Source organism: Pseudomonas sp. Snoq117.2 (assembly GCF_900110545.1).
GTDB classification, from domain to species: domain Bacteria; phylum Pseudomonadota; class Gammaproteobacteria; order Pseudomonadales; family Pseudomonadaceae; genus Chryseomonas; species Chryseomonas benzopyrenica.
The window spans coordinates 1-56,773 of the sequence record NZ_FOED01000017.1; the positions used below are offsets into that span (position 1 = coordinate 1).

Annotated in this window: 52 protein-coding genes, 2 tRNA genes, 1 rRNA gene and 1 other RNA gene (1 of these 56 cut by a window edge); 41 read left to right on the plus strand and 15 right to left on the minus strand. The window is 64.2% G+C overall.

The window, feature by feature from the left end; genetic code table 11:
• The first annotated feature begins 195 nt into the window (after positions 1-195).
• A 5S ribosomal RNA gene (rrf, locus tag BMZ43_RS23235) occupies positions 196-311 on the plus strand.
• A 491-nt stretch (positions 312-802) separates the two neighbouring features.
• Here rrf and uvrA read toward each other — a convergent pair.
• The gene (gene uvrA, locus BMZ43_RS23240; protein ID WP_093257182.1) at positions 803-3,637 is read right to left on the minus strand and encodes an excinuclease ABC subunit UvrA; all 2,835 of its coding nucleotides are present in this window, start codon (positions 3,635-3,637) and stop codon (positions 803-805) included.
• Between the two features lie 269 nt (positions 3,638-3,906).
• Between uvrA and BMZ43_RS23245 the strand changes: the two genes are divergently transcribed.
• The gene (locus tag BMZ43_RS23245; RefSeq protein WP_093257074.1) at positions 3,907-5,295 is read left to right on the plus strand and encodes an MFS transporter; all 1,389 of its coding nucleotides are present in this window, start codon (positions 3,907-3,909) and stop codon (positions 5,293-5,295) included.
• Between the two features lie 25 nt (positions 5,296-5,320).
• Positions 5,321-5,875 carry a single-stranded DNA-binding protein gene (gene ssb / locus BMZ43_RS23250; protein ID WP_093257079.1) on the plus strand — a complete coding sequence of 185 codons (555 nt, stop codon included), beginning with the start codon at positions 5,321-5,323 and terminating at the stop codon, positions 5,873-5,875.
• Between the two features lie 53 nt (positions 5,876-5,928).
• On the opposite strand, the gene ssrA is transcribed toward ssb, so the two are convergent.
• Both ssrA and smpB read right to left on the minus strand, forming a co-directional pair.
• Positions 5,929-6,281: a transfer-messenger RNA gene (ssrA, locus tag BMZ43_RS23255) on the minus strand.
• Between the two features lie 81 nt (positions 6,282-6,362).
• Positions 6,363-6,839 (minus strand): SsrA-binding protein SmpB, encoded by a 477-nt coding sequence (gene smpB, locus BMZ43_RS23260; RefSeq protein ID WP_007162671.1) that lies wholly within the window; start codon positions 6,837-6,839, stop codon positions 6,363-6,365.
• Positions 6,840-7,011: 172 nt separating this feature from the next.
• Between smpB and BMZ43_RS23265 the strand changes: the two genes are divergently transcribed.
• Positions 7,012-7,446 (plus strand): type II toxin-antitoxin system RatA family toxin, encoded by a 435-nt coding sequence (locus tag BMZ43_RS23265; protein WP_017640639.1) that lies wholly within the window; start codon positions 7,012-7,014, stop codon positions 7,444-7,446.
• The gene (locus tag BMZ43_RS23270; protein WP_093257084.1) at positions 7,439-7,744 is read left to right on the plus strand and encodes an RnfH family protein; all 306 of its coding nucleotides are present in this window, start codon (positions 7,439-7,441) and stop codon (positions 7,742-7,744) included. Before BMZ43_RS23265 ends, BMZ43_RS23270 begins: the two co-directional genes overlap by 8 nt.
• A 7-nt stretch (positions 7,745-7,751) precedes the next feature.
• Here BMZ43_RS23270 and BMZ43_RS23275 read toward each other — a convergent pair whose 3' ends face one another.
• Positions 7,752-8,288 carry an outer membrane protein assembly factor BamE gene (locus BMZ43_RS23275; RefSeq protein ID WP_017640637.1) on the minus strand — a complete coding sequence of 179 codons (537 nt, stop codon included), beginning with the start codon at positions 8,286-8,288 and terminating at the stop codon, positions 7,752-7,754.
• Positions 8,289-8,382: 94 nt separating this feature from the next.
• On the opposite strand from BMZ43_RS23275, the gene fur reads away from it, so the two are divergent.
• A complete protein-coding gene (gene fur / locus BMZ43_RS23280; RefSeq protein WP_007162667.1) occupies positions 8,383-8,787 on the plus strand; it encodes a ferric iron uptake transcriptional regulator in 405 nt (134 codons plus the stop codon).
• Positions 8,788-8,849: 62 nt separating this feature from the next.
• On the opposite strand, the gene recN is transcribed toward fur, so the two are convergent.
• Positions 8,850-10,517 carry a DNA repair protein RecN gene (gene recN / locus BMZ43_RS23285; protein WP_017640636.1) on the minus strand — a complete coding sequence of 556 codons (1,668 nt, stop codon included), beginning with the start codon at positions 10,515-10,517 and terminating at the stop codon, positions 8,850-8,852.
• 167 nt (positions 10,518-10,684) lie between these two features.
• Here recN and grpE point away from each other — a divergent pair, with 167 nt between their 5' ends.
• From grpE to BMZ43_RS23330, 9 genes are all read left to right on the plus strand, one after another.
• Positions 10,685-11,251: a nucleotide exchange factor GrpE gene (gene grpE, locus BMZ43_RS23290; RefSeq protein WP_064308122.1), complete on the plus strand. Its 567-nt coding sequence runs from the start codon at positions 10,685-10,687 to the stop codon at positions 11,249-11,251.
• A gap of 93 nt (positions 11,252-11,344) precedes the next feature.
• Positions 11,345-13,273 carry a molecular chaperone DnaK gene (gene dnaK / locus BMZ43_RS23295; RefSeq protein WP_017640634.1) on the plus strand — a complete coding sequence of 643 codons (1,929 nt, stop codon included), beginning with the start codon at positions 11,345-11,347 and terminating at the stop codon, positions 13,271-13,273.
• A gap of 113 nt (positions 13,274-13,386) precedes the next feature.
• On the plus strand, positions 13,387-14,520 hold the full coding sequence (dnaJ, locus tag BMZ43_RS23300) for a molecular chaperone DnaJ (protein ID WP_007162663.1): 1,134 nt from the start codon (positions 13,387-13,389) through the stop codon (positions 14,518-14,520).
• Between the two features lie 54 nt (positions 14,521-14,574).
• Entirely contained in the window at positions 14,575-15,381 is an 807-nt protein-coding gene (gene dapB, locus BMZ43_RS23305) for a 4-hydroxy-tetrahydrodipicolinate reductase (protein ID WP_064308123.1), read from the plus strand.
• Between the two features lie 176 nt (positions 15,382-15,557).
• Positions 15,558-16,694, plus strand: coding sequence for a glutamine-hydrolyzing carbamoyl-phosphate synthase small subunit (carA, locus tag BMZ43_RS23310; protein WP_093257089.1), 1,137 nt, complete (start codon positions 15,558-15,560; stop codon positions 16,692-16,694).
• A 21-nt stretch (positions 16,695-16,715) separates the two neighbouring features.
• The gene (leuE, locus tag BMZ43_RS23315; RefSeq protein ID WP_007162660.1) at positions 16,716-17,372 is read left to right on the plus strand and encodes a leucine efflux protein LeuE; all 657 of its coding nucleotides are present in this window, start codon (positions 16,716-16,718) and stop codon (positions 17,370-17,372) included.
• Between the two features lie 21 nt (positions 17,373-17,393).
• On the plus strand, positions 17,394-20,615 hold the full coding sequence (gene carB, locus BMZ43_RS23320; protein ID WP_093257093.1) for a carbamoyl-phosphate synthase large subunit: 3,222 nt from the start codon (positions 17,394-17,396) through the stop codon (positions 20,613-20,615).
• Positions 20,612-21,088, plus strand: a complete 477-nt coding sequence (gene greA / locus BMZ43_RS23325; protein WP_017640630.1) for a transcription elongation factor GreA — start codon at positions 20,612-20,614, stop codon at positions 21,086-21,088. The genes carB and greA overlap by 4 nt, the downstream gene beginning before the upstream one ends.
• Positions 21,066-21,518, plus strand: coding sequence for a hypothetical protein (locus tag BMZ43_RS23330; protein WP_093257099.1), 453 nt, complete (start codon positions 21,066-21,068; stop codon positions 21,516-21,518). The genes greA and BMZ43_RS23330 overlap by 23 nt, the downstream gene beginning before the upstream one ends.
• On the opposite strand, the gene yhbY is transcribed toward BMZ43_RS23330, so the two are convergent.
• Positions 21,506-21,817 (minus strand): ribosome assembly RNA-binding protein YhbY, encoded by a 312-nt coding sequence (gene yhbY / locus BMZ43_RS23335; protein ID WP_017640628.1) that lies wholly within the window; start codon positions 21,815-21,817, stop codon positions 21,506-21,508. The two genes, BMZ43_RS23330 and yhbY, sit on opposite strands and share 13 nt — an antisense overlap.
• A 619-nt stretch (positions 21,818-22,436) precedes the next feature.
• Here yhbY and ftsH point away from each other — a divergent pair.
• The 14 genes from ftsH (at position 22,437) to pnp (ending at position 36,795) form a co-directional block, all read left to right on the plus strand.
• Complete coding sequence (ftsH, locus tag BMZ43_RS23340; protein WP_093257104.1) at positions 22,437-24,353, plus strand: ATP-dependent zinc metalloprotease FtsH; 1,917 nt, start codon at positions 22,437-22,439, stop codon at positions 24,351-24,353.
• A 7-nt stretch (positions 24,354-24,360) separates the two neighbouring features.
• Complete coding sequence (gene folP / locus BMZ43_RS23345) at positions 24,361-25,212, plus strand: dihydropteroate synthase (RefSeq protein WP_093257108.1); 852 nt, start codon at positions 24,361-24,363, stop codon at positions 25,210-25,212.
• An 11-nt stretch (positions 25,213-25,223) separates the two neighbouring features.
• The gene (gene glmM, locus BMZ43_RS23350) at positions 25,224-26,561 is read left to right on the plus strand and encodes a phosphoglucosamine mutase (protein ID WP_064308126.1); all 1,338 of its coding nucleotides are present in this window, start codon (positions 25,224-25,226) and stop codon (positions 26,559-26,561) included.
• Positions 26,562-26,627: 66 nt separating this feature from the next.
• Positions 26,628-27,386 (plus strand): triose-phosphate isomerase, encoded by a 759-nt coding sequence (gene tpiA / locus BMZ43_RS23355; protein ID WP_064308127.1) that lies wholly within the window; start codon positions 26,628-26,630, stop codon positions 27,384-27,386.
• Positions 27,386-27,766: a preprotein translocase subunit SecG gene (secG, locus tag BMZ43_RS23360; protein ID WP_017640623.1), complete on the plus strand. Its 381-nt coding sequence runs from the start codon at positions 27,386-27,388 to the stop codon at positions 27,764-27,766. Before tpiA ends, secG begins: the two co-directional genes overlap by 1 nt.
• Before the next feature lie 16 nt (positions 27,767-27,782).
• Positions 27,783-27,868: transfer RNA gene (locus tag BMZ43_RS23365), tRNA-Leu, on the plus strand.
• Between the two features lie 87 nt (positions 27,869-27,955).
• A tRNA-Met gene (locus tag BMZ43_RS23370) sits at positions 27,956-28,032 on the plus strand.
• Positions 28,033-28,159: 127 nt separating this feature from the next.
• A complete protein-coding gene (gene rimP / locus BMZ43_RS23375) occupies positions 28,160-28,618 on the plus strand; it encodes a ribosome maturation factor RimP (RefSeq protein ID WP_007162650.1) in 459 nt (152 codons plus the stop codon).
• 49 nt (positions 28,619-28,667) lie between these two features.
• Positions 28,668-30,140: a transcription termination factor NusA gene (gene nusA / locus BMZ43_RS23380; protein WP_017640621.1), complete on the plus strand. Its 1,473-nt coding sequence runs from the start codon at positions 28,668-28,670 to the stop codon at positions 30,138-30,140.
• 26 nt (positions 30,141-30,166) lie between these two features.
• Positions 30,167-32,722: a translation initiation factor IF-2 gene (infB, locus tag BMZ43_RS23385; RefSeq protein WP_017640620.1), complete on the plus strand. Its 2,556-nt coding sequence runs from the start codon at positions 30,167-30,169 to the stop codon at positions 32,720-32,722.
• Between the two features lie 132 nt (positions 32,723-32,854).
• Positions 32,855-33,238, plus strand: a complete 384-nt coding sequence (rbfA, locus tag BMZ43_RS23390) for a 30S ribosome-binding factor RbfA (protein ID WP_007162647.1) — start codon at positions 32,855-32,857, stop codon at positions 33,236-33,238.
• 2 nt (positions 33,239-33,240) lie between these two features.
• Positions 33,241-34,155 carry a tRNA pseudouridine(55) synthase TruB gene (gene truB, locus BMZ43_RS23395; RefSeq protein ID WP_093257112.1) on the plus strand — a complete coding sequence of 305 codons (915 nt, stop codon included), beginning with the start codon at positions 33,241-33,243 and terminating at the stop codon, positions 34,153-34,155.
• Positions 34,156-34,248: 93 nt separating this feature from the next.
• Positions 34,249-34,518, plus strand: a complete 270-nt coding sequence (gene rpsO / locus BMZ43_RS23400) for a 30S ribosomal protein S15 (protein ID WP_007162645.1) — start codon at positions 34,249-34,251, stop codon at positions 34,516-34,518.
• Positions 34,519-34,692: 174 nt separating this feature from the next.
• Entirely contained in the window at positions 34,693-36,795 is a 2,103-nt protein-coding gene (gene pnp / locus BMZ43_RS23405) for a polyribonucleotide nucleotidyltransferase (RefSeq protein WP_017640618.1), read from the plus strand.
• Between the two features lie 274 nt (positions 36,796-37,069).
• Here pnp and BMZ43_RS23410 read toward each other — a convergent pair whose 3' ends face one another.
• A complete protein-coding gene (locus BMZ43_RS23410) occupies positions 37,070-37,954 on the minus strand; it encodes a LysR substrate-binding domain-containing protein (protein ID WP_007162643.1) in 885 nt (294 codons plus the stop codon).
• Positions 37,955-38,067: 113 nt separating this feature from the next.
• Here BMZ43_RS23410 and BMZ43_RS23415 point away from each other — a divergent pair, with 113 nt between their 5' ends.
• The 9 genes from BMZ43_RS23415 (at position 38,068) to BMZ43_RS23455 (ending at position 49,090) form a co-directional block, all read left to right on the plus strand.
• Positions 38,068-39,558: an L-piperidine-6-carboxylate dehydrogenase gene (locus tag BMZ43_RS23415; RefSeq protein WP_093257116.1), complete on the plus strand. Its 1,491-nt coding sequence runs from the start codon at positions 38,068-38,070 to the stop codon at positions 39,556-39,558.
• Between the two features lie 24 nt (positions 39,559-39,582).
• A complete protein-coding gene (locus tag BMZ43_RS23420) occupies positions 39,583-40,860 on the plus strand; it encodes an L-pipecolate oxidase (protein ID WP_093257120.1) in 1,278 nt (425 codons plus the stop codon).
• A gap of 494 nt (positions 40,861-41,354) precedes the next feature.
• Complete coding sequence (locus BMZ43_RS23425; RefSeq protein ID WP_093257123.1) at positions 41,355-42,476, plus strand: branched-chain amino acid ABC transporter substrate-binding protein; 1,122 nt, start codon at positions 41,355-41,357, stop codon at positions 42,474-42,476.
• A gap of 96 nt (positions 42,477-42,572) precedes the next feature.
• On the plus strand, positions 42,573-43,487 hold the full coding sequence (locus tag BMZ43_RS23430) for an ABC transporter permease subunit (RefSeq protein ID WP_017640614.1): 915 nt from the start codon (positions 42,573-42,575) through the stop codon (positions 43,485-43,487).
• A gap of 4 nt (positions 43,488-43,491) precedes the next feature.
• Positions 43,492-44,772 (plus strand): high-affinity branched-chain amino acid ABC transporter permease LivM, encoded by a 1,281-nt coding sequence (gene livM, locus BMZ43_RS23435; RefSeq protein ID WP_017640613.1) that lies wholly within the window; start codon positions 43,492-43,494, stop codon positions 44,770-44,772.
• Positions 44,769-45,644 carry an ABC transporter ATP-binding protein gene (locus BMZ43_RS23440; RefSeq protein ID WP_093257126.1) on the plus strand — a complete coding sequence of 292 codons (876 nt, stop codon included), beginning with the start codon at positions 44,769-44,771 and terminating at the stop codon, positions 45,642-45,644. Before livM ends, BMZ43_RS23440 begins: the two co-directional genes overlap by 4 nt.
• Complete coding sequence (locus BMZ43_RS23445) at positions 45,641-46,357, plus strand: ABC transporter ATP-binding protein (RefSeq protein WP_093257132.1); 717 nt, start codon at positions 45,641-45,643, stop codon at positions 46,355-46,357. The genes BMZ43_RS23440 and BMZ43_RS23445 overlap by 4 nt, the downstream gene beginning before the upstream one ends.
• Positions 46,358-46,359: 2 nt before the next feature.
• The gene (locus BMZ43_RS23450) at positions 46,360-48,081 is read left to right on the plus strand and encodes a cis-3-hydroxy-L-proline dehydratase (RefSeq protein ID WP_093257136.1); all 1,722 of its coding nucleotides are present in this window, start codon (positions 46,360-46,362) and stop codon (positions 48,079-48,081) included.
• A gap of 250 nt (positions 48,082-48,331) precedes the next feature.
• A complete protein-coding gene (locus tag BMZ43_RS23455) occupies positions 48,332-49,090 on the plus strand; it encodes an SDR family oxidoreductase (RefSeq protein ID WP_093257140.1) in 759 nt (252 codons plus the stop codon).
• Positions 49,091-49,099: 9 nt separating this feature from the next.
• Here BMZ43_RS23455 and BMZ43_RS23460 read toward each other — a convergent pair whose 3' ends face one another.
• The 3 genes from BMZ43_RS23460 to BMZ43_RS23470 form a co-directional block, all read right to left on the minus strand.
• The gene (locus BMZ43_RS23460) at positions 49,100-49,810 is read right to left on the minus strand and encodes an anti-sigma factor (protein WP_093257143.1); all 711 of its coding nucleotides are present in this window, start codon (positions 49,808-49,810) and stop codon (positions 49,100-49,102) included.
• Positions 49,807-50,334, minus strand: coding sequence for a sigma-70 family RNA polymerase sigma factor (locus BMZ43_RS23465; RefSeq protein ID WP_093257188.1), 528 nt, complete (start codon positions 50,332-50,334; stop codon positions 49,807-49,809). The genes BMZ43_RS23460 and BMZ43_RS23465 overlap by 4 nt, the downstream gene beginning before the upstream one ends.
• 83 nt (positions 50,335-50,417) lie before the next feature.
• Positions 50,418-50,945, minus strand: a complete 528-nt coding sequence (locus tag BMZ43_RS23470; protein ID WP_093257147.1) for a DUF3455 domain-containing protein — start codon at positions 50,943-50,945, stop codon at positions 50,418-50,420.
• 258 nt (positions 50,946-51,203) lie between these two features.
• On the opposite strand from BMZ43_RS23470, the gene BMZ43_RS23475 reads away from it, so the two are divergent.
• Genes BMZ43_RS23475 through BMZ43_RS23480 form a run of 3 tightly spaced genes read left to right on the plus strand, consistent with a single transcriptional unit; the run spans position 51,204 to position 54,100 of the window.
• Positions 51,204-52,352, plus strand: coding sequence for an ArnT family glycosyltransferase (locus BMZ43_RS23475; protein ID WP_256563211.1), 1,149 nt, complete (start codon positions 51,204-51,206; stop codon positions 52,350-52,352).
• A 55-nt stretch (positions 52,353-52,407) separates the two neighbouring features.
• Positions 52,408-52,833: a hypothetical protein gene (locus BMZ43_RS26990; protein WP_256563213.1), complete on the plus strand. Its 426-nt coding sequence runs from the start codon at positions 52,408-52,410 to the stop codon at positions 52,831-52,833.
• 10 nt (positions 52,834-52,843) lie between these two features.
• The gene (locus BMZ43_RS23480) at positions 52,844-54,100 is read left to right on the plus strand and encodes a metallophosphoesterase family protein (protein WP_093257150.1); all 1,257 of its coding nucleotides are present in this window, start codon (positions 52,844-52,846) and stop codon (positions 54,098-54,100) included.
• 147 nt (positions 54,101-54,247) lie between these two features.
• On the opposite strand, the gene BMZ43_RS23485 is transcribed toward BMZ43_RS23480, so the two are convergent.
• From BMZ43_RS23485 to BMZ43_RS23505, 5 genes are all read right to left on the minus strand, one after another.
• Positions 54,248-54,820 (minus strand): HupE/UreJ family protein, encoded by a 573-nt coding sequence (locus BMZ43_RS23485; protein WP_064308138.1) that lies wholly within the window; start codon positions 54,818-54,820, stop codon positions 54,248-54,250.
• Between the two features lie 30 nt (positions 54,821-54,850).
• A complete protein-coding gene (ureG, locus tag BMZ43_RS23490) occupies positions 54,851-55,465 on the minus strand; it encodes an urease accessory protein UreG (protein WP_007162627.1) in 615 nt (204 codons plus the stop codon).
• A gap of 11 nt (positions 55,466-55,476) precedes the next feature.
• Complete coding sequence (locus tag BMZ43_RS23495) at positions 55,477-56,148, minus strand: urease accessory protein UreF (protein ID WP_064308139.1); 672 nt, start codon at positions 56,146-56,148, stop codon at positions 55,477-55,479.
• On the minus strand, positions 56,145-56,645 hold the full coding sequence (ureE, locus tag BMZ43_RS23500) for an urease accessory protein UreE (protein WP_017642991.1): 501 nt from the start codon (positions 56,643-56,645) through the stop codon (positions 56,145-56,147). Before ureE ends, BMZ43_RS23495 begins: the two co-directional genes overlap by 4 nt.
• 97 nt (positions 56,646-56,742) lie before the next feature.
• Positions 56,743-56,773 carry the final stretch of a TetR family transcriptional regulator gene (locus BMZ43_RS23505; RefSeq protein ID WP_093257154.1) on the minus strand. It continues 662 nt past the right edge of the window, so only the last 31 of its 693 coding nucleotides appear in the window; its start codon lies beyond the right edge, outside the window; it ends in the stop codon at positions 56,743-56,745.

Consider the following 56,773-nt stretch of genomic DNA (forward strand, 5'->3'; position numbering starts at 1 on the left):
GCTAACCGATACTAATTGCCCGTGAGGCTTGACCATATAACACCCAAACAATCTGACCGCAGGTCAGAGCGTGAGGAAGACGACGCCGAAAACGGCGCGTGGGTTCGCAAGACCCCAAGACGAGTTGTCTACTTCGATCACCGACCCAATTGGGCCAGCCAGGTAGCTTCAACGCCTGGCCAGCCAACCGAATTGCTTGACGAACATAGAGCATTGGAACCACCTGATCCCTTCCCGAACTCAGAAGTGAAACGATGCATCGCCGATGGTAGTGTGGGGTTTCCCCATGTGAGAGTAGGTCATCGTCAAGCGCCTAACACCCAGCACCCCCGCTCAGTTCATTCTGGCGGGGGTGTTGCCTTTGAGGCGGGAAAAGTTTGGCTGGACGCCAAGGGGTTTGGGCGGATGGGGAGTAGCGCAGGCGGTAGCCTAGGTGCTTGCGGTTGCCCTCACCCTAGCCCTCTCCCGGGGGGAGAGGGGACCAGGAGCGGTGTGGCTGGGAGCTTGAGGGCTACCTGGCAGCCAAGGTGCTGCTTGGAGCCTAAGAGCCATAACAGCCCGGCTACGCCGGGCTGTCGTGTTTGAAGCGGCAAGGGACCGGCGTAGGTTGGCGCTGAGCGCAGCGAAGCCCAACATCTAGCCTCACCTCCCTAAAGTTCACCTAAGCTTTCCTTTCCAAAGCTCGTGCGCACGCCCAGCGTTCGCCTTTTGGGCTTCGCTGCGCTCAGCCCAACCTACAAAGACAGAGCAACAAAAAGCCCGGCATGTGCCGGGCTTTTTGCGTTCTGGTCGATACTCGGGACTACTCCCGATCACGTTCCAGCAAGGGCTTGAGGAAGTGGCCGGTATAGGACTTCTTGTTGGCGGCAACCTCCTCGGGTGTACCCGTTGCGATGATCTGACCACCCTTGGAACCGCCTTCCGGGCCCAGGTCCACCAGCCAGTCGGCGGTCTTGATGACATCCAGGTTGTGCTCGATCACCACCACGGTGTTGCCGTGGTCCCGCAGGCGATGCAGCACGTCCAGCAACTGCTGGATATCGGCGAAGTGCAGCCCCGTAGTGGGCTCGTCGAGAATGTACAGCGTCTTGCCGGTATCGCGCTTGGACAGCTCCCGGGCCAGCTTCACACGCTGGGCTTCACCGCCTGACAGCGTTGTTGCACTCTGGCCGAGGCGGATATAGGACAGACCCACATCCATCAGTGTCTGCAGCTTGCGCGCCAGGGCGGGGATGGATTCGAAGAAGGCATGGGCCTCTTCGATGGTCATGTCCAGGACCTCGGTGATGGTCTTGCCCTTGTACTTCACCTCCAGGGTCTCACGGTTGTATCTCTTGCCCTTGCAGACATCGCAGGCGACGTAGACGTCCGGCAGGAAGTGCATCTCCACCTTGATCACGCCGTCACCCTGGCATGCCTCACAACGGCCGCCTTTGACGTTAAAGGAGAAGCGCCCTGGGGTGTAGCCGCGGGAGCGGGACTCCGGGACGCCGGAGAACAATTCGCGAATCGGGGTGAAAAGACCTGTGTAGGTCGCCGGGTTGGAGCGTGGGGTCCGGCCGATGGGGCTCTGGTCGATGTCGACCACCTTGTCCAGGTGCTGCATACCGTCGAAGCTGTCGTGGGCCGCGACCTCCAGGGTCGTCGCACCATTGAGCGCCGTGGCGGTTAGGGGGAACAGGGTGTTGTTGATCAGCGTCGACTTGCCGGAGCCCGATACCCCGGTCACGCAGGTCAGCAGGCCAACGGGAATCTCCAGGTTGACGTTCTGCAGGTTGTTGCCGCGGGCGCCCTTGAGCTTGAGCAGCTTCTTCTTGTCCCGCGGGGTACGCTTGGCAGGCACCACGATCTTCTTGCGGCCCGACAGGTACTGACCGGTCACCGAGTCGGGGTGCTGCATGACTTGGTCCGGCGTGCCCTCCGCGATGATCTGACCACCATGGATGCCAGCGCCTGGACCTATGTCGATGACATAGTCCGCCAGGCGAATGGCGTCCTCGTCGTGCTCGACGACGATGACCGTATTGCCCAGGTCGCGCAGGTGGGTCAGGGTGCCCAGCAGGCGCTCGTTGTCGCGCTGGTGCAGGCCGATGGAGGGCTCGTCGAGAATGTACATGACGCCCACCAGGCCCGCGCCGATCTGGCTGGCCAGGCGGATACGCTGGGCTTCACCGCCGGACAGGGTATCGGCGCTACGATCCAGGGTCAGGTAGTCCAGTCCAACGTTGACCAGGAACTGCAGGCGCTCGCGGATTTCCTTGAGGATCTTGTCGGCGATCTGCTGTCGCTGGCCCTTGAGGGCTAGATCCTGGAAGTACTGGGTGGCATCGCCCACTGGCAGGCGGGTGACCGCCGGCAGGGTCTTGTCGCCGACCCAGACATGCCGAGCTTCGCGCCGCAGGCGGGTGCCATTGCAGTCGGGGCAATGCTGGGTACTGAGGTACTTGGCCAGCTCTTCGCGCACGCTCTGGGATTCGGTCTCGCGATAACGCCGCTCCAGATTCGGCAGGATGCCTTCGAAGGGGTGGGCGCGCTTGACTATGTTGCCGCGGTCATTCAGATAACGAAAGTTGACGCTTTCACGTCCGGAACCGCTGAGGACCGCCTTGCGGTGCTTGTCATCGAGACCCTTGAAGGGCTCGTCCAGGCTGAAGCCATAGTGACTCGCCAGCGAACCGAGCATCTGGAAATAATAGACATTGCGCCGGTCCCAGCCGCGAATGGCGCCCTCACTGAGGCTCAGCTCCTCGTTGACCACTCGCCGGGCGTCGAAGAATTGCTTCACGCCCAGGCCGTCGCAGGTTGGGCAGGCCCCGGCGGGGTTGTTGAAGGAAAACAGCTTGGGTTCCAGCTCACCGATGGAAAAGCCGCAGATCGGACAAGCGAAGCGCGCGGAAAAGACGATCTCCTCGCCCTTTTCACCTTCCATGGGCGCGATGATGGCGATGTCGTCGGCCAGCTTCAGGGCCGTTTCGAAGGACTCTGCCAGGCGCTGCTGGAGGTCTTCGCGCACCTTGAAGCGATCCACCACCACCTCGATGGTGTGCTTCTTCTGCTTGTCGAGCTTGGGCAGTTCGTCCATCTCGTGCAGGCGGCCATTGACGCGGACGCGGACGAAGCCCTGGGCGCGCAATTCCTCGAATACCGAGAGATGTTCGCCCTTGCGCTCGCGCACGATGGGGGCGAGCAGCATCAGTCGCTCACCTTCCGGCATGGCCAGGACCTGATCGACCATCTGGCTGACGGTCTGGGCTTCCAGGGGCACATCATGCTCCGGGCAGCGGGGCGTACCGACGCGGGCATAGAGCAGGCGTAGGTAGTCGTAGATCTCGGTGATGGTGCCCACGGTGGAGCGTGGATTGTGCGAGGTGGACTTCTGCTCGATGGAGATCGCCGGCGACAGGCCTTCGATGGTGTCCACATCGGGCTTTTCCATCATCGACAGGAATTGCCGGGCATAGGCCGACAGGGATTCCACGTAGCGGCGCTGGCCTTCGGCATAGAGGGTGTCGAAGGCCAGCGAGGATTTGCCGGAGCCGGACAGCCCAGTGATGACGATGAGCTTGTCCCGGGGAAGGGTAAGGTCGATGTTCTTCAGATTATGGGTGCGGGCCCCACGGATGAGGATTTTATCCACGTAGACTTCTGCCTCGTTTTGGCGACGCTTCAATAGAAAAGAGGTCTCTTCCCAGGCTGCGGCTATCTGCCGCGCCTGTGAGAGAGGGGGTAAGGCTGGTAAAATTAGTGGCCCGACAGCGGTGATCGGGCGTTCGTGATCCTGGCGGTCGGGAACGTTCGGACGAGCGCTCGGCTATCTTCACCGCTTCCTCCCTAAATGGTCATTGTCACGACTGTTTTAAAGCTGTGTGGCGACGTAAAAGCCTGTCGCCGACGAGAGGATTATTAATGCTCGACAAGCGCAGTGAAGCCATGAACGGCGTCGAACGCCGTGCCGCCTTTGGGCTGGCTCTGGTCTTCGCCTTTCGTATGCTCGGTATGTTCATGGTGCTCCCGGTCCTGGCGACCTATGGTCAGGAGTTGGCGGATGCCACCCCGGCGCTGATTGGCCTCGCCATAGGTGCCTATGGTTTGACCCAGGCGGTCCTGCAAATTCCCCTGGGGACGCTGTCCGATCGCATCGGCCGGCGCCCCATCATCATTGGTGGACTGCTGGTGTTCGCCCTTGGTGCCGCCATCGCTGCCAATGCCCATTCCATCTGGGGCGTCATCGCCGGACGTATCGTGCAGGGTGGCGGCGCCATTTCGGCCGCCATCATGGCGCTGCTGTCGGACCAAACCCGCGAGCAGCACCGTACCAAGGCCATGGCCACCATCGGCATGAGTATCGGGGTGTCCTTTGCCGTGGCAATGGTGGCCGGCCCCCTGCTGACCCGTGCCTATGGTCTTGCAGGGCTGTTCTGGGCCACCTGCGGACTGGCGCTGGCCGGTTTGCTGATCGTGCTGTTCCTGGTCCCGCACCAGGCCTCGCCCTTCGCCCACCGGGAGTCGAACCTGGCGCGTCAGGCGCTGGGCGCGACCCTGCGCAATCGCGATCTATTGCGGCTGGACTTCGGCATCCTCGCGCTACATGCGGTGTTGATGGCCAGTTTCGTCGTCCTGCCGCTGGCCCTGGCCGACCATGCCGGCCTGCCCAAGGAAGAACACTGGTGGGTGTACCTTACGGCGCTGGTGGTCGGCTTTTTCGCCATGGTTCCCTTCATCATCTATGGTGAAAAGAAGCGGCGCATGAAGCGTGTGCTGGTAGGCGCCATCAGTGTGCTGGTGCTGTGCGAGCTGTACTTCTTTTTCTTCAGCAACAGCCTGGTGGCCCTGGTCATCGGCATCGTGGTGTTCTTTACCGCCTTCAACCTGCTGGAAGCCTCGCTACCGTCGCTGGTGAGCAAGGTGGCCCCGGCCGGTGGCAAGGGCACCGCCATGGGGATCTATTCCACCAGTCAGTTCCTTGGTTCCGCTTTGGGCGGTATCCTCGGTGGCTGGCTGTTCCAGCATGGTGGCCTCTCCACCGTCTTCCTGGGTTGTGCGGCGATTTGCCTGGGATGGGCGGTGGTAGCTGGTACGATGCGGGAACCGCCCTATGTCACCAGTCTGCGTTTGCCGGTTACGCCCGCGCTAGTCAACGACCAGGGATTGGTCGGACGCCTGCTGGCCCTGGCCGGAGTGACCGATGCGGTAGTGGTGGCGGAAGAACAGGCCGTCTACATCAAGATCGATACTAAAATCGTCGATCGGGCGCAATTGGAGCGACTGGTTAGCCAAACGCCAGTCGCCGCTTGATCGACAGCCTTATCAGGAGATTCATATGGCCCGTGGCGTCAATAAAGTCATCCTCGTCGGCAACGCCGGCGCCGATCCCGAAACCCGTTACATGCCCAATGGCAATGCGGTGACCAATGTCACCCTCGCCACCAGCGAGAGCTGGAAGGACAAGCAGACCGGCCAGCAGCAGGATCGTACCGAGTGGCACCGGGTGGTGTTCTTTGGTCGTCTGGCAGAGATCGCCGGCGAGTACATCCGCAAGGGCTCCCAGGTCTATGTCGAAGGCAGCCTGCGTACCCGCAAGTGGCAGGGTCAGGACGGTCAGGATCGCTACACCACCGAAATCGTGGTCGATATCAACGGCAACATGCAGTTGCTGGGTGGCCGCGGTGGCAATGCCGGTGGCAACGATGAATACAACCAGAGCGCCCCTGCGCCCCAGCAGCAGCGTGCCCCTCGTCCCCAGCAGTCGGCTCCGCAGTACGACAACGGTGGCAATGGCGGCTCTGGCAACAGTCGTCCTCAGCAGCAGCCCAAGCCCCAGCAGCAGCCGGCTCAGCAGGACTACGACAGCTTCGACGACGACATTCCTTTCTAGGGCCTCGTTGATCAGGCAAAGAAAAAGGGCAGCCAGTGGCTGCCCTTTCTTTTTGGTGGAGGCGGGGGGATTTGAACCCCCGTCCGCCAGCTCTCCGCTATCGGTTCTACATGCTTAGCCCTGTCTACTGAGTTAACCCATTGCGGCCCGACGGGCAGGGTGCTTTGGGCGAGCTGTATAAGTTTTAGCCGTTACGTCTACAGCGAACTTGGCGGCGATCCTGTTCTATCTGACAGTCGTTTCGGGTTTACAGGCATCCCCTAGCGACTGCTAGCCGCGTTAAGCAGCTAGAGCGTAGTTGTCGTCGTTGGCAACTATAAGTTTGCAGCAGCGAATTTACGAGTTCTGCTACCAGCTCGGCATGCCCCTCAAGTTTCGTTACCGGCGTCGAATCCTAATCGCCCCCAAAACTTGCTGGTCGTTCACTATAGGAATTCCGGCCGTCCGACGCAAGTCATTGCTGACGAAACGTTTTTCGGCCGCTTGGCTATTTGGCGTCCTTGCGGATGGCCCTTTGGATCTCGCGGTCGGAATCGCGCTCGCGCTCGGTGGCGCGCTTGTCGAACTCCTTCTTGCCCTTGGCCAGTGCGATCTCGCACTTGACCAGGTGCTTCTTCCAGTAGAGCGACAGGGCGACGCAGGCGTAGCCCTTCTGCTGCACCGCGCCAAACAGCTTGCCCAGCTCGCGCTTGTTGAGCAGCAACTTGCGGGTCCGGGTCGGATCAGCGATGACGTGCGTACTGGCGGTCTGCAGCGGGGTGATGTGGCTGCCCAGCAGCCAGGCTTCACCGTCCTTGAGCAGCACATAGCTGTCGGTCAGCTGTGCCTTGCCGGCTCTCAGGCTCTTGACCTCCCAACCTGCCAGGGAAACACCTGCTTCAAAGCGGGTGTCGACGAAGTATTCGTGTAGCGCCTTTTTGTTCTGCGCGATGCTGCCGGGGGAGACTTTCTTTTGCTTGGCCATGATTCCAGGGTACAGCGAGTCGGGGGAAATGTCGCCACGCGCTTGAGCGGGTATGAGCAAACACGGACAATACCGCGGTTCTGGACTGCGGCAGGCTGATGCGGGAGTAAATTGCGTGCGCCGCCCTCAAATTCAAGGTCCGACACCGAATTCGCTATTCTACGAGGTTCCGATGAGCACGCACATCCAACGTTCGGCGTTGCTGCCCTATCCTGCTTCGGCGCTCTATGCGCTGGTCAATGACGTGGACCGTTATCCGGAGTTCCTACCCTGGTGCTCGTCCGCCCAGATCCTGGAGCAGGACGAAGGCCTGATGCGCGCCGGTCTCACCGTAGCCAAGGGTGGCCTGAGCCAGCAGTTCACGACCCGCAATACCCTGGTGCCGGACGAATCCATCACCATGGATCTGGAGAAGGGGCCCTTCAAGCAGCTGCATGGCGTCTGGTCCTTCAAGGCGCTGGGGGACAAGGCCTGCAAGATCTCGCTGGATCTGTCCTTCGAATACGACAGCGCCATCGTGCGCGCGACCCTGGGGCCACTGTTCAATCAAGCGGCCAATACCATGGTGGATGCCTTCTGCCAGCGTGCTCGAGCCCTCTATGGCTGAGTGCTTCGCCATCGAAGTAGCGCTGGCACTACCAGAACGGCAATGGCTGCTGAGTCTGCAGGTGGAGGAGGGTGCCACTGTCGAGCAGGCGGTGTTGGCGTCGGGGTTGCTGGAACAGCTGCCACCCGAGCAGCGCGAGGGCTATCGGGTCGGTATCTTTGGCAAGCTGGTCGTCAAGCCGGATGGGCGAAGGCTGGCAGAGGGGGACCGCGTGGAGATCTATCGCCCGTTGCTCGCGGATCCAAAGGAAAGTCGCAAACGACGTGCGGAAGAGGCCAGGTTGAAGGCTGGCCTCTAGCTAGGGATCACTGGCCGTCGGTACGAATGCGTTCGGGAGTCGGTACGGCGGCTGGCCGCGCGCTGTCGATTTCCTTCTGGATGCTGTCTTCGGTCGAACCGGGCACGGCTGGCGTTTCCGGCGCTGCTGCAGGGGCAGTGGGTTGTGCTGGCGCAGTGGGATCCACGGTAGTGCCGCTGTCGGTACCCATGATCTGCTGTTCACGGCTGGTACCGGGCATGAAATCGCCAGCCAGACCACTCAGCTGGTTTTCGCCATTGAACACCAGGCTGACACGCTCCTGTTTCCGCTGACCGCCGGCGGCCTGCAGGCTGTACAGATAGTCCCAGCGATTTGGATGGAAGGTATCCTGGATCAGCGGCGAACCCATGATAAACCGGACTTGTTGTCGGGTCATTCCGGGGCGCAACTGGTCTATCATGTCCTGGGTGACGACGTTGCCCTGCTGGATGTCGATCTTGTAAACCCCCGGCAGAGAGCAGCCGGCGAGCATGGCTAGGCCCATCAGAGAGAGCCCGGTCAGCGTTTGCTTGAGGTTTTGCATCGGTGGGAGACTTCCACTATCTTGCTGGGCAACGAAGCACCGATCATACCCGTATTCCCGAGGGCTGCGAAAGCACTCGGCACCGAGAAAGAGCATGGTAGAGAACAACGAACTCCGCAAAGCGGGTCTGAAAGTGACCCTGCCGCGCGTCAAGATATTGCAGATGCTGGACACCACCGAGCAGCGCCACATGAGCGCTGAAGACGTTTACAAGGCGCTGATGGAAGCAGGCGAGGACGTGGGGCTGGCAACGGTCTATCGGGTCCTTACCCAGTTCGAAGCGGCTGGCCTGGTGGTGCGCCACAATTTCGATGGCGGTCACGCCGTGTTCGAGTTGGCCGACACCGGACACCACGATCACATGGTGGATGTGGATACCGGCGAAGTCATCGAGTTCACCGATGCCTCGATCGAAAAGCGTCAGCGCGAGATCGTCGAAGAGCATGGTTTCGAGCTGGTCGATCACAACCTCGTGTTGTACATCCGTCAGCGCAAGTGAAGATTCAGACATGAAAAAGGCGACTTCGAGTCGCCTTTTTCATGTCTGTTGGCAGCCTGCGTCTAGCGGCTGACCACCAGTTTGCGAGCATGGGCGAGGGATTCGCGGGTCAGGTCGACTCCGCCCAGCATGCGCGCCACCTCTTCCACGCGCCGTGCGCGGTCCAGCTTGGCCACCGCAGTGCGCGTCTCGTCGGTGCCGCGCTCCTTGTGCACGAACAGGTGCTGATGGCCCTGGGCCGCCACCTGGGGCAGGTGGGTCACCGTCAGCACCTGGCCGCGCTCGCCCAGCTGCCGCAGCAGTTGGCCGACCACCTCGGCGGTCGGACCACCGATACCTACGTCTACCTCGTCGAATACCAGCGTGGGCGTGCGTGAGGTTTGGGCGGTGATGACCTGGATGGCCAGGCTGATCCGTGACAGCTCGCCACCGGAGGCAACTTTGGCCAGCGGGCGCAGGGGTTGGCCCGGGTTGGCGCTGACGCGGAATTCGACGCCTTCGTTGCCCAGCGGTTGGGGCTCACCGGTGCTGCCTGGGGTGAGGGTAATGCTGAAGCGGCCCCCCGGCATCCCCAGGCGCTGCATCTCAGTCTCGACCGCGGCAGCGAGCTCCGGCGCCCGCTGCTCGCGCAAACGACTCAGTTCGCCGGCCTTCTCTTGGTAGTGGCGCTCGAAGGCCGCCAGTTCTTCCTGCAGACGCTCCAGGGCGACGTCGTCGGCGTCCAAGGATTGCAGTTCGTTGCGCAGTTGTTCGTGCAGCTCCAGCAGGGCTTCGGGCTGGACCCGATGCTTGCGGGCCAGGCTGTAGACGCTGTCGAGGCGCTCTTGAACGGCCTGCTGGCGCTCCGGGTCGGCTTCGAAGTGATCGACGAAGCGATTGAGTTCGTTCATCGCCTCCTCGATCTGGATTTGGGCCGAGGCGAGCAGGTTGCTGGCTTCCTGGATCTGCGCCGGCGGGCGGTCGAAGGCGGTCAGGCGTGCCACGCTGGCATTGAGTGCCGACAGGGCGTTGCCCTGCTCGTTTTCGGTACAGAGGTCCATGGCCTGGCGGCAGGCCAGCAGGATGTGCTCGGCACTCGCCAGATCGCTCTGCTCCTGTTCGAGCGCCTGCAACTCGCCTTCGGCCAGGGCGAGGTTGTCGAGTTCTTCGAGTTGATAGCTGAGCAGCTGATGACGGGCGCGTTGCTCGTCGCCATTGCGGGTAAGACGCTCCAGGGTCTGGCGCACTTGGCGCCAGCGTTGGGCGGCGAGCTGCACCTGACGGACCAGTTCGCCTGCGCCGGCGTACTCGTCCAGCAGGCGGCGATGGGTGTCGAGGCCGAGCAGCGACTGGTGCTCATGCTGGTTGTGAATGTCGATCAGCAGGCCGCCGAGGGTCTTGAGATCAGCCAGCGGGCAGGGCGAGCCATTGATATAGCCGCGCGAGCGTCCCTCGCGGGTGATGACGCGGCGCAGCAGGCAGGGACCGTCCTGTTCCAGGTCGCGCTCGGCAAGCCATTGACGCGCCTCGGGGATATCGGTGGTATCGAAGCTGGCCAGCACATCGGCCTTGTCGGCGCCGGGTCTGACCGCGTCGCTGTCGGCGCGATCGCCCAGGGTGAGGCCGAGGGCGTCGAGCATGATGGACTTGCCGGCGCCGGTTTCGCCGGTAATCACGGTCATGCCGCGCTCGAGGTCGAGGTCGAGGTGTTCGACGATGGCGTAGTTGCGGACGGACAGATGCACCAGCATGCGACGATCTCCGAAAGCGGTTTTCTGGTTGTTTATACAGTGCCTCTTGGGTACTGGCAATCCATACAGCTCTTGAAGCGCCGGCCGGCGGCCCCATATAGGCGCCATCGATCAAGGCGTCGTCCATTAGAGGGCGCGCCCACCGGCAATATCACAGGAGGACTCCCATGGCCGACGAACAGAACTCCCAGAACCCCGAGCACGAGGCCGCGGCCCAGGGCGACGTCCAGAACGAGGACGTCGCCGCCCGCATCGCCACGCTCGAAGAGCAGCTCGCCGCGGCCCAGGATCAGTCGCTGCGCAGCGTCGCCGAGCTGCAGAACGTGCGTCGTCGCGCTGAGCAGGACGTGGAGAAGGCGCACAAATTCGCGCTGGAGAAATTCGCTGGCGATCTGTTGCCCGTGCTCGACAGCCTGGAGCGTGGCCTGGAACTGTCCAACGCCACCGACGAGACCTTGAAGCCCATGCGTGAAGGCATGGAGCTGACCCTGAAGATGCTGCAGGACACCCTCAAGCGCTATCAGGTCGAGGCCGTCGATCCCCACGGCGCGCCCTTCAATCCCGAACACCACCAGGCCATGGCCATGGAGGAGAGCGCCACCGCCGAGCCGGGTAGCGTACTCAAGGTGTTTCAAAAGGGCTATCTGCTCAATGGTCGCCTGCTGCGGCCGGCGATGGTGGTAGTCAGCAAGGCCCCTGCAGCGCAGCAGCCGAGCATTGACGAAAAGGCTTGAAATTCTTTCGCTCGGCCCCATCTGGTAGGCAAGCGAACATCAAAGGCCCCCTGAGCGGGCCGCGCGGAATCTGAGATTTCTGGAGAAGACTACATGGGCAAGATCATCGGTATCGACCTGGGGACGACCAACTCCTGCGTCGCGATCCTCGAAAACGGCAACGTCAAGGTATTGGAAAACGCCGAGGGCACCCGCACCACGCCGTCCATCATCGCCTACACCAACGATGGCGAGACCCTGGTTGGCCAGCCGGCCAAGCGCCAGGCGGTGACCAATCCGCAGAACACCCTGTACGCGGTCAAGCGCCTGATCGGTCGGCGCTATGAAGAAAACGTCGTGCAGAAAGACATCGAGATGGTCCCCTACAAGATCGTCAAGGCCGACAACGGTGACGCCTGGGTCGAGGCCAAGGGCCAGAAGATGGCGCCGCCGCAGGTGTCTGCCGAAGTCCTGAAGAAGATGAAGAAGACCGCCGAGGACTACCTGGGCGAGGCCGTGACCGAAGCGGTCATCACCGTACCGGCCTACTTCAACGACAGCCAGCGCCAGGCCACCAAGGATGCCGGTCGCATCGCTGGTCTGGACGTCAAGCGCATCATCAACGAGCCCACCGCGGCGGCTCTGGCCTATGGCCTGGACAAGGCCAAGGGCGACCACACCGTGATCGTCTATGACCTGGGCGGCGGCACCTTCGACGTGTCGGTCATCGAGATCGCCGAGGTCGATGGTGAGCATCAGTTCGAGGTGCTGGCCACCAATGGCGACACCTTCCTGGGTGGCGAAGACTTCGACATCCGCCTGATCGACTACCTCGTCGAAGAATTCAAGAAAGAAAGCGGCATGAACCTCAAGGGTGATCCGCTGGCCATGCAGCGCCTGAAGGAAGCTGCCGAGAAGGCCAAGATCGAGTTGTCCTCGGCTACCCAGACCGACGTCAATCTGCCGTACATCACCGCCGATGCCAGCGGTCCCAAGCACCTGAACGTCAAGGTCTCCCGCGCCAAGCTGGAGTCCCTGGTGGAAGAGCTGGTCGAGCGCACCATCGAGCCGTGCCGTACTGCCCTGAAGGACTCTGGTCTGGACGTCTCCGACATCCACGAGGTCATCCTGGTGGGTGGTCAGACCCGCATGCCGCTGGTGCAGAAGCGTGTGGCCGACTTCTTCGGCAAGGAAGCGCGCAAGGACGTCAACCCGGACGAAGCCGTCGCCATTGGTGCGGCCATCCAGGGCGCCGTGCTGGCCGGTGACGTCAAGGACGTGCTGCTGCTGGACGTGACCCCGCTGACCCTGGGCATCGAGACCATGGGTGGCGTGATGACCGCGCTGATCGAGAAGAACACCACCATCCCGACCAAGAAGTCGCAGGTGTTCTCCACCGCCGACGACAACCAGGGCGCCGTGACCATCCACGTGCTGCAGGGCGAGCGCAAGCAGGCCGCGCAGAACAAGTCGCTGGGCAAGTTCGACCTGGCCGAGATCCCGCCGGCGCCCCGTGGCGTGCCGCAGATCGAGGTGACCTTCGACATCGACGCCAACGGTATCCTCAACGTGTCCGCCAAGGACAAGGCCACTGGCAAGCAGCAGTCCATCGTCATCAAGGCGTCCTCCGGTCTGTCCGAGGACGAGATTCAGCAGATGGTGCGTGACGCCGAGGCTAATGCCGACGAGGATCGCAAGTTCGAAGAGCTGGCCGCGGCCCGCAACCAGGGTGATGCCCTGGTGCACGGCACCCGCAAGATGCTGACCGAGGCAGGCGACAAGGCCACGGCCGAAGAGAAGAGCACCATCGAGAAGGCCATTGGCGAGCTGGAAGTCGCCGTGCGCGGTGACGACAAGGACGCCATCGAAGCCAAGATGAATGCCCTGTCCCAGGCCTCCGCGCCGCTGGCCCAGAAGCTCTACTCCGAGCAGGGCGCTGCCGCGGGTGCCGAAGGCGCCTCGGCCAAGGCGGACGGTGAGGCCAAGAAGCCCGGCGACGACGTGGTCGATGCCGAGTTCGAGGAAGTGAAGGACAACAAGTAAGCCCCGTGCTTACCGCACCTGACGGGCTTCGTGCCCGTCGGATCCGCTACGCGGGAGCCTGCTCCCGCGTTGGCGTGTCTGGAGGGTGAGAAAATTTAAGGTGCAGAAAGTCTATGGCCAAACGTGATTACTATGAGGTGCTCGGGGTCGAGCGCGGCGCTAGCGAAGCCGAGCTCAAGAAGGCCTACCGACGCCTGGCGATGAAATACCACCCGGATCGCAATCCGGGGGACGCGGCTGCCGAGGAGCAGTTCAAGGAGGCCGCCGAGGCCTACGAAGTGCTGTCCGATGCGGGCAAGCGCTCGGCCTACGACCAGTACGGCCATGCTGGCGTCGATCCGAGCATGGGCGGCGGTGGTTTCGGTGGTGCGGCCGGTGGCGCGAGCTTCTCCGACATCTTCGGTGACGTCTTCAGTGACTTTTTCGGCGGCCGCGGTGGCGCCGGTGGTCGTGGCGGTCCGCAGCGCGGCGCCGATCTGCGCTACACCCTGGACCTGGATCTGGAAGAGGCGGTGCGCGGGACCACGGTCACCATTCGCGTGCCCACCCTGGTCGAGTGCAAGGTCTGCGACGGCAATGGCGCCAAGCCGGGTACCTCGGCTTCCACCTGCCCCACCTGCGGCGGTATCGGCCAGGTGCGCATGCAGCAGGGCTTCTTCTCGGTGCAGCAGACCTGCCCGCGCTGCCACGGCAGCGGCAAGATCATTCCCGAGCCCTGCAACGCCTGTCATGGCCAGGGACGCGTGGAAGAGCAGAAGACCCTGTCGGTCAAGGTGCCGGCGGGCGTCGACACCGGCGACCGCATCCGCCTGACCGGTGAAGGCGAGGCCGGGACCCTGGGTGGCCCCAGCGGCGACCTCTACGTGGTGGTCAATGTGCGCGAGCACTCGATCTTCCAGCGCGACGGCAAGCATCTCTATTGTGAGGTGCCGATCAACTTCACCGATGCTGCCCTGGGTGGCGAGCTGGAAGTGCCGACCCTGGATGGCCGCGTCAAGCTGAAGATCCCCGAGGGCACCCAGACCGGCAAGATGTTCCGCCTGCGTGGCAAGGGCGTGACGCCCGTGCGTGGCGGTGGCGCCGGCGACCTGATGTGCAAGGTGGTGGTGGAAACTCCGGTCAACCTGAGCCGGCGCCAGCGCGAGCTGCTTGAGGAGTTCCGCAACACCCTGCAGAGCGACAGCTCCCATTCGCCCCGGGCCAGTGGCTGGTTCGACGGCATGAAGCGCTTCTTCGACGACCTCTAAACCGGCAGGGGCGTCGTCGCGAGGCGGCGCCCGGCCAGCAGCCTGGAGCTGATGATGCGACGTATAGCTGTAATGGGCGCCGCGGGGCGCATGGGCAAGACCCTGATCGAAGCGGTCCAGCAGACCCAGGGCGCTGCCGGCCTGACTGCGGCGGTGGATCGTCCCGAGAGCAGCCTGGTGGGTGCCGACGCGGGCGAACTCGCCGGCATCGGCCGTAACGGGGTGATGCTGTCCGGTGACCTGGCGCGGGTGCTGGATGATTTCGATGTCCTCATCGACTTCACCCACCCCAACGTGACCCTGCAGAATCTGGCGCTCTGCCGCAAGGCGAAGAAGGCCATGGTGATCGGCACCACCGGCTTCACCGCCGAGCAGAAGCTGACCCTGCTGGAAGCCAGCAAGGAAATCCCCATCGTCTTCGCCGCCAACTTCAGCGTCGGCGTCAATCTCTGCCTCAAGCTGCTGGATACCGCTGCCCGCGTGCTGGGTGACGAGGTCGATATCGAGATCATCGAGGCGCACCACAGACACAAGGTCGATGCACCCTCGGGTACCGCGCTGCGCATGGGCGAGGTCGTCGCCCAGGCACTGGGTCGCGATCTGGAAGAGGTGGCCGTCTATGGCCGCGAAGGCCAGACCGGCACCCGTGATCGCCAGACCATCGGCTTCGCCACCGTCCGCGCTGGCGACGTGGTGGGCGATCACACGGTGCTGTTCGCCAGCGAAGGCGAGCGGGTCGAGATCACCCACAAGGCCTCCAGCCGCATGACCTTCGCCAAGGGTGCCGTGCGCGCGGCCCTCTGGCTCAAGGACAAACAGCCGGCGCTATATGACATGCAGGACGTGCTGGAGTTGCGCTGACCCACTCGTGGGGGTGCAAGGCGTGATCATTTCGTGTACAATGCAGCTTTAGTGTATCCACTAAAAGCTAGCGCAGAATGAAATCACAACATTAAAACGGGATGACTCTTCGAGATGTCATCCCGTTTTTTTGCACCCTGCGTTTGCCCGCCAAGGCTTGATTTTCGGAGGTCTTCTTGACTAAGCCAGCCATACTCGCACTTGCCGATGGCAGCATCTTTCGCGGTGAATCCATCGGTGCCGACGGCCACACGGTCGGCGAAGTGGTGTTCAACACCGCCATGACCGGCTACCAGGAAATCCTGACCGATCCTTCCTATGCGAAGCAGATCGTCACCCTGACCTATCCGCACATCGGCAACACCGGCACCACGCCGCAGGATGGTGAGGCCGCCCAGGTCTGGGCCGCCGGGCTGATCATCCGTGATCTGCCGCTGCTGGCCAGCAACTGGCGCAACAAGCAATCGCTGCCGGACTATCTCAAGGAAAACGGCACCATCGCCATCGCCGGCATCGACACCCGTCGCCTGACCCGCATCCTCCGCGAGAAGGGCGCTCAGGACGGCTGCATCCTCACTGGCGAAGACGCCACCGAAGAGCGCGCCCTGGAACTGGCCCGCGCCTTCCCCGGCCTCAAGGGCATGGATCTGGCCAAGGAAGTCAGCGTCAAGGAGCGTTACGAGTGGCGCTCCAGCGTCTGGTCGCTGGAAACCGACAGTCACGCCGAGATCCCGACCGAGCAACTGCCCTACCATGTGGTGGCCTTCGACTACGGCGTCAAGCTGAACATCCTGCGCATGCTGGTGGCTCGCGGCTGCCGCATCACCGTGCTGCCGGCCCAGACCCCGGCCAGCGAAGCCCTGGCGCTGCAACCCGACGGCATCTTCCTGGCCAACGGCCCCGGCGATCCCGAGCCCTGCGACTACGCCATCAAGGCGATCCAGGACGTTCTGGAAACCGAGGTCCCGGTGTTCGGCATCTGCCTGGGCCACCAGCTGCTGGCCCTGGCTTCCGGCGCCAAGACGGTGAAGATGCCCAACGGTCACCACGGCGCCAACCATCCGGTGCAGGATCTCGACAGCGGCGTGGTGATGATCACTAGCCAGAACCACGGCTTCGCTGTGGACGAGGCCAGTCTGCCGGCCAATGTGCGGGCCACCCACAAGTCGCTGTTCGACGGCACTCTGCAGGGCATCGAGCGTACCGACAAGGTCGCCTTCAGCTTCCAGGGTCACCCCGAGGCGAGCCCTGGTCCGCACGACGTGGCACCGCTGTTCGACAAGTTCATCCAGGCCATGGCCGCGCGCCGCTAAGACGAGAGGAGGGTAAGGCTCATGCTGGCGAATCTGGGTGTCATCGACTTCTGGACCTATGTGGTCGGGACCCTGTTCGTCATCCTGTTGCCTGGCCCCAATTCCTTCTTCGTGCTTGCTACCAGCGCCCAGCGCGGCATCCGCAGCGGTTACCAGGCGGCCTCGGCCGTGTTCCTGGGTGACGCCGTGCTGATGCTGCTCTCGGCCCTGGGCGTCGCCTCGCTGCTCAAGGCCGAGCCGCTGTTCTTCCAGATCCTCAAGTACCTGGGCGCGGCCTACCTGTTCTACCTTGGCTGGGGCATGTTGCGCGGCGGACTCAAGTCCTGGCGCAGCCCGGCCCAGGGCCAGGCCGAGGCGACCCTGCGCGAAGACGTCCACCAGCCGTTCCGCAAGGCGCTGCTGCTGAGTCTGTCGAATCCGAAGGCGATCCTGTTCTTCGTCTCCTTCTTCATCCAGTTCGTGGACCCCGGTTACGCCCATCCGGCGCTGTCCTTCCTGGTGCTGGGCGCGGTACTGGAAGCGATCAGCTTCTGCTACCTGTCGTTCCTGATTTTCTGCGGCGTTCGCCTGGCGGCCTGGTTCCGTCAGCGGCGTCGCCTCAGCGCGGGCGCCACCGGTGGCGTCGGCGCCCTGTTCGTAGGGTTCGGTGTGAAGTTGGCCACCGCGACCCTGACCTGATTACCTGCATTCGAGAAGCCCATGCCTAAGCGTACAGACATCAAGAGCATCCTGATCCTCGGGGCCGGCCCCATCGTCATCGGCCAGGCCTGCGAGTTCGACTATTCCGGCGCCCAGGCCTGCAAGGCCCTGCGCGAGGAAGGCTTCCGCGTCATCCTGGTGAATTCCAATCCGGCCACCATCATGACCGACCCCTCCATGGCCGATGCCACCTACATCGAGCCGATCAAGTGGGCGACGGTGGCCAAGATCATCGAGAAGGAGCGTCCCGACGCCCTGCTGCCGACCATGGGTGGCCAGACCGCGCTGAACTGCGCCCTGGACCTGGAGCGTCATGGCGTGCTGGAGAAGTTCGGCGTCGAGATGATCGGTGCCAACGCCGACACCATCGACAAGGCCGAGGATCGCTCGCGCTTCGACAAGGCCATGAAGGACATCGGCCTGGCCTGCCCGGTCTCCGGCATCGCCCACAGCATGGAAGAAGCCTACGGCGTACTGGAGAAGGTCGGCTTCCCCTGCATCATCCGGCCAAGCTTCACCATGGGCGGCACCGGCGGCGGCATCGCCTACAACCGCGAAGAGTTCGAGGAGATCTGCAACCGCGGTCTGGACCTGTCGCCGACCAACGAGCTGCTGATCGACGAATCCCTGATCGGTTGGAAGGAATACGAGATGGAGGTGGTCCGCGACAAGAAGGACAACTGCATCATCGTCTGCTCCATCGAGAACTTCGACCCCATGGGCGTGCACACCGGTGACTCCATCACCGTGGCTCCGGCCCAGACCCTGACCGACAAGGAATACCAGATCCTGCGCAATGCCTCCCTGGCGGTGCTGCGCGAGATCGGCGTCGAGACCGGCGGCTCCAACGTCCAGTTCGGCATCTGCCCCGACACCGGGCGCATGGTGGTGATCGAGATGAACCCGCGGGTATCGCGTTCCTCGGCGCTGGCCTCCAAGGCCACCGGCTTCCCCATCGCCAAGATCGCCGCCAAACTGGCGGTGGGCTACACCCTGGACGAGCTGCAGAACGACATCACCGGCGGGCGTACCCCGGCGTCCTTCGAGCCGGCCATCGACTACGTGGTCACCAAGATCCCGCGCTTCGCCTTCGAGAAATTCCCCAAGGCCGATGCCCGCTTGACCACTCAGATGAAATCCGTGGGCGAGGTCATGTCCATCGGCCGTACCTTCCAGGAATCCCTGCAGAAAGCCCTGCGCGGTCTGGAAGTCGGCGTGGTCGGCTTCGATCCCAAGCTGGACCCGACCGATCCCGAGGCCGACAGCACCCTCAAGCGCGAGCTGACCGTGCCCGGCGCTGATCGCATCTGGTACATCGGCGATGCCTTCCGTCAGGGCTATAGCCTGGACAAGGTCTTCGAGCTGACCCGTATCGATCCCTGGTTCCTGGTGCAGATCGAAGACCTGATCAAGGACGAAGAGCGCATCAAGACCTTGGGTCTGGCCGATCTCGACTACGACCTGATGCGCAAGCTCAAGCGCAAGGGCTTCTCCGATGCGCGCCTGGCCAAGCTGCTCGGCGTCACCGAGAAGAACCTGCGGGCCCATCGCCACAAGCTCAAGGTGCTGCCGGTGTACAAGCGGGTGGACACCTGTGCCGCCGAATTCGCCACCGACACCGCCTACCTCTACTCCACCTACGAGGAAGAGTGCGAGGCCAAGCCCAGCGGTCGCGACAAGATCATGATCCTTGGTGGCGGTCCCAACCGCATCGGCCAGGGCATCGAGTTCGACTACTGCTGCGTGCACGCGGCCCTGGCCATGCGTGAAGACGGCTACGAGACCATCATGGTCAACTGCAACCCGGAAACCGTCTCCACCGACTACGACACCTCCGACCGCCTGTTCTTCGAACCGGTGACCCTGGAGGACGTGCTGGAGATCGTTCGCGTCGAGCAGCCCAAGGGCGTCATCGTCCAGTACGGCGGCCAGACCCCGCTCAAGCTCTGCCGGGCCCTGGAAGAGGCCGGCGTGCCCATCATCGGCACCAGCCCCGACGCCATCGATCGCGCCGAAGACCGCGAGCGCTTCCAGCAGATGGTCCAGCGCCTGAATCTGCGGCAGCCGGCCAACGCCACCGCGCGCAGCGAAGACGAGGCCCTGGCCCTGTCCAAGAACATCGGCTACCCGATGGTGGTGCGCCCCTCCTACGTGCTGGGCGGCCGGGCGATGGAGATCGTCTACCAGGAAGAAGAACTCAAGCGCTACATGCGCGAAGCGGTGAAGGTGTCCAACGATAGCCCCGTGCTGCTCGACCACTTCCTCAACTGCGCCATCGAGGTGGACGTGGATGCGGTGTGCGACGGCAAGACCGTGGTGATCGGCGCCATCATGCAGCACATCGAACAGGCCGGCGTACACTCCGGCGACTCCGCCTGCTCGCTGCCGCCCTATTCGCTGCCCAAGCACATCCAGGACGAGATCCGCGAGCAGGTCAAGAAGATGGCCCTGGAACTCGGCGTGGTCGGTCTGATGAACGTGCAGATGGCCGTGCAGGGCGAAGACATCTACGTCATCGAGGTCAACCCGCGCGCCTCCCGTACCGTGCCCTTCGTCTCCAAGTGCATCGGTGAATCCCTGGCCAAGGTGGCCGCCCGGGTCATGGCCGGCAAGACCCTGGCCGAGGTGGGCTTTACCCAGGAGATCATCCCGCCGTTCTTCAGCGTTAAGGAAGCGGTGTTCCCCTTCAACAAGTTCCCCGGTGTCGACCCTATCCTCGGCCCGGAGATGAAGTCCACTGGCGAGGTGATGGGGGTCGGCGACAGCTTTGGCGAAGCCTTCGCCAAGGCCCAGCTGGGTGCCAACGAGATCCTGCCGAACTCCGGTTGCGCCTTCATCAGCGTGCGTGACGACGACAAGCCCGAAGCCGTGCAGGTCGCCCGCGATCTGGTCAGCCTCGGCTTCGAGGTCGTGGCCACCGCCGGTACCGCGCGGGTGATCGAGGCGGCTGGTCTGCCGGTGCGTCGCGTGAACAAGGTCACCGAGGGTCGCCCCCATGTGGTCGACATGATCAAGAACGACGAAGTCACCCTGATCATCAACACCACCGAAGGCCGGCAGTCCATCGCCGATTCCTATTCGATCCGCCGCAACGCCCTGCAGCACAAGCTCTGCTGCACCACCACCATTGCCGGCGGCCAGGCCATTTGCGAAGCTTTGAAATTCGGCGCCGAGAAGACCGTGCGCCGGCTGCAAGATCTGCATGCAGGAGTGAAGGCATGACCAAGTACCCGATGACCGTCCAGGGCGCTCGCGCCCTGGAAGAGGAGCTCAAGCACCTCAAGACCGAACTGCGCCCGCAGATCACCCAGGCCATCGCCGAGGCGCGCGAGCTGGGCGATCTCAAGGAGAACGCCGAATACCACGCTGCTCGCGAACAGCAGGGCATGGTCGAGGCGCGTATCCGCGACATCGAAGGCCGCCTGCAGAATGCTCAGGTGATCGACGTGGCCGCCCTGCCGCACACCGGCAAGGTGATCTTCGGCACCACGGTGGAGATCGCCAACACCGAAACCGACGAGACGGTGACCTACCAGATCGTCGGTGACGACGAGGCGGACATCAAGCAGAGCAAGCTGTCGGTGGGTTCGCCCATCGCCCGTGCCCTGATCGGCAAGGAAGAAGGCGACGTGGTGCTGGTGAAGACCCCAGGCGGCAATGTCGAATACGAAATTGTCGCCGTCCGTCACCTCTGATCCTCGCACCGGAGGCTGGCTCGCCAGGCTGCTCGCCGCAGCCTGGCAGCTGGCCCAGGTGTTCTGGGTCGGCCCGCTGGTCGCCCTGCACCTGTGCATCCCCGTGGCGCTCGCCCAGGCGGGCTGGGCGCCCCTGCTGATCCAGTCCGGGCGCGAAGAATTGCTGCGCATGATGCTCAGCGCCGCAGGCGGTGGGGTCTTTACCCAGATCGTGGTGCTGGTGTGGTGGGCGGGTGTGAGTGCCTTGTGGCGTGACCTGCGTGGCCAGCTGCTGCTGGCCAGCGCACTCGCCGTGCTGCTGCAGAACGAACTGGCGCGCTTCTGGGCCGGGCCGACCGCTCTGGCCGGCTACCTGGTCCTGCTGCTCTGCGGTCTGATCCTGGTGCTGCAGCCCGTTCCCGGGCGCGCGTCGGGCAATCAGACGGTATAGCGCACCACATTGGACAGGTTGCGGTTCTGCTCGCGAGCCTTGCGATAGATCAGCGCCATCTTGCCGATCACCTGCACCAGCTCGGCCTTGCTCGACGCGCACAGCTCATCGATCAGGGCGCGACGGTCTTCGCGCTCGGTGACGGCCAGCTTGATCTTGATCAATTCATGATCGTTCAGTGCGCGGTCGAGCTCGCCCAGCACGCCTTCGCTCAGGCCGTTCTCGCTGATGGTGACCACCGGCTTGAGTTGATGCCCGATCGCCTTGAACCGCTTTTTAAGCTCGTTGTTGAGCGCCATAATTCACCCCAGATAAAAGCCGAACAGTTTATCCCAGCTGCCCGGTGCCGCCCAGCGATACGCGACAACTTGCCATTAGCCCGGTGGAACCTGCCTTATCCGCTCAAGGAGCACCTCGACAGGCGCAGCGTCGAGTCAGCCTGAAAGGATAGGGGTGCTGAAGACTCCGAAGGCGGAGAGAACGCCGGCAGGATGCCGGCGTTGACCCTCCGCTTGGCAAGCTATCAAGTGCTTGCCAAGAGACCTTGTTATTTCCGACTTGGCCCCCATATGAGCGAGCTGAGTGCGTTAGGCTGCTCCAGGGCGCTCTGCTGCTAGGAAACTGCCGCCTGTTTCAGGGCGGTTGAGTCCTACGGGCAGAGGCTCAGGCGCCGCCTTCCGCGTCGCGGGACCAGATCGCGCCAGCAATATCTATTGGGTCGCGGTTTTAGGGGCAATTGAGAGAATTGATGGCCGCAACGTCTGCCTTGCCCTAGAGTCAAAGGCAGAAGACTCATATAGCGTTACAGACGATGTCTGCCGTGGGCCAGGCTTTGTGTAGTAACTTACCGGTCACTGCCGGTTTCGCTTCGAACGGTTTACCCACGAAACCGGCGCAGAGGGTAGTCAATTGAACGACATGGCAAAGAATCTGATCCTGTGGCTGATCATCGCCGCGGTGCTCGTCACCGTGATGAACAACTTCTCCAGCCCCAACGAACCCCAGACGCTCAACTACTCCGACTTCATCCAGCAGGTGAAGGACGGGCAGATCGAGAGCGTGACCGTGGATGGTTATGTCATCACCGGCAAGCATCGTGATGGCGATCCCTTCAAGACCATCCGTCCGGCGATCCAGGACAATGGCCTGATCGGCGATCTGGTCAACAACAGCGTTACCATCACTGGCAAGCAGCCTGAGCAGCAGAGCATCTGGACTCAGCTGCTGGTGGCCAGCTTCCCGATCCTGGTGATCATCGCCGTCTTCATGTTCTTCATGCGCCAGATGCAGGGAGGTGCCGGCGGTCGCGGCGGCCCCATGAGCTTTGGCAAGAGCAAGGCACGCCTGCTGTCGGAAGACCAGGTCAAGACCACCTTTGCCGACGTCGCCGGTTGCGACGAAGCCAAGGAAGAGGTCACCGAGCTGGTCGAGTTCCTCCGTGATCCGGGCAAGTTCCAGCGCCTGGGTGGCCGCATTCCCCGTGGTGTGCTGATGGTCGGTTCGCCGGGTACCGGCAAGACGCTGCTGGCCAAGGCTGTGGCTGGTGAGGCCAAGGTGCCATTCTTCACTATCTCCGGTTCGGACTTCGTCGAGATGTTCGTGGGTGTCGGCGCCAGCCGTGTCCGCGACATGTTCGACCAGGCCAAGAAGCACGCTCCCTGCATCATCTTCATCGACGAGATCGATGCGGTCGGTCGTCATCGCGGCAACGGCATGGGCGGTGGGCACGACGAGCGTGAGCAGACCCTGAACCAGTTGCTGGTCGAGATGGACGGCTTCGAGATGAACGATGGCATCATCGTCATCGCCGCCACCAACCGTCCCGATGTCCTGGACCCGGCGCTGCTGCGCCCTGGTCGTTTCGACCGCCAGGTGGTGGTCGGCTTGCCGGACATCCGTGGTCGCGAGCAGATCCTCAAGGTGCACATGCGCAAGGTGCCGGTCGGCGAGCGCGTCGACGCCGGTGTCATCGCGCGTGGTACCCCGGGTTTCTCCGGTGCTGACCTCGCCAACCTCGTCAACGAAGCGTCGCTGTTCGCCGCCCGTGCAAACAAGCGCACCGTCGACATGCGCGAGTTCGAGCTGGCCAAGGACAAGATCATGATGGGCGCCGAGCGCAAGACCATGGTCATGTCCGAGAAGGAGAAGCGCAACACGGCCTACCACGAGGCGGGTCACGCCATCATCGGTCGCCTGGTGCCCGAGCACGATCCGGTCTACAAGGTTTCCATCATTCCCCGTGGTCGGGCCCTGGGCGTGACCATGTTCCTTCCCGAGGAAGATCGCTACAGCCTGTCCAAGCGGGCATTGGAAAGCCAGATATGCTCGCTGTTCGGTGGCCGTATCGCCGAGGAGATGACCCTGGGTTTCGAAGGCGTTACCACCGGTGCCTCCAATGACATCATGCGGGCGACTTCGCTGGCGCGGAACATGGTGACCAAGTGGGGTCTGTCCGAGAAGCTCGGTCCGTTGCTGTATGGCGAGGAAGAGAACGAAGGCTACCTGGGTCGCTCGGGTGGTGGTGGCGCCGGCAACATGTCGGGCGAAACCGCCAAGCAGATCGACCTGGAAATTCGCCGGATCATCGATGACTGCTATGGCACCGCCAAGCGGCTGCTGGACGAGAACCGCGACAAGCTCGAGCTCATGGCCGATGCCTTGATGAAGTACGAGACCATCGACTCCGATCAGATCGACGACATCATGGCCGGCAAGGTCCCGCGCGAGCCGCGTGACTGGCATGACCGTGGTGGTCCTACCGGTGATGCCCCAGCGCCCCAGAGTGGTAGCGATCGTCCGGAAACCCCCATCGGTGGTCCAGCCGGAGAACACTGAAACACCCATGTTCAATCCGTTTCCTTCGACCCGATTGCCTTGCGGCAATCGGGTTCTTGTTTTTGACGCGCCCAAGGTCATGGGCATCCTCAACGTCACCCCCGACTCCTTTTCCGATGGCGGTCGCTATACGGTGGTGGAAAACGCTCTGCGCCATGCCGAAGGGATGGTGAACGCTGGTGCGGCCATCATCGATGTCGGTGGAGAATCCACTCGCCCGGGGGCGCCAGCGGTGTCCGAGGCAGAGGAGCTCGATCGGGTCATCCCGGTGGTCGAGGCGATCGCCCGAGAGCTGGATGTCGTCATTTCCCTGGATACTTCCACGCCCGCGGTGATGCGCGAAGGTGCCAGGGCCGGCGCCGGCCTGATCAATGACGTCCGCTCGCTGCGCCGGTCTGGCGCCCTCGAAGCTGCCGCCGCGAGCGATCTGGCGATCTGCCTGATGCACATGCAGGGGGAGCCCAGCACCATGCAGCAGGCGCCCGTCTATACCGATGTCGCAGGCGAGGTAGGTGCCTTTCTGGCCGAGCAGGTCAGGCGCTGCGAAGCGGCTGGTATCGCGCGCGAGCGGCTGGTGCTTGATCCGGGGTACGGCTTCGCCAAGACCCTCGAGCACAATCTCGAACTGTTCAAGCGACAAGCCGAGTTGCTCGCCTTTGGGCTACCCTTGCTGGTGGGCGTCTCGCGCAAGAGCATGATCGGCGCGGTCACCGGGCAGCCTGTGGAGGGGCGCCTGGCGGGCGGTCTGGCCCTGGCGGCCCTGGCGCTGGTCAAGGGCGCGCAGATCCTCAGGGTCCATGATGTGGCGGAAACGGTGGACGTGGTGAAGATGATCACCGCGGTCGAAGGCTTCAGGTAGGAACAAAACTGATGGCAAGAAAGTATTTTGGAACCGATGGCATTCGCGGCAAGGTCGGCACCTATCCCATCACCCCGGATTTCATGCTCAAGCTGGGCTGGGCGGCGGGCATTGCCTTTCGCAGTCGCGGCGGTTGTCGGGTGCTGGTCGGCAAGGACACCCGCAACTCGGGCTACATGTTCGAGTCGGCTCTGGAAGCCGGGCTGTCCGCTGCCGGTGCCGACGTCATGTTGCTCGGTCCCATGCCAACCCCTGGGATCGCCTACCTGACGCGGACCTTCCAGGCCAGTGCCGGCATCGTCATCAGTGCGTCACACAATCCCTACTACGACAATGGCATCAAGTTCTTTTCCGGCGCCGGCACCAAGCTGCCCGATGAGCTCGAAACCATGATCGAGGAGCTGCTTGATACGCCCATGACCGTGGTGGATTCGGCGCGTATCGGCAAGGTCTCGCGCATCAATGATGCGGCCGGTCGCTACATCGAGTTCTGCAAGAGCAGCGTGCCGACCGGGACCAGTTTCGCCGGCCTGAAGATCGTGCTCGATTGCGCCAATGGCGCCACCTACAAGATCGCGCCCAGTGTCTTCCGCGAACTCGGTGCCGATGTCAGCGTGCTGGGGGTGCAGCCGGACGGGCTCAATATCAACAAGGACTGTGGCTCCACTCACCTCGAGGGGCTGCAGCAGGCGGTGCTCGACCAGCATGCCGACCTCGGTATCGCCTTCGACGGCGACGGCGACCGGGTGCTGATGGTGGATCACACCGGAGCGGCAGTGGATGGCGATGAGCTGCTCTATCTGATCGCTCGCGACCTCAAGCGTCGTGGTCGCCTCGAGGGTGGGGTGGTCGGTACCCTGATGAGCAATCTCGGTCTCGAGCTGGGACTGGCGGAGCTGGAGATTCCCTTCGTGCGCGCCAAGGTAGGCGATCGCTATGTGATGGCCGAGCTCTTGGAACGCAACTGGGTGCTGGGTGGAGAGAATTCCGGGCACGTGGTCTGCTGCCAGTACACCACCACCGGTGACGCCACCATCGCCGCCCTGCAGGTGCTGATCGCCCTGCGCAATGCCGGTCAGACCCTGGCCCAGGCGCGCATGGCGCTACGCAAGTGCCCGCAGGTGCTGATCAACGTGAGGTTCGGCGGCGGCCAGGATCCCTTGGAGAATCCGCGGGTCAAGCAGGCCAGTGCCGAGGTCACCGAGAAGATGGCCGGCAAGGGGCGGGTGCTCCTGCGCAAATCCGGTACCGAGCCGTTGCTGCGGGTCATGGTCGAAGGCGAGAACGAGCGTGAGGTGCGGGCCCATGCCGAGGCGCTCGCTCAGTTGATAACCGAGGTATGTGCTTGATTTGCTTGCATGCCGGTTTTCGATTGAGTAACATCTGCGCCCACTTCGCTCCCTGAGGTAAAACGCATGCGTCGTTCCCTGGTTGCCGGTAACTGGAAAATGCATGGCTCGCTGCAAGGCGTGTCGGCGCTGGTCGCAGGCTTGAAAGGGTTGGATGGCGCAGCGGGTGTCGATGTCGTGGTGATTCCGACATTGGTGCATCTGCCGGGGGTGGCTGAAGCGCTGGCGGCAACGTCGCTGATGGTGGGGGCCCAGACCTGTGCTCCCGTCGCGGGCGAGAAGGCTCTGACTGGCGAGGTATCCTCGACCCAGTTGGCAGAATTCGGTTGCCGTTACGTACTGGTGGGGCACTCCGAACGGCGTGCTCTGCTGGGCGAGGATGATGTGGTGGTGGCGAAGAAATTCGCGGCCATCCAGGAGGGCGGGATGATTCCCGTGCTCTGTGTCGGCGAAACCCGTGAAGAGCGGGAGGCCGAGCGTACTCTGGATGTGGTGGGTGGCCAGCTGAAGGCGGTCATCGACGCAGTCGGGGTCGCGGCTTTCGCCAAGGCTGTAGTGGCCTACGAGCCGGTTTGGGCGATAGGTACCGGGCTGACGGCGACGCCGGAGCAGGCGCAAGAGATTCATGCGGCGATTCGCGCCCTGGTGCGCGAAGCCGATGCTGGGGTCGCTGAAGGCCTTCAGCTGTTGTATGGCGGCAGTGTCAAGGCTGCCAATGCTGCCGAGTTGTTCGGCATGCCGGATATCGATGGGGGGCTAGTGGGTGGGGCCTCCCTGAATGCTGAAGAGTTCAGTGCGATTTGCCGCGCTGCAGGACGTGGATAATGTTGGAAACTGCAGTTGTCGTGATCCACTTGCTGATGGCGCTTGGCCTGATCGTGCTGGTATTGATGCAGCAGGGCAAGGGTGCCGAAGCCGGTGCATCCTTTGGTGCGGGCGCCTCGGGTACCGTGTTCGGTAGTCAAGGTTCTGCTACCTTTCTGAGTCGCTTTACTGCTATACTAGCCGCGGTTTTTTTCGCGACTAGCCTGGGTCTGGCGTATTTCGCCAAAGACCGTGCGTTGGGTCTGCGTGAGGTGGGTTTGCCCACTCAGCCGGTCCAGCAGGCTCCTCAGCCGAAACAGGATGGTAACGATGTTCCCCTGAGTCAGCCCCGTGCTGCCCAGGGTGGTACTTCCGGGGACGTGCCCCAGGAGTCCAAGTAGGTTTCAAAGGTTTCATGCCGAAGTGGTGGAATTGGTAGACACGCTATCTTGAGGGGGTAGTGGCCACAGGCTGTATGGGTTCGAGTCCCATCTTCGGCACCAAATAGCAAAGACGTCCTGCAGGACGCGGCGAGAGAGAGTAGGTTGACTCCTAGAGTTCAGTTGAATATAATCTCGCTCCAGCTTTGACGCGGGGTGGAGCAGTCTGGTAGCTCGTCGGGCTCATAACCCGAAGGTCGTTGGTTCAAATCCAGCCCCCGCAACCAGTTATTTAAAGCCCCTTTATAGGGGCTTTTTGTTGGCTGGACAGTTCGGGTCGCGCTTTCTTGCGCAGACCTCTTAGGGATGGGCGTAATGCCCATTTTTTATTCTCAAAAAACGCGAGGCAACCAGGTGTCGAGCAAGCTAGAACAGTTGCAGGCCTTGCTGGCCCCCGTCGTCGAGGCGCTTGGCTATGTTTGCTGGGGTGTCGAGTACATCTCCCAAGGGCGGCATTCGCTACTGCGTGTCTACATCGATCATCCCAATGGCATTCTCGTTGAAGACTGCGAGGCTGTCAGTCGCCAGGTAAGTGGCGTACTCGATGTGGAAGATCCGATCACCAATGAATACACCCTCGAGGTGTCTTCCCCCGGTATGGATAGACCGCTGTTCACGCTGGAGCAATTTGCTGCCCATGCGGGTGAACAGGTCAAGGTCAAACTTCGGTCGCCCTTCGAAGGGCGACGTAATTTCCAGGGTTTGCTGCGCGGTGTGGAAGACCAGGACGTCGTGGTGCAGGTGGACGAGCATGAGTATCTGCTGCCCATCGAGATGATCGACAAGGCCAACGTCGTTCCCCGTTTCGAGTGATTTGAGCGCGAGACCGCGGATCCCAAGGATTGCGAATACGAGGCGTAAGATGAGCAAAGAAGTTCTGCTGGTAGTGGAATCTGTTTCGAACGAGAAGGGTGTTCCACCCGGCGTCATCTTCGAGGCACTGGAGTTGGCTCTCGCCACGGCTACCAAGAAACGCTACGAAGAAGATGTGGATCTGCGGGTGTCGATCAACAGACACAACGGCAGCTACGAAACCTTCCGCCGCTGGACCGTGGTGGAAGACCAAGACTATCAGTTGCCCGATTCGCATCTGACGGTGGAAGACGCCCAGGAAGAGCATCCCGGCGTCAAGGCCGGTGAAGTGATCGAAGAGAAGATCGAGTCCATCGAATTCGGTCGGATCGCTGCCCAGACCGCCAAGCAGGTGATCGTGCAGAAGGTGCGCGAGGCCGAGCGGGCTCAGGTGGTGGACGCCTATCGCGAGAAGGTCGGCGAGATCATCTCGGGTACCGTCAAGAAGGTCACCCGTGACAGCGTGATCGTCGACCTGGGCAACAATGCCGAGGCCCTGCTGCCGCGCGAGCACATCATTCCGCGTGAGACCTTCCGCATGGGCGTGCGTCTGCGTGCCCTGCTCAAGGAAATCCGCACCGAGAACCGCGGTCCGCAGCTGATGCTGTCGCGCACCGATCCGCAGATGCTGATCGAGCTGTTCCGCATCGAAGTACCGGAGATTTCCGAGCAGCTGATCGATGTCATGGCGGCTGCCCGGGATCCGGGTTCGCGGGCCAAGATCGCCGTCCGTTCCAAGGACAAGCGCATCGATCCCCAGGGTGCCTGCATCGGCATGCGCGGTTCGCGTGTCCAGGCGGTATCCGGTGAGCTGGGTGGCGAGCGGGTCGACATCGTGCTGTGGGACGACAACCCGGCGCAATTCGTCATCAACGCCATGGCCCCGGCCGAAGTCGCTTCGATCATCGTCGACGAAGACAGCCGCACCATGGACATCGCCGTCGCCGAGGACAACCTGGCCCAGGCCATTGGCCGTGGCGGTCAGAACGTGCGCCTGGCCAGTCAGCTGACCGGCTGGACGCTCAACGTGATGACCGAAGCGGACATCAACGCCAAGCAGCAGGCCGAGACCGGCGACATCATCCAGCGCTTCATCGACGAGCTGGATGTCGACGAGGAACTGGCGCAGGTGCTGGTGGAAGAGGGCTTCACTTCCCTCGAGGAAGTGGCCTATGTGCCCATGGAAGAGATGCTCAATATCGATGGCTTCGACGAAGACATCGTCAACGAGCTGCGTACCCGGGCCAAGGATCGCCTGCTGACCCGGGCCATCGCGACCGAAGAACAGAAGAGCCCCAGCGAAGATCTGCTGACCCTCGACGGTATGGATCCCCAGCTCGCCAGCGCGCTGGCCCAGCGTGGCGTGGTCAATCGCGAAGAGCTCGCCGAGCAGTCGATCGACGACCTGCTCGACATCAACGGCATGACCGAAGAGCGTGCCGGCAAGCTGATCATGGCTGCCCGTGCCCATTGGTTCGAGTAAGCGGCGCAGTCTGAGGAGAGAAGTGCATGACGCAAGTCACGGTGAAAGAACTGGCCCAAACGGTCAATACGCCGGTGGAACGTCTGCTACAGCAGATGCGCGAGGCAGGTCTGACGCATAGCAGCGCCGAGCAAACGGTGAGCGATGCGGAAAAGCAGGCGCTACTGACACACCTGAAGGGGACTGCGCAGCTCGACGAGCCCAGCAAGATCACCCTGCAGCGCAAGACCCAGACCACGCTGAAAGTGGCCGGCAGCAAGACAGTCAGTGTCGAAGTGCGCAAGAAGAAGACCTTCGTCAAGCGCAGCCCCGCCGAGCTGGAAGCCGAACAGCGCCGCGAACAGGAAGCCCTGCGCGCCGCCGAAGAGGCCGCCGCTCAGGCACGTGCCGCGGAAGAAGCTCAGCGCGCTGCCGAAGCGGCTGCCCAGCAGCAGGCCGAAGCCGCTGCTCAGGCCGCGCAGCAGGCGGTCTCCGCCGAGGCTGCAGCCCCTGCCGCGCCGGAAGCCCCGGCCGTGGTAGCCGAGCAGCAACCCGCTGCCGAGCCTGCCGTCGAGGTCAAGAAGGCGGATCCGGCCAGTGAGCGCAAGCGCGAAGAGCCGCGTCGTCCCGTGCATCCTGCCCCGAGCAGCAAGCGCGAAGAAGACGAGCGCCGTGAGCGCAAGAACGCCCAGCATCGCCCGTCGATCAAGGACAAGGTCGCAGCTCCCCGTACCGTGCGCAGTGGCGACGACGAGGAAGAGGGCTTTGGCCGGCGTGGCGGTCGCGGTGGCAAGTCGCGACTCAAGAAGCGAAACCAACACGGGTTCCAGAGCCCGACAGGACCTGTAGTGCGCGAAGTCAATCTAGGTGAGACCATCACCGTCTCTGAGCTTGCTCAGCAGATGTCGGTGAAGGCCGCCGAAGTCATCAAGTTCATGTTCAAGATGGGGTCCCCCGCCACCATCAACCAGGTGCTCGACCGCGAGACGGCGCAGCTGGTGGCCGAAGAGCTGGGCCACAAGGTCAAGCTGGTCAACGAGAACGCCCTGGAAGACCAGTTGGCCGAATCTCTCAAGTTCGAGGGTGGCAAGGCCCTGCACCGCGCGCCGGTGGTGACCGTCATGGGTCACGTCGACCACGGCAAGACCTCGCTGCTGGACTACATCCGTCGCGCCAAGGTCGCGTCGGGCGAAGCCGGTGGCATCACCCAGCACATCGGTGCCTACCACGTGGAAACCGAGCGTGGCATGGTGACCTTCCTGGATACCCCTGGCCACGCCGCGTTTACCGCCATGCGTGCCCGTGGTGCCAAGGCCACCGACATCGTCATCCTGGTCGTCGCGGCCGATGACGGCGTCATGCCGCAGACTGAGGAAGCCATCCAGCACGCCAAGGCGGCGGGTGTCCCCATCGTCGTGGCGGTCAACAAGATCGACAAGCCCGACGCCGATCCGGATCGCGTCAAGCACGATCTGGCTGGTCGTCAGGTCATCCCGGAAGAGTGGGGCGGCGACACCCAGTTCGTGCACGTCTCGGCCAAGGCCGGTACCGGCGTGGACGAGCTGCTCGAAGCCATCCTGCTGCAGGCCGAAGTCCTGGAGCTGACCGCTACGCCGGAAGCACCCGGTCGCGGTGTGGTCATCGAATCGCGCCTGGACAAGGGTCGCGGTCCGGTCGCTACCGTACTGGTACAGAACGGCACCCTGCGTCAGGGCGACATGGCCCTGGTCGGCGTCAACTTCGGTCGTATCCGTGCCATGCTCGACGAGAACGGTAAGCCGATCAAGGAAGCCGGTCCCTCCATCCCGGTCGAGATCCTCGGCCTGGACGGCACCCCGGACGCCGGTGACGAACTCACCGTGCTGACCGACGAAAAGAAGGCCCGCGAAGTGGCGCTGTTCCGTCAGGGCAAGTTCCGCGAGATCAAGCTGGCCCGCGCTCACGCCGGCAAGCTCGAGAACATCTTCGAGAACATGGGCCAGGACGAGAAGAAGACCCTCAACATCGTGCTCAAGTCCGATGTGCGTGGCTCCCTCGAAGCGCTGCAGGGCTCGCTGTCCGGTCTGGGCAACGACGAAGTCCAGGTGCGCGTGGTCGGCGGTGGCGTCGGTGGTATCACCGAGAGCGATGCCAACCTGGCGCTGGCTTCCAATGCCGTGCTGTTCGGCTTCAACGTCCGGGCCGACGCCGGGGCGCGGAAGATCGTCGAGCAGGAAGGCCTCGACATGCGCTACTACAACGTCATCTACGACATCATCGAAGATGTGAAGAAGGCGCTGACCGGCATGCTGGGCAGTGACGTCCGGGAGAACATCCTGGGTATCGCCGAAGTGCGCGACGTCTTCCGTTCGCCCAAGTTCGGCGCCGTCGCCGGCTGCATGGTCACCGAGGGCATGGTGCACCGTAACCGTCCGATCCGCGTCCTGCGCGAAGACGTGGTCATCTTCGAAGGCGAGCTGGAATCCCTGCGTCGCTTCAAGGATGACGTGGCCGAAGTGCGTGCCGGCATGGAATGCGGTATCGGCGTGAAGAGCTACAACGACGTCCGCGTCGGCGACAAGATCGAGGTGTTCGAGAAGGTTCAGGTCGCCCGTTCGCTGTAACGACGACTCTGCACCAGGACGGCAGGTCGCGGACCTGGCAGACCCCTGCCAGGTCCGGACTTGCCGTTCGCGTTTCCAAGGTTCATGGCTGGCAGGCCTGGTGTCTGCGGCCTTTCGTACGAGAGTTTCGACATGGCCAAAGAATTCAGCCGTACCCAGCGCATCGGTGATCAGATGCAGCGTGAACTGGCACTGCTGATCCAGCGTGAGATCAAGGATCCGCGACTGGGCATGGTGACCATCACCGGCGTGGACGTCGCGCGCGACCTGTCCCATGCCAAGGTGCACATCACCGTCCTGGGCAAGGACGACGATGCCGACGCCATCAAGCAGAACATCGGCATCCTCAAGGACGCCGCCGGCTTCCTGCGTCAGCAGCTGGGTCGGGCGATGAAATTGCGCACCGTTCCGCAACTGAGCTTCCAGTACGACGAAAGCATCCGTCGCGGCGCCCAGCTGTCGGCCCTGATCGAGCGGGCGGTCGCCGAAGACCGTCGCCACGAAGGGGAGGAGTAGGGGTGGCCCAGGTCAAGCGTATTCGCCGCCAGGTACATGGCGTGCTGGTGCTGGACAAGCCGCGCGGCTTCTCCTCCAACGCCGCCCTGCAAAAGGTCCGCTGGTTGCTCAACGCCGAGAAGGCCGGGCACACCGGTAGCCTGGATCCTCTGGCCACCGGCGTACTGCCGCTGTGCTTCGGCGAGGCGACCAAGTTTTCCCAGTACCTGCTGGATGCCGACAAGGGCTACAGCACCGTGGCGCAACTGGGCGTCACCACCACCACCGGCGATGCCGAGGGTGAAGTGATGGAGCGACGGGCGGTCGCGGTCGATGAAGCGGCCATCCAGGCGGCACTGCCGGCCTTCCGCGGCCAGATAGAGCAGATCCCGCCGATGTATTCGGCGCTCAAGCGCGACGGCCAGCCGCTGTACAAGCTGGCGCGTGCCGGGGAAGTAGTGGAGCGCGAGGCGCGTTCTGTTACTATTGCCCGTCTGGAACTGCTGGCGTTGCAGGAAGATCGTGCGACGCTGGAAGTGGCCTGCAGCAAGGGCACCTATGTGCGCACCCTGGTCGAAGACCTCGGCGCCCGTCTTGGCTGCGGAGCCCATGTGGCCGAGCTGCGCCGTACCCAGGCCGGCCCCTTTGGCCTGGCGCAGGCCATCAGCCTGGACGAGCTGGAGGCGGCGCACGCCGAAGGCGGTTCCGAGGCGCTGGATCGCTTCCTGCTGCCGGTCGACAGTGGCCTGGAGCACTGGCCGCTGGTGCAGCTGACGCAGCACAGCGCCTATTATTGGTTGCACGGCCAGCCCGTTCGGGCCGCCAATGCACCGAAATTCGGCTTGATGCGGGTGCAGGACGACCAGGGTCGTTTCATCGGCATCGGCGAGATTGATGACGAGGGGCAGGTTGCTCCCCGTAGACTGATTCGGTCCTAGACCGATACCGAGGGTGGCTGTCAGCAGGCACGGTCACACCTCTTTCCTTAAGCACGGGATCCATCCCGGCCTGTTCCTCAGAGGAGCCCTATCATGGCACTGAGCGTTGAAGACAAAGCCCAGATCGTAAACGAGTTCAAGCAGAGCGAAGGCGACACCGGTTCGCCGGAAGTGCAGGTTGCCCTGCTGTCCGCCAACATCGACAAGCTGCAAGGTCACTTCAAGGCCAACGGCAAAGATCACCACAGCCGTCGTGGTCTGATCCGCATGGTCAACCAGCGCCGTAAGCTGCTGGACTACCTGAAGTCCAAGGACACCTCTCGTTACAGCGCACTGATCGCTCGCCTGGGCCTGCGTCGTTAACACGATGCAGACCTGCTGCAAGCAGTCTGAAGCTGGAGGTCGGCTCGCGCCGGCCTCCGGCTTTTTTGCTTGAAAGGCCGGCAGAATCGGCCTGCGTCACCTGGAGATCAGCGAGGGTCCGAATCCCTCTGGTCGCCCCGATTTCCCCCAAGGCAATAAAGAGAAGGAAAGACTGTGAATCCAGTAATCAAGCAATTCAAGTTCGGTGAGCAGACCTTCACCCTGGAAACCGGCCGCATCGCGCGCCAGGCGACCGGTGCCGTGCTGGTCTCCACCGAAGACGTCAGCGTGCTGGTCACCGTGGTCGGTGCCAAGCAGCCTGCCGTTGGCAAGGACTTCTTCCCGCTGTCCGTGCACTACCAGGAGAAGACCTACGCCGCTGGCCGCATCCCCGGTGGTTACTTCAAGCGCGAAGGCCGTCCTTCCGAGAAGGAAACCCTGACCTCGCGCCTGATCGATCGTCCGATCCGTCCGCTGTTCCCCGAGGGCTTCCTCAACGAAGTCCAGGTGGTCTGCACCGTGGTCAGCACCAACAAGAAGTCCGATCCGGACATCGCCGCCATGATCGGCACCTCTGCCGCCCTGGCCATTTCCGGCATCCCCTTCGCCGGTCCGATCGCCGCTGCGCGCGTGGGCTACCACAGCGAGCTGGGCTACCTGCTGAACCCCAGCTACGAGCAGCTGCAGAGCTCCAGTCTGGACATGGTCGTGGCCGGTACCCGTGACGCCGTGCTGATGGTGGAATCCGAAGCCGACGAGCTGACCGAAGACCAGATGCTGGGCGGCGTGCTGTTCGCTCACGAAGAATTCCAGGTGGCCATCGAGGCCATCAGCCAGTTCGCTGCCGAAGCCGGCAAGCCGACCTGGAACTGGCAGGCGCCTGCCGAGAACACCGCCCTGATCGAAGCCGTCAAGGCCGAGGTCGGCGAGGCCGTGTCCCGTGCCTATACCATCACCATCAAGCAGGATCGCTATGCGGCCCTGGGCGCCCTGCGTGACCAGGCCATCGCCAAGCTGGCCGGTGAGAACGGTCAGTACAGCGAAGCCGAGGTCAAGGAGACCTTCGGTCTGCTGGAATACCGCACCGTGCGCCAGAACATCGTCGACGGCAAGCCGCGTATCGACGGTCGCGACACCCGCACCGTTCGCCCGCTGCAGATCGAAGTCGGTCCGCTGAAGAAGACCCACGGTTCGGCCCTGTTCACCCGCGGCGAAACCCAGGCCCTGGTCACCGCGACCCTGGGCACCGCCCGTGACTCGCAGCTGCTGGACACCCTAGAAGGCGAGCGTCGTGACAGCTTCATGCTGCACTACAACTTCCCGCCCTTCTCGGTCGGCGAGTGCGGCCGCATGGGCAGCCCGGGCCGTCGCGAGATCGGTCACGGCCGTCTGGCCCGTCGTGGCATCCAGGCCATGCTGCCGACCCAGGACGCCTTCCCCTACAGCATCCGCGTGGTCTCCGAGATCACCGAGTCCAACGGCTCCAGCTCCATGGCCTCGGTCTGCGGTGCCTCTCTGGCGCTGATGGATGCCGGTGTGCCGGTCAAGGCCCCGGTTGCCGGTATCGCCATGGGTCTGGTCAAGGAAGGCGAGAAGTTCGCCGTCCTGACCGACATCCTGGGTGACGAAGATCACCTGGGCGACATGGACTTCAAGGTGGCCGGTACTGCCAAAGGCGTCACCGCCCTGCAGATGGACATCAAGATCAACGGCATCACCGAAGAGATCATGGAAATCGCTCTGGAGCAGGCGCTGGAAGCGCGTCTGAACATCCTGGGTCAGATGAACCAGGTGATCTCCGAGTCGCGTGCCGAGCTGTCCGAAAATGCCCCGACCATGCTGGCGATGAAGATCGACCAGGACAAGATCCGCGACGTGATCGGCAAGGGTGGCGCCACCATCCGTGGTATCTGCGAAGAGACCAAGGCCTCGATCGACATCGAAGACGACGGCACCATCAAGATCTACGGCGAGACCCGCGAAGCCGCTGAAGCAGCCAAGCAGCGCGTCCTTGGCATCACCGCCGAGGCCGAGATCGGCAAGATCTACGTCGGTAAGGTGGAGCGCATCGTCGACTTCGGCGCCTTCGTCAACATCCTGCCCGGCAAGGACGGCCTGGTGCACATCTCGCAGCTGAGCGATCAGCGCATCGAGAAGGTCACTGACGTGCTGAAAGAAGGTCAGGAAGTGAAGGTGCTGGTGCTGGACGTGGACAACCGCGGTCGCATCAAGCTGTCGATCAAGGACGTGGCGGCGGCGGAAGCCTCCGGCGTCTAAGACGACCTCGCTTAATGAAAAAACCCGGCCTAGGCCGGGTTTTTTCATTTCTGATGGAGGGAGGGGCGCGCCGGATATTTCATCGAGGTCCTGGCGGTCCGCTTCTACCGTCCATCGGAGCCCCACATGGCCCAAGTGCCTGCAATGTTGGGCTTCGACGATAGAGCCGTCTCAACCCAACCTACCTTATATCGCCGCCGAGGCCGCGATAAGACAGTTGCTCCTACGACAGAACTACCGGTAGGAGCGGCCCATGGCCGCGATTGGCCCCGTGCTAGGCCTTCTCGCGAATCCATTCGATAAAGCTGCGCACCTTGGGCACCTCGGCCATCTGTTCCGGATAGGCCAGCCAATAGGCGTGGGGGCTGGCCAGACGGTGGGGCCAGGCGAGCACCAGGCGGCCGGAGGCCAGCTCTTCGGCGACCAGGAATTCCGGCAGCAGGGCCACCCCGCAACCTTCCTGGGCGGCGCGGGCGCAGAGGGTGAAGGTATCGAAGCGCGGCCCATGATGGCTATGGACCTCCTCGCGTCCGAGGCTGGCGTACCAGTCGTGCCAGGATTCCGGGCGGGTGGTGTTCTGCAGCAAGACGAAGTCCACCAGTTGCTCCGGTCCGGCGATGCCCTCGGCGGGCAGCAGGTCCGGCGCGCAGACCGCGACCATGTGTTCGTGCAGCAGCAGTTCGCACTCGGCACCCGGCCAGCTGCCATGGCCATAGAACAACGCCACGTCATGGCGAGGATCGCGGAAGTCCACCGGTTCCAGGGCGCTGGAGACATCCAGGTGGATGTTGGGAAAGCGCAGGCGCCAACCCTTCAGTCGCGGTACCAGCCAGCGCTCGCCAAAGGTCGGCGGGGTGGCCACGCGCAGTACCTCGGTCTCGCCGCCATAGGATCTCAGGTAGCGTGCCGACATCTCCAGCTGGTTGAGGATCTTGTCCACCTCGGCCAGGTAAAGGGCGCCGGCCGGGGTCAGTTGCAGGCGGCGCCGGACCCGGCGAAACAGGCTGTGCTGCAGCAGATCCTCCAATTGGGCGACCTGTTTGCTGACGGCGCTCTGGGTCAGCGCCAGCTCGTCGGCCGCGCGGGTAAAGCTCAGATGACGCGCGACCGCCTCGAAGCACTGCATGGCGGTGATGGACGGCAGGTGGCGACGTTGCATGAGCGGACTCGCGGCATGAAAAAAGGGAATGATATGCCGAGCAAAGGTCGGTTGTCCGGCGCCGCTGGCCTGACCATACTCAGGGACGATTTCCTTTCTGCGGAGACCTCAGCATGAGCAAGGCCCTGTTGGAACGCCTCGGCGTTTCTGCCCAGCACTACACCCAAGGCGAGCATCGGGTGAATTCCCCCATCGACGGCAGCCAACTGGGCAGCGTCGCCCTGGAAAGCGCCGCCGAGGTGGAGCAGAAGATCTCTCGGGCCGAGCGCGCCTTCCAGGCCTGGCGTGCGGTGCCGGCGCCGCGCCGTGGCGAACTGGTGCGGCTGCTGGGTGAAGAGCTGCGTGCCCACAAGGCCGATCTCGGCGAGCTGGTGTCCTGGGAAGCCGGCAAGATCACCCAGGAAGGCCTGGGCGAAGTCCAGGAGATGATCGACATCTGCGACTTCGCCGTTGGTCTGTCGCGCCAGCTCTATGGTCTGACCATCGCCTCCGAGCGTCCCGGTCACCACATGCGCGAAAGCTGGCAGCCGCTGGGTGTGGTCGGCATCATCAGTGCCTTCAACTTCCCGGTGGCGGTCTGGTCCTGGAACGCCGCCCTGGCCCTGGTCTGCGGCAATCCGGTGATCTGGAAGCCTTCGGAAAAGACCCCGTTGACCGCCCTGGCCTGCCAGGCACTGTTCGAAAAGGCCCTGGCACGCTTTGGCGATGCCCCCGCCGATCTCAGCCAGGTCATCGTCGGCGACCGCGCCGCCGGTGAGGCCCTGGTGGACGATCCGCGGGTGGCGCTGGTGAGCGCCACGGGTAGCACCCGCATGGGGCGCGAGGTAGGACCGCGGGTTGCGGCGCGCTTCGGCCGCAGCATCCTCGAACTGGGCGGCAACAATGCCATGATCCTCGCCCCGAGCGCCGATCTGGACATGGCGGTGCGCGCCATCCTGTTCAGCGCCGTGGGTACCGCCGGCCAGCGCTGCACCACCCTGCGCCGGCTGATCGCCCATCGTTCGGTCAAGGACGAGATCGTCGCCCGGCTCAAGACCGCCTATGCCAAAGTCCGCATCGGCCATCCGCTGGAAGGCAACCTGATCGGTCCGCTGATCGATGCCGCCAGCTTCCAGGCCATGCAGGGTGCGCTGGAGCAGGCGCGGGGCGAGGGCGGGGTGGTCTACGGCGGCGAGCGGCAGCTGGCTGAGCAGTATCCCGAGGCCTACTACGTGGCCCCGGCCATCGTCGAGATGCCCGAGCAGAGCGAGGCGGTACGCCACGAGACCTTCGCCCCCATTCTCTATGTGCTGACCTACGACGATTTCGACGAGGCGGTAGCCCTGAACAACGCCGTGCCCCAGGGCCTGTCGTCCTGCATCTTCACCACCGACGTGCGTGAAGCCGAGGCCTTCATGTCGGCGACCGGCAGCGACTGCGGCATAGCCAACGTCAACATCGGGCCGAGCGGTGCCGAGATCGGTGGCGCCTTCGGTGGCGAGAAGGAAACCGGTGGCGGTCGCGAATCCGGCTCCGATGCCTGGAAGGCCTACATGCGCCGCCAGACCAACACCGTCAACTATTCCCGCGAATTGCCGCTGGCCCAGGGCATCGTCTTCGACTGAGTGGATCCGCCAGGAGCGCCGAGAATGCAGTTGCGTGAGGAGTGCCTGTGGGAGCGGCTGTATCCGGCGGTGCCGGGCGCCCCGTTGCAGGGCGAGCGTGACACCGAGGTCTGCGTCATCGGCGGTGGCTTCACTGGACTCTCCACCGCCCTGCACCTGGCCCAGGCCGGGCGGCGGGTGGTGGTACTGGAGGCCCATGGCGTCGGCCATGGCGGTTCCGGGCGCAATGTCGGGCTGGTCAATGCCGGCATGTGGATCCCGCCGGACGAGGCGGTGGCCACCCTGGGGCCGGAGGTGGGGGAACGCTTGCTGGGGGTGATGGGCGATGCGCCGAATCAGGTGTTCGGTCTCATCGAGCGCTATGGCATCGACTGCCAGCCACGCCGCGCCGGCACCCTGCACATGGCGCACAGCGCCAAGGGCCTGGCCGATCTGGGGCAACGTGCCGAGCAGTGGCAGCGGCGCGGTGCCCGGGTCGAGTTGCTGGAAGGCGAGGTCTGCTACAGCGCCTGCGGCACGCGCGACATCAGTGGCGCGCTGCTCGATCATCGCGCCGGCACCCTGGTGCCCATGGGTTATGCCCTGGGTCTGGCCAAAGCCCTGCGCCAGGAAGGTGGCGAGCTGTTCGAGCGGAGCACGGTACAGCGCCTGCAGCGGGTAGGCGATCGCTGGCAGGTGGAAACCTCCCAGGGGCGGGTTACCGCCGACCAGGTGGTGATCGCTTCCAACGCCTACACCGAAGGCGAATGGACCCGTCTGCGCAAGCAGTTCTTTCCTGGCTACTACTATCAGGTGGCGTCCCAACCTCTCGGGGCGGAAGCGGACTTCATCCTGCCTCAGGGGCGTGGCTCCTGGGATACCCGCACGGTGCTCAGCAGCATCCGCCGCGATGCCGACGGCCGCTTGCTGCTGGGTAGCCTGGGCAACATGGCGGGTCGGCCGGCCGGTTTCATCCGCGCCTGGGCCGATCGCATCCAGCGGCACTATTTCCCCGCGCTCGGGCGGGTGGAGTGGGAGTGCACCTGGACGGGCCGCATCGGCTTTACCCCCGATCACCTGATGCGCCTGTTCGAACCGGCGCCGGGCTTGCTGGCGGTGACCGGTTACAACGGTCGCGGGGTTACCACGGGCACAGTGGTGGGGCAGGCCTTTGCCCGTTATCTGTGCAGTGGCGATCGCCACGCGCTGCCAATGCCGCTGGCGTCGTTGGATGCCAATCCGGTCGGGCAATGGCGCAGCCTGATGTACGAAGCCGGTTTTACCCTCTATCACGCGGGGCAATGCCTGCGCGTGGTGCTCTAGCGACCCCGCCATACCTGCTGTCACCGGCCCTCGGGCCGGGCGATAACGCCCCGAAGCGGCTGATTTGCGCATCTAGACCTGTGCAAGTCGGCCGCTTTTTCATAACTATTCATAACCGCCAGCAGGCTGAGAGAACGGCGGATTTCAAAGGGGCCTGAGGCCGCAGGGTCATGGTTACTTTAGTGGCGCAGTGTGGGGACGGTGTTACGTTTTGGTGCGAAACAGGTGCAACCGGGTTGCTATCTGGTAACAAACCGCTGCGTTTTGCCACTTTCGCTGCTACCGCCATGCGGAATTATTCAGACTAATGAGCCAGTTAAGACAAAAGTCTAAAGGGCGGTCCGTGCCACTGACTGCGGCCCTCGCCGTAGGCAAGCGGTGGTTTTGGCTTGTCACGGTGGCGGCAAATGGCCTTTGCGCCCGGTACACAACTGGGTGATGGCACAGGCTTTGCTCCGGCGAACAGGCCAACCACCCTCTGGAGCAAACCTCCCATGTCGAAGATTTACAGAAAAGGCATTCTGGCTCTCGCTATCGGTTCTGCGTTCACTCTCTCCTCCCTGGCGCATGCCGACATCGTGATTGGTGTCGCCGGTCCCTATACCGGGGCCAGTGCCGCCTACGGCGAGCAGTTCTGGAAGGGGGCCACCCAGGCCGCGGCGGACATCAACGCCGCCGGTGGTATCAATGGCGAGAAGATCAAGCTGGTGCAGGGCGACGACGCCTGCGAGCCCAAGCAGGCCGTGGCCGTGGCCAACCGCCTGGTGGACTCCGAGAAGGTCAAGGCCGTCATCGGCCATTTCTGCTCCTCTAACACCATGCCCGCCTCGGAGATCTACGACGAAGCCGGCATCATCTCCATCACCCCGGCGTCCACCAACCCCAAGATCACCGAGCGTGGCCTGACCGGGGTGTTCCGCATGTGCGGACGTGACGACCAGCAGGGCATCGTGGCCGGCGACTACATCGTCGATACCCTCAAGGCCAAGAAGGTCGTCATCATCCACGACAAGGACACCTACGGTCAGGGCCTGGCCGACGCCACCAAGGCGCAGCTCAACAAGCGCGGCGTGAAAGAGGTGCTCTACGAGGGCCTGACCCGCGGCGAGAAGGACTTCAACTCCCTGGTCACCAAGATCCGCGCCTCCGGTGCCGACGTGGTGTACTTCGGCGGCCTGCATCCCGAAGCCGGTCCGCTGGTCCGCCAGATGCGCGAACAGGGCGTGACCGCCAAGTTCGTCTCCGGCGACGGCATCGTCTCCGCCGACCTGGTCACCACCGCCGGTGGTCCCCAGTACACCAAGGGCGTGCTGATGACCTTTGGCGCCGATCCGCTGCTGAACCCGGCCGGCAAGACCGTGGTGGAAGCCCTGCGCAAGTCCGGCTACGAGCCCGAGGGCTACACCCTCTACTCCTATGCCTCGCTGCAGGCCGTGGCCGCTGCCTTCAACGGCATCAAGGGCACCGACGGCGCCAAGGCCGCCGAGTGGCTGAAGTCCCACAGCGTCAACACCGTGCTGGGCGAGAAGAGCTGGGACAGCAAGGGCGACCTCAAGGTCTCCGACTACGTGATGTACGAATGGGACGACAAGGGCAAGTACAACCAGCTGCCCTGATCCTCGCGTGAATCCGCTGGCCGCCTTCTCGTCTCCGTGCCAGGACGAGAGGGCGGCCGGCGGCCCTCGTCATCCATCCAACGCGAGACTGCAAACGTGGACGGTATCTTCCTGCAACAACTGGTCAACGGCCTGACCTTGGGTTCGGTCTACGGACTCATCGCCATCGGCTACACCATGGTCTACGGCATCATCGGCATGATCAACTTCGCCCACGGCGACGTGTACATGGTGTCGGCCTATCTCGCCGCCATCGGCATCGCCTTGTTGAGCGTGTTCGGCCTGCACTCCTTTCCCGTGCTGATCCTCGGCACCCTGATCTTCACCGTGGTGGTCACCTCCGTGTACGGCTGGGCCATCGAACGCATCGCCTACAAGCCACTGCGCAACTCCACGCGCCTGGCCCCGCTGATCTCGGCCATCGGCATGTCGCTGATCCTGCAGAACTATGTGCAGCTCGCCCAGGGCGCGCGCCAGCAGGGCGTACCGACGCTGCTCGACGGCGCTCTGCGCCTGCACATCGGCGAAGGCTTCGTGATCATCACCTACACCAAGATCTTCATCATCGTGGCGTCCATCATCGGTATGGGCCTGCTCACCTACGTGATCCAGAAGACCACCCTCGGCCGCATGTGCCGGGCCACCCAGCAGGATCGCAAGATGGCGCAGATCCTCGGCATCAACACCGACCGGGTGATCTCCTATGTCTTCATCATCGGCGCGGCCATGGCGGCACTGGCCGGGGTGCTCATCACCCTCAACTACGGCACCTTCGACTTCTATGCCGGCTTCATCATCGGCATCAAGGCCTTTACCGCGGCGGTGCTCGGCGGCATCGGCTCGCTGCCCGGCGCGATGCTCGGCGGCATCATCCTCGGCATCTCAGAAGCCCAGTTCGCCAGCCTGGTGAACTCGGACTACAAGGACGTCTTCAGCTTCTCGCTGCTGGTGGCGATCCTGATCTTTAGGCCCCAGGGGCTGCTCGGCAAACCCCAGGTCACGAAGGTGTGAATCCATGAGTCAGACGTCTTCCTCCTTCGATCTCAAGGTCGTGCTGCGCGACACCCTCATGGTTGGCCTGGTCTCGCTGATCCTGTTCGGCCCCATCGTCGGCATCGTGCTCGACGGCTATGGCTACAACGTCGAGCCCGGCCGCGTCGGCATCATGGTTGCGGTGGTCATGGCCGGCCGCTTCCTGCTCAGCCTGTTCGGCCAGACCGCCAAGGGGCGCGACTGGATCGAGTCCTTCAAGCGCAACGACGGCGGCGTCCATGTGCTGCCGCCGGGGCACAAGTCCAACCTCAGATTCATCCTGCCCATCATCATCCTGGTCGCCATCGCCTTTCCCTTCCTGGCCACCAAGTACTGGCTGACGGTGATCATCCTCTGCCTGATCTATGTGCTGCTGGGCCTGGGGTTGAACATCGTGGTGGGTCTGGCCGGTCTGCTCGACCTCGGCTACGTCGGCTTCTATGCCATCGGCGCCTATGGCCTGGCGCTGGGTTACCAGTATCTGGGGCTAGGCTTCTGGACCATGCTGCCGCTCGCCGCGATCCTGGCCGCGGTGGCGGGGGCGATACTGGGGTTCCCCGTCTTGCGCATGCACGGGGACTACCTGGCCATCGTCACCCTCGGCTTCGGCGAGATCATCCGCCTGGTGCTCAACAACTGGCTGGAGGTGACCAAGGGTCCCAACGGCATCGCCGCGCCGTCGCCGACCTTCTTCGGCATCGAATTCGGTCGGCGCGCGAAGGAGGGTGGGGTGCCCATCCATGAGCTGCTAGGCATCAGCTACAACCCCAACGCGACTATGATCTTCATCTACACCGTGCTGTTCCTGGTGGTGCTGCTGGTGCTCTACATCAAGCACCGGCTGACCCGCATGCCGGTCGGTCGTGCCTGGGAAGCCCTGCGCGAAGACGAGATCGCCTGCCGCGCCATGGGCCTGAACCACGTGCTGGTCAAGCTCTCGGCCTTCATGATTGGTGCCTCCACCGCGGGCCTCGCCGGGGTGTTCTTCGCCACCTACCAGGGCTTCATCAACCCGGCCTCGTTCAACTTCTTCGAGTCGGTGCTGGTGCTGGCCATCGTGGTACTGGGCGGTCTGGGCTCCACCGTCGGGGTGGTGGTCTCGGCTTTCGTCATGACCCTGCTTTTCGAACTGCTGCGGGAATTCGGCGATATCCGCATGCTGGTGTTCGGCGTGCTCATGGTGGTGATGATGATGTGGCGGCCGCGAGGCCTGATCCGTATCGCCCGCAGTGGCTTCGCGATTCGCAAGGGAGTGGCGCCGTGAGCGACAACATTCTGACCGTAAAGGGTCTCGGCATGAGATTCGGGGGCATCAAGGCCCTCTCGGACGTGAGCTTCGAGATCCAGCGCCAGTCCATCACCGCGCTGATCGGCCCCAACGGTGCCGGCAAGACCACGGTGTTCAACTGCCTGACCGGCTTCTACAAGGCCACCGATGGCGAGATCCGCCTGGACACCGCCGATGGTCGCTCGACCCGCGTCGGCAAGATCATGGGCGAGCGCTTCCAGGCCACCGACTTCGTCAACCCGGCGCAGTTCGGCAGCCGGCTCTGGTACAAGATGTTCGGCGGCACCCACCTGGTGAACCGCGCCGGTCTCGCCCGCACCTTCCAGAACATCCGCCTGTTCAAGGAGATGTCGGTGGTGGAGAACCTGCTGGTGGCGCAGCACATGCAGTGCAACCGCAACCTCATCACCGGCATCCTCAATACTCCCGGCTATCGCCGCGCCGAGGAAAAGGCGCTGGACACGGCCTTCTACTGGCTGGAGGTGGTGGACCTGGTGGACCACGCCAACCGCCTGGCCGGCGAACTCTCCTACGGCCAGCAGCGCCGCCTGGAAATCGCCCGGGCCATGTGCACCCGCCCGGAGATCGTCTGCCTGGACGAACCGGCCGCCGGCCTCAACCCGGCCGAGACCGAGGCCCTGGCGGGCATGATCCGGCTTCTGCGCGACCAGCACCGCATCACCGTGGTGCTGATCGAGCACGACATGGGCATGGTGATGAACATCTCCGACCACATCGTGGTGCTGGACCATGGCCAAGTCATCGCCCGCGGCCTGCCGGCCGACATTCGCAACGATCCCAAGGTCATCGCCGCCTACCTCGGCGCCGAAGAAGAGGAGGTGGCATGACCACGCCGATCCTGGAGTTTCGCAACGTCGACGTCTTCTACGGGCCGATCCAGGCCCTGAAAGGCGTCTCCCTGAGCATCAACGAAGGCGAGACGGTGAGCCTGATCGGCGCCAACGGTGCCGGCAAGTCCACCCTGCTGATGTCCATCTTCAGCCAGCCCCAGGCGCGCAACGGGCAGATCCTCTACCGCGGCGAGGACATCACTCGCAAGAACGCCCACTACGTGGCCTCCAATGGCATCGCCCAGTCGCCAGAGGGGCGCCATGTGTTCCCCGACATGACCGTCGAGGAGAATCTGTTGATGGGCACCATTCCCATCGGCACCCGCTGGGTGGACGAGGACATGCAGCGCATGTTCGAGCTCTTCCCACGGCTCAAGGAACGCCGTAACCAGCGCGCCATGACCATGTCGGGGGGCGAGCAGCAGATGCTAGCCATCGCCCGGGCGCTGATGGCGCGTCCCAAGCTGCTCTTGCTCGACGAACCCAGCCTGGGCCTGGCGCCCATCGTGGTGAAGCAGATCTTCCAGATCCTGCGCGAACTGGCGAAGAGCGGCATGACCATCTTCCTGGTGGAGCAGAACGCCAACCATGCCCTGCGCCTGTCCGACCGTGCCTATGTGATGGTCACGGGCGAAATCCGCATGACCGGCAGCGGCCAGGAGTTGCTGGCCAATCCCCAGGTGCGCGAAGCCTATCTGGGCGGTCACTAACGATGGCGGCGGTCCGCGGGCGCGCTCTGGTCGCGGGCCACGCCCGGGGACGCCTGGCCTGGGCGCCCCTGGGCCTGAGTTTCTGGGGTGGCGTCGATCCGGCCAGCGGCCGGGTGATCGATCGCCACCATCCCCTGCACGGTCTGGAGCTGGCCGGTCGCATCCTGGCCATCCCCAGCGGACGCGGCTCCTGTACCGGCAGCGCCGTGCTCCTGGAGCTGTTGCTGGCGGGACGCGGACCGGCAGCGCTGGTACTGGCCGAGCCGGACGAGATCCTCAGCCTGGGTGCCATCGTCGCGGAAGAACTCTTCGGTCGCTCCCTGCCGGTGGTCAGCCTAGGCGCCGCAGCCTTCGCGGCCCTGGCCGAGTGCGACGAGATCGCGGTAGCCGATGGCTGGGTCGGAACGCCGAATAGCCACTTTGCCGAAATGGAGCCGCCTGACATCGCCGAGCTCCAGCTGAGCGTGACCGACCAGGCGATGCTGGATGGCGCCCAGGGCAAGGCCGTCCAGGCGGCCATGAAGATCCTGGTACGCATGGCGCAGCTGCAGGGCGCCCGCGAACTGCTCGACATCACCCAGGCCCATATCGACGGCTGCATCTACACCGGTCCGGCCAGCCTGGCCTTTGCCCAACGGCTGGTGGCGTGGGGCGGTCGGGTACGGGTACCCACCAGTCTCAATGCGGTGTCGGTGGATCAGCGTCGCTGGCGCGAGCAGGGCATTGACCCGGCGCTGGGTGAGCCGGCCAGTGCCCTGGCCGAGGCCTATGTGGCCCTGGGCTGTCGCCCCACCTTCACCTGCGCGCCCTATCTGCTGGACAGCGCCCCGACTCTGGGCGAGCAGGTGGTCTGGGCCGAATCCAATGCCGTGGTCTTCGCCAACAGCGTGCTGGGCGCGCGCACCCAGAAGTACGCCGACTTTCTCGATATCTGCACCGCCCTGACCGGACGGGCACCCCGGGCCGGCTGCCACCTGGACAGCGGCCGCCGCGCGGCCAAGGTGTTCCGGGTCAGCATGCCCGCGGGCCATGACGACGCCGTCTATCCGCTGCTCGGCTACTGGATCGGCCTGCGCTCGCCCACCCGGACTCCCGCGGTGCTGGGGCTGGAACACGCCCAGCCCAGCCGCGACGATCTCAAGGCCTTTGGCGCCGCTTTCGCCACCACCTCGGCGGCGCCGCTGTTTCATCTGGTCGGGGTAACGCCCGAGGCGCCGACCCTGGCTGCGGTCGCCGCGCCTGAGCTGGAGGTCGAGGACATAGAGCTGGCCGATCTGCGTCGGGCCTGGGCCGAACTGGACAGCGCCACTGCCTGCGAGGTCCAGCTAGTAGCCTTGGGTAATCCGCATTTCTCTGCCGAGGAATGCCAGCGGCTGGCCGAACTATGCCGGGGCCGGTACAAGCATCCCGGGGTAGCCCTGGTGATTACCCTCGGGCGGGACGTGCGCGAAGCGGCCGGGCGGAACGGTAGCCTGGCCGAACTGGAAGCCTTCGGTGCCCAGCTGGTGGGGGACACCTGCTGGTGCATGCTCGGCGAACCCCTGGTGCCGCCCCAGGCCCTTACCCTGCTGACCAACTCCGGCAAGTTCGCCCACTATGGCCCGGGCCTCACCGGTCGCGAGCTGCGCTTCGCCGGCCTGGCCGCCTGCGTGGAAGCGGCCTGCACCGGACTGGCGCCGGCCGGACCGCCCGCCTGGCTCGCATCGGCGGACTTATCCAGCTGATAGTGGGCTCGGGTTCTGTACAGGAATTCCGTGGATCGTCCTGTGGATAAGCTTGGCATAGCCGGACGCGAAGCCCAGGGCGCCTGGTCTGGCGGGAACTGTTCAAAAAATCGCCAGTGCACGAAAAGCCTCGAAATACCAAGGCGTTATAACTGATCCGCTGGATTCCCAGCGATCTGAGTATTCGCCTGACCAACGTCCCTGAGCTATCGTTGGCCTCGGCCAAACTCCCTCGCAGAAGGAATCTTTCATGTCTTCGATCTTCATCACCGGCGCTACCTCCGGCTTCGGCGCCGCCACCGCTCGCCGCTTCGCCAAGGACGGCTGGTCGATCGTCATCACCGGCCGCCGCGAGGATCGCCTGCACGCCCTGGCCGAGGAATTGTCCGGGCAGGCCAAGGTGCTGCCGCTGGTGCTGGACGTCCAGGATCGCGCCGCCGTAGAAGCCGCGGTCGCCGGCCTGCCGGAGGAATTCAACCAGCTGCGCGCCCTGGTCAACAACGCCGGTCTGGCGCTGGGCAACACCCCCGCCCAGAGCTGCGACCTGGACGACTGGGACACCATGGTCGATACCAACATCAAGGGCATGCTCTATTGCACCCGCCTGCTGTTGCCGCGACTGATCGCCCATGGCGCCGGCGCCGGCATCGTCAACCTGGGCTCGGTCGCGGGCGACTATCCCTATCCGGGCAGCCACGTCTATGGCGCCACCAAGGCCTTCCTCAAGCAATTCAGTCTGAGCCTGAGATCGGACCTGCTGGGCACCGGGGTGCGGGTGACCAACATCGAGCCGGGCCTGTCGGAAAGCGAATTCTCGGTGGTGCGCTTCGGTGGCGACAAGGCCAAGGCCGATGCGGTCTATGCCGGTACCGAACCCCTGACCCCGGACGACATCGCCGAATCCATCCACTGGACGCTGAACCAGCCCAAGCACGTCAACATCAACCGCATCCAGCTGATGGCCACCTGCCAGGCGTTCAGCAACTTCAACATCCATCGCCAGAGCTGAGGGCGCTCGCTAGAGCACCTTGACCGCCCGACCGATGAACTGGATCGGTCCGGTGGGTCGGCCGGTGGGCGAGCCGCCCTGGTCTTCCAAGGTGAGTTCGAACAGCTGATTGGCTTCCAGCGGCGGCAGCTGGTCCAGCGGCACCTGCAGGGTACGCCCCGGCTCGACCAAGCCCAGCGACACCGGGCCCTGCCAGGCATCGGCTTTGGTCCAGAATTGCAGCGCCTTGCCACTCGGCACGGCGTCGCGCCCCAGGGGAATCAGCTGTAGGTCATGGGCGCTGGCGGTCTGGATCACCCAGCCGGGCGTCCGATCGCTGGGCGCGGCCAGCACCACCAGGTAGCTTGGCGTGGGGACCGGACGCATCAGCAACAGCACGCCTAGCACCAAGCTGGCGGCCAGCCCTGCCGCGCTCAGGCCCTGCCAGAGCGCCAGGCGCTGCCACAGCGACTCGCGCCGGGGGGTGACCTTGGCGTCGGCCTCGCCCAGACTGCGCTCGATGCGCGGCCACAGATTCGCGCCGGGCTGGACGGGTGGCACCCGCTCGGCCAGCGGCTGCAGACGCGCCTCCCAGCGCGCCACGGCGGCGGCCAGCAGGTCATCATTCGCCAGCGCACCTTCCACCCGACGACGCTGCTCCGCGTTCAGGGTGCCGAGTACGTATTCGCCGGCCAGGCGTTCGCGCTCTTCGTCAGGGGGCTGGAGGGTATCGCCGTTCATGTCATGCACTCCCTGAGCGCCTTGAGGCCCCGCGTGATCCAGCTCTTCACCGTGCCCAGCGGCGCCTGCAGGCGCTGGGCGATCTCGCCATGGGAGCAGCCGTCCAGGTAGGCGGCCAGGATGGCCTCCCGCCGCGGCGCCTCCAGGTTCTGCAGGCAGCCCTCCAGGCGGCGGCCGTCGGCCTCTCGCACCGGATCGGCAGACTCGGCCAGGGGTTCCCAGCCGTCCGCCAGGGGCACCAGCCGCTGGCGATCGCGCAGGGCGTTGAGCGCGAGGTTGCGCGCTACGCTGCACATCCAGCCACGCGCCGAACCACGCTCCGGGGCGAACCCGGCGGCGCCGCGCCAGATGCGCAGAAAGGCGTCGTGGAGAATGTCCTCGGCCAGCCCGCGATCACGCACCAGGCGCAGGACGACGCCCAGCAGCAGCGGCGCCTCGGTCTGGTAGAGCCGCTGCAGGGCGACGCGCTCGCCCCGGGCGCAGGCGGCGAGCAGGGCGGCTGGATCAGGGGAGCGGTCGGTCACGAGGGCACGCCAGGCTGGGGACGCCAGGGTGGCGACCGGATCAGCCGAGCCTAGCCGATCCGGTCGTGGCTGTCCCATGGACCTCAGCCCTTCTTCCAGAACAGATAGTCGGCCTGGTAACTCACGGTCTGCTGTTCGCCCTTGTTGGCCGCGGTACAGGCCTTGGTCGGCGCGACGCCACCCTTGAGCGCGGTGCGCTGGATGTAGGTGGTGCCCTGGAAGGCGCCCTTGCCCTCGGCAGGCGCGGCCTCCACCAGCTGATAGGGCAGGTTGCCGGCGCCGGCGGGGGCGACGGCCAGTTGCTTGCCGACCACCTTGGAGCCGTCGCTGGCTTCCCAGGTCGCCGGCGGACCGTAGTAGCGCCCCACCTGCTTGCCCTGGCGATCATGCAAGTCGGCCTTGGGGCCCAAGAAGAACCACTCGGTCTGGCCGGGCATGTCCTTCTTGTCACGGCACTCGTAGACGATGGTGCCCTTGCCTACGGTTTCCAGCATCAGGCTGTTGCCGGCGGGGACACGGACGGCCTCGGGCAACTCACCCTGGGCCAGCAGCGGGGTGCTCAACAGGGCGGTCAGGGCCAGGATGCTGCAACGGCTGGAGATATTGTTCATGCGCTTGCTCCGGATTGAGAGGGGGCACAGTCGGCTGGACTGTAGGGGCTATACCCGGCAGCCGGGGCCGTGGATGCAGCTGTCATAAAAAATTTTCAATTCAGCGGCATAGTCGCCACCGCCTCGCGGCCGAACCGCTCTGTCCTGCGGCTTCTGTCAGCCTGCCGTCAGCCTGGTTTCAGGGATCCCTAAGGTTGTTTGGCGATAGTGGCGGCGGGTCGCGAGCCCGTCTTTCCCAGCCTGCCGGAGTCCTGCCGCGTGTCGTCCATCCCGAGTCCGGCGCGCCTGCGCCTCGAAAGTCTGGCGCTGTGCCTGCTGGCGGTGCTGCTGTTCACCCTCGGACTGTGGGAGCAGCCTTTCATCGGCTTCGACGGCCGCTTCGCGCTGTTCGCCCAGGAGATGTTTCGCCACGGGGCCAGTGCCTTCCCGACCAGTTACGGACAGCCCTATCCGGACTATCCCGCCACCTCGACGCTGCTGATCGACGTCTTCGCCCAGCTATTCGGCGAGGTCAATCGCCTGGCCACGGTGATTCCCACCGCGCTGGCCTCGGCGGCCATCGTCGGTCTGCTTTATCGCCTGCTGGCCGAGCGGTCCCGCGCCTGGGGCCTGCTGGCGGTACTGGTGCTGCTGCTCACCAACGGCTTTCTGGCCAAGGCCCGCTCCATCTGCCTCGATCAGTTCGTTACCTTGGCGGCGCTGGGCTGCTTCTATCTGCTGTGGAGCGCCGACCAGCGCGGCCTGCCCCGGCGGCGCGCCCTGGTGTTCCTGTGCCTGGCCGCCGGCTTCGCCGTGCGCGGACCGCTGGGGTTGATCGAGCCCTGTGGTGTGGTCTGCGTCTACTGGCTGCTGCAGGGCGACTGGCGGCGCAGCTTCGGCTACGGGCTGGTGGGCGCCGTGGTGCTGGCGCTGTGCGGCGCCCTGCTGTTCGGCCTGGCCTGGCGTACCGGCGGCCCGGTCTTTGTCGAAGACGTGCTGCGCATGCAGGTCTCCGGGCGGCTGGACGACACCGACGGTGCCGGCTATCCCTGGTGGTACTTCCTGCAACTGGGGCTCTATCGCTATGCGCCGGCCTTTCCCCTGGCACTGCTGGCCTTGCCGACGCTGAGGCGGCACTGGCGGCTGCGCCATGAGCAGGCGGACAGCCGCCTGCTGCTCCAGCTGGCCGGCTTCGCCACGCTGATCGTGGTGGCCCTGTCGATACCCACCTTCAAGAAGCCCTATTACATCCTGCCGGCCATCCCGGCCTGCGCCGCCCTCGGCGCCTGGGTGCTGCTGCAGGGGCAGGGTGCCCTGGCCTGGGTACGGCGCCTGTTCCTGCCGCTGCTGGTGATCTTTCCGCTGGTGCTCGGGGTGCTGGTCAAGCTACAGCAGCCCAAGCTGCAGGCCACCGGGCTGGTGGCCTGAACTGGATCTGCGCTTCCTGCTGGGCGCCTTTGCCATCCTGACGCTGTTCGCCCTGGTGGCCGCCTGGCGCGAGCGCGGCGCCTTCCGCCTGGGCATGCCCCTGGCCGCGGCAGCCTTGGCGCAATGGCTGCTGGTGGTGCTGGCGCTGGATCCGATGCAGGCGCTGCGCTACGACACCCGGGCCTTCGTCACCCGCCTGGAAAGCCTGCGCCAGGGGGAGCCCGGGCAACTGGTGTTCCTTGGCCTGGGCCAGGACACCAAGGCCTTTCGCTACCTGATGAATCTGGACTACGACGTGCCCCTGCCGACCTTCCTCGATATCGGCCAGGCGGCGCAGCTCGCCCAGGTCACCCGACCCGCCTATGTGCTGCTCGACGCCGACAGCCAGCCCGCTCTGGCCGGCACCCCGCTGGCCAACCGCCGACCGGTGCTGGAAGGGCGCTTCAACGACAACCGCTGGCAGGCCTACTACCTGCCCTGAGGCCGCTGTGATGACCGATTCTCCCGATGTCCTGCGTCGCCGGCTGTGCCTGGCGCTGGCCGGTCTGCCGCTGTTGGCCGCGTGCAAGCCGACCCAGCGCTATGGCCTGCCAGAGCACCGCGCCCACTGGTTCGAGCGCCACAGCTTCACGCCGCTCAGGCCATTGCCGTCGCGTACCAGTTTTGTCCTGGGCGTGCTGCCCGATACTCAGTACTACAGCGAGAACAACCACGAGATGCAGCCCAACGGTCGGCGCATAGAGCGTTATGGTCACCTGGGCTATCCGCCGGCGCTGGCCTTTCATGCCCAGACCCATTGGCTGGCGCACAATGCCGCGGCGTTGAACCTGCCCTTCGTGGTGCATCTGGGCGATCTGGTGGAAAACGCCGAGCAGCGTGGCGAATGGGCCTTGGCCAGTCACGCCATGGCACGGCTGGAGCAAGCGGGGGTGCCCTACAGCGTTATGACCGGCGACCATGATGTCGTCGAGCTCTACACCGAGGATCGCCTGCGCGACGGTCGCGAACTTTTCACCCAGTACTTCGGCCGCGAGCGAGCGGCGCGCCAGGCTACCTTCATCGAACGCGATGTCACCGGCCTCAACGAGGCCCATCGTTTTTCGGCCCTGGGGCAGGGCTTCCTGCTGCTGACCCTGGACTGGTGCCCCTCGGACCAGAGTCTGGACTGGGCCCAGGGGATGCTGGATCGCTATCCGCACCTGCCGACCATCCTGGCCTCGCACAACATCGTCGACCTGATGAACGGCCAGGCCGTGCTTTCCAACCGCCGCAACGACACCGGGGTGCGGCTATGGCATCGGCTGATCCGCCGCAACGATCAGATCTTTCTGACCCTCAACGGCCACAACCACGGCAGCGGTCATCTGCGGCTGACCAATGACCTGGGCCATCCGGTGGATCTGCTACTGATCAACTACCAGACCGAATACGCCGGCGGCAACGGCCTGCTGCGGCTGCTGGAACTGGACCTGGCGCGGGGCCGGCTGGAGGCCTTCACCTATTCGCCCTGGGTCGCCTATCGCCAGCAGAGCGGCGATCTGCCGGTGCGGCTGGGCAGCGATCCGCGCGACACCTATTCCGCCGAGGTGCTGGCGCCCCTGGCCTCGCCGCAGTTCGACAACAGATTCGTGCTCGAGGTGGATTTCGCCACACGCTTCGCCGGCTTTGGCGGCTATACCGCGCAGTTGCCGGCGGTGGCGGAAGAGGGCGTGCTGGCGCGGCTGCGTCAGCAGTTGGGGATCACCTAGGAGCCTGCTCAAAGGCTGCTGCGCGTCGGCCAAACGGCGTTGAAAATGGCTTCGGGATGCTCATTTACTATTTGTAAATTCCGCTTCCTCAGCCATTTTCGCCTTGTTTGTCTCTAGCTCGCGAGCCTTTGAGCAGGCTCTGAAAGGTCAGGCGGCTAACAGCCAGCCACCGGCCACGGCAGTGGCGACGCCGGCGAGTCGCACCAGCGGCGTGGCCGCCTGGGGCAGGTAGCGCACCACGGCATAGCCCAGGCCATGCAGGGTGGCGGTGGCGGCGACGAAGCCCAAGGCATAGGCCCAGGGATTGCCCATTTCCGGCAATTCCAGACCATGGGCCACGCCGTGGAACAGGGCGAAGGCGGCGGTCAGGCCGACGGCTGCGGCTACCGGCGGACGGGCGGCCAGGGCCACCAGCAGGCCCAGAGCCAGCACCGAGGCGGCGATGCCGGTCTCCAGCAAGGGCAGCTCCAACCCGGCAAAGCCCAGCAGACCGCCGATCAGCATGGTGCCGACAAAGGCGCAGGGCAGCGCCAGGCGCGCCTTGCCCTGCTGCTGGGCGGCCCAGAGGCCCACGGCCAGCATGGCCAGCAGGTGGTCGAGACCGGTCAGGGGGTGTAGCACCCCGGCGGCCAGGCCGTTCTCGGCGTGACCCGGATGGGCGAAAGCCAGGGCCGGGGCGAGCAGCAGGGCGGCGGTGGCGAGGATCTTGGCGTGTCTCATGGGAGCTCCTTGGGGGGTGAAATCCTGGGTTCAGGCAGCGGTCAGCAGACCCTGCTTCTCGATGAAGGCGATGATCTCTTCCAGGCCCAGACCGGTCTTCTGGTTGCTGAAGACGAAGGGCTTGTCGCCACGCATCTTGCGGGTGTCGCGGTCCATCACCTCCAGGGAGGCGCCGACCTGCTCGGCCAGATCGATCTTGTTGATCACCAGCAGATCCGACTTGCAGATGCCAGGGCCGCCCTTGCGCGGCAGCTTGTCGCCGGCCGAGACGTCGATGACGTAGAGGGTCAGGTCGGACAGCTCGGGGCTGAAGGTGGCGGAGAGGTTGTCGCCCCCAGATTCCACCAGGATCAGGTCCAGACCGGGGAAGCGGCGATTGAGCTGGTCAACTGCCTCCAGATTGATGGAGGCGTCTTCGCGGATGGCGGTGTGCGGACAGCCGCCGGTCTCCACGCCGAGGATGCGTTCGGGCGCCAGGGCTTCGTTGCGCACCAGGAAATCGGCGTCCTCGCGGGTGTAGATGTCGTTGGTCACCACCGCCAGGTTATAGCGCTCGCGCAGGGCGCGGCAGAGGGCCAGGGTGAGGGCGGTCTTGCCGGAGCCGACCGGACCGCCGATACCGACGCGCAGGGGTTGGGTAGTCATCAGGGGATCTCCTAGGAACGGAACAGGCGGCTGTACTGCCGCTCGTGGGCCATGCTGCTGAGGGCCAGGCCGAAGGGGGCGCCGCCCCAGGTCGCTTCGGGCAGCTCGGCGGCCTGCTCGGCCGTGGCGGCCAGGGTCGGCAGCAGAAGGGAGGTGAGGCGCTGGGCGGCTTGCTGGCCCAGCGGCAGGGTTTTCATCAGTACCGCCAGCTGATTCTCCAGCCAGGTCCACAGCCAGGCGTCCAGGGCGGCCCGGGGGGCGATCGCCCAGGCCCGGGCGGCCAGCGCCCAACCCAGGGCGAAGGTCGGGGTCAGCTCGGCGAGCAGGCGGCGGCTGGCGTCATCCAGCTCCGGCAGGCCGAGCAGCAGCTGCGCCAGGGAATAGCCGGTCTGGCGACTTTCCAGCTGGAATTCCGCGGTCTCGCGACTGGCGCGGTGACGCTCGGCCAGTTCGCCCAGGCGCATCCAGTCGCCGGCCGCCGCAGCTTCGCAGTGGGCCAGCAGCAGCGGCGCCTCGAAGCGCGCCAGATTGAGTTCGAGACTGTCGCGCAGCCAGACCTCGGCCTCCGCCGCGCTGCGGATCAGGCCGCTGTCGATGGCCAGTTCCAGTCCCTGGGAATAGCTGTAGCCGCCAATGGGCAACTGGGGACTGGCCAGGCGCAGCAGCGCGAACGGCGCATTCACGTGCGCACGCCGAAGTGGTGCAGCTTGGGCGCGTAGTTGAAGCCTTCCTCGCCATGGTGCGAGTGATGGTGGCCGCCACCGTAGGCGCCATGCTCGGGCTGGAAGCCGGCTTCGATCTCGCTGACCTGGGCGCCGAGCTGCTCCAGCATGGCCTTGAGCACATAGTCGTCCAGCAGCCGCAGCCAGCCATCACCGATCTGCAGGGCGACGTGGCGATTGCCCAGGTGGTAGGCGGCGCGGGTCAGCTCGAAGGCACTGGCGCAGGTCACGTGCAGCAGTTTTTCCGGCCGGGCTACGACCCGCACGATGCGGCCGTCGCGGGCTTCGAGGCAGTCGCCATCGGCCAGCGGCGGTTGCCCGCGTTCGAGAAACAGGCCGATGTCTTCGCCGGCACTGGTGGTGGCTCTGAGGCGACTCTTGCTGCGGGCGTCGTAGGTGAGGTGGAGTTCGGCGTCCCAGGTATCCCGGGGCGCGCAGCGGCGTTGGACGACCAGCATGGCAGGACTCTTGGCAGTTTTGCCCAGCTCTACAGCAAGGGGCCTGCCAAGGCGCGCAAGTCGCCTGGTTATGGGGCGCCGGAAGTTGACCTGGCGTTCAGGTTGCTCTTATTTGGTGCGCCATTGCG

Excerpts from the sequence above, each read along its gene's own strand:
- carB (WP_093257093.1), top strand. The coding sequence starts at position 17,394 with ATGCCTAAGCGTACAGACATCAAGAGCATCCTGATCCTCGGGGCCGGC.
- yhbY (WP_017640628.1), bottom strand. The coding sequence starts at position 21,817 with ATGGCGCTCAACAACGAGCTTAAAAAGCGGTTCAAGGCGATCGGGCAT.
- recN (WP_017640636.1), bottom strand. The coding sequence starts at position 10,517 with ATGCTGGTGCATCTGTCCGTCCGCAACTACGCCATCGTCGAACACCTC.
- infB (WP_017640620.1), top strand. The coding sequence starts at position 30,167 with ATGACGCAAGTCACGGTGAAAGAACTGGCCCAAACGGTCAATACGCCG.
- rpsO (WP_007162645.1), top strand. The coding sequence starts at position 34,249 with ATGGCACTGAGCGTTGAAGACAAAGCCCAGATCGTAAACGAGTTCAAG.
- dnaK (WP_017640634.1), top strand. The coding sequence starts at position 11,345 with ATGGGCAAGATCATCGGTATCGACCTGGGGACGACCAACTCCTGCGTC.
- BMZ43_RS23270 (WP_093257084.1), top strand. The coding sequence starts at position 7,439 with ATGGCTGAGTGCTTCGCCATCGAAGTAGCGCTGGCACTACCAGAACGG.
- folP (WP_093257108.1), top strand. The coding sequence starts at position 24,361 with ATGTTCAATCCGTTTCCTTCGACCCGATTGCCTTGCGGCAATCGGGTT.
- fur (WP_007162667.1), top strand. The coding sequence starts at position 8,383 with ATGGTAGAGAACAACGAACTCCGCAAAGCGGGTCTGAAAGTGACCCTG.
- ftsH (WP_093257104.1), top strand. The coding sequence starts at position 22,437 with ATGGCAAAGAATCTGATCCTGTGGCTGATCATCGCCGCGGTGCTCGTC.
- rbfA (WP_007162647.1), top strand. The coding sequence starts at position 32,855 with ATGGCCAAAGAATTCAGCCGTACCCAGCGCATCGGTGATCAGATGCAG.
- BMZ43_RS23470 (WP_093257147.1), bottom strand. The coding sequence starts at position 50,945 with ATGAACAATATCTCCAGCCGTTGCAGCATCCTGGCCCTGACCGCCCTG.
- leuE (WP_007162660.1), top strand. The coding sequence starts at position 16,716 with ATGCTGGCGAATCTGGGTGTCATCGACTTCTGGACCTATGTGGTCGGG.
- BMZ43_RS23410 (WP_007162643.1), bottom strand. The coding sequence starts at position 37,954 with ATGCAACGTCGCCACCTGCCGTCCATCACCGCCATGCAGTGCTTCGAG.
- BMZ43_RS23425 (WP_093257123.1), top strand. The coding sequence starts at position 41,355 with ATGTCGAAGATTTACAGAAAAGGCATTCTGGCTCTCGCTATCGGTTCT.
- BMZ43_RS23420 (WP_093257120.1), top strand. The coding sequence starts at position 39,583 with ATGCAGTTGCGTGAGGAGTGCCTGTGGGAGCGGCTGTATCCGGCGGTG.
- BMZ43_RS23245 (WP_093257074.1), top strand. The coding sequence starts at position 3,907 with ATGCTCGACAAGCGCAGTGAAGCCATGAACGGCGTCGAACGCCGTGCC.
- smpB (WP_007162671.1), bottom strand. The coding sequence starts at position 6,839 with ATGGCCAAGCAAAAGAAAGTCTCCCCCGGCAGCATCGCGCAGAACAAA.
- BMZ43_RS23460 (WP_093257143.1), bottom strand. The coding sequence starts at position 49,810 with ATGAACGGCGATACCCTCCAGCCCCCTGACGAAGAGCGCGAACGCCTG.
- livM (WP_017640613.1), top strand. The coding sequence starts at position 43,492 with ATGAGTCAGACGTCTTCCTCCTTCGATCTCAAGGTCGTGCTGCGCGAC.
- grpE (WP_064308122.1), top strand. The coding sequence starts at position 10,685 with ATGGCCGACGAACAGAACTCCCAGAACCCCGAGCACGAGGCCGCGGCC.
- glmM (WP_064308126.1), top strand. The coding sequence starts at position 25,224 with ATGGCAAGAAAGTATTTTGGAACCGATGGCATTCGCGGCAAGGTCGGC.
- nusA (WP_017640621.1), top strand. The coding sequence starts at position 28,668 with ATGAGCAAAGAAGTTCTGCTGGTAGTGGAATCTGTTTCGAACGAGAAG.
- BMZ43_RS23445 (WP_093257132.1), top strand. The coding sequence starts at position 45,641 with ATGACCACGCCGATCCTGGAGTTTCGCAACGTCGACGTCTTCTACGGG.
- ssb (WP_093257079.1), top strand. The coding sequence starts at position 5,321 with ATGGCCCGTGGCGTCAATAAAGTCATCCTCGTCGGCAACGCCGGCGCC.
- BMZ43_RS23265 (WP_017640639.1), top strand. The coding sequence starts at position 7,012 with ATGAGCACGCACATCCAACGTTCGGCGTTGCTGCCCTATCCTGCTTCG.
- BMZ43_RS23480 (WP_093257150.1), top strand. The coding sequence starts at position 52,844 with ATGACCGATTCTCCCGATGTCCTGCGTCGCCGGCTGTGCCTGGCGCTG.
- ureE (WP_017642991.1), bottom strand. The coding sequence starts at position 56,645 with ATGCTGGTCGTCCAACGCCGCTGCGCGCCCCGGGATACCTGGGACGCC.
- BMZ43_RS23450 (WP_093257136.1), top strand. The coding sequence starts at position 46,360 with ATGGCGGCGGTCCGCGGGCGCGCTCTGGTCGCGGGCCACGCCCGGGGA.
- dapB (WP_064308123.1), top strand. The coding sequence starts at position 14,575 with ATGCGACGTATAGCTGTAATGGGCGCCGCGGGGCGCATGGGCAAGACC.
- ureG (WP_007162627.1), bottom strand. The coding sequence starts at position 55,465 with ATGACTACCCAACCCCTGCGCGTCGGTATCGGCGGTCCGGTCGGCTCC.
- BMZ43_RS23275 (WP_017640637.1), bottom strand. The coding sequence starts at position 8,288 with ATGCAAAACCTCAAGCAAACGCTGACCGGGCTCTCTCTGATGGGCCTA.
- secG (WP_017640623.1), top strand. The coding sequence starts at position 27,386 with ATGTTGGAAACTGCAGTTGTCGTGATCCACTTGCTGATGGCGCTTGGC.
- dnaJ (WP_007162663.1), top strand. The coding sequence starts at position 13,387 with ATGGCCAAACGTGATTACTATGAGGTGCTCGGGGTCGAGCGCGGCGCT.
- BMZ43_RS23415 (WP_093257116.1), top strand. The coding sequence starts at position 38,068 with ATGAGCAAGGCCCTGTTGGAACGCCTCGGCGTTTCTGCCCAGCACTAC.
- BMZ43_RS23485 (WP_064308138.1), bottom strand. The coding sequence starts at position 54,820 with ATGAGACACGCCAAGATCCTCGCCACCGCCGCCCTGCTGCTCGCCCCG.
- greA (WP_017640630.1), top strand. The coding sequence starts at position 20,612 with ATGACCAAGTACCCGATGACCGTCCAGGGCGCTCGCGCCCTGGAAGAG.
- tpiA (WP_064308127.1), top strand. The coding sequence starts at position 26,628 with ATGCGTCGTTCCCTGGTTGCCGGTAACTGGAAAATGCATGGCTCGCTG.
- BMZ43_RS23455 (WP_093257140.1), top strand. The coding sequence starts at position 48,332 with ATGTCTTCGATCTTCATCACCGGCGCTACCTCCGGCTTCGGCGCCGCC.